The following is a 57262-nucleotide window of genomic DNA, read 5'->3' as shown; positions in this document are numbered from 1 at the left end:
GTCCATCTCATGGTCGTAGGCGATGTTCTTGATCAGGCGCTTGAGCAGTACTGCGTAGTCGCAAGCCTTGATCGGGTCGGCCACGTGGTGCAGGTTCACTTCGAACTGCGCCGGGGCACTTTCCTTGACGATGGCGTCGGCCGGGATGCCTTGCTCTTTCGCACCTTCCAGAATGTCCTGGAGGCAGTCGACGTATTCGTCGAGGTCGTCGATCAGGTAGACCTGTGTCGAATGCGGACGTTTGCCGGAGATCGGCGAGCGCGGCGGTTGTGGACGGCCGTTCACGTTCTCCTGGTCGATCAGGTAGAACTCAAGTTCGAATGCGGCGCAGATGGTCAGGCCCATCTCGTCAAACTTGGTAACAACTTGACGCAGCACTTCACGGGGATCCGCGAAGAAAGGTTCACCTTCGAGTTCGTGCATGGTCATTAACAGTTGCGCGGTAGGGCGCTTCTGCCAAGGCTCATTGCAGAGGGTGTCGGGGATTGGATAGCAGATTCGGTCAGCATCGCCGATGTCCAGGCCCAGGCCGGTGCTTTCCACCGTCGAGCCATTGATATCCAGAGCAAATAGAGAGGCCGGCAGGTTGATGCCTTTCTCGTAAACCTTGTGGAGACTGGTGCGTTCAATGCGCTTGCCGCGCACCACACCATTCATATCCGCAATCAGAAGGTCAACGTACAGAACCTCAGGATGTTCCTTAAGGAACGCGTTCGCTTCGTTAAGCTGAACGGCACGCGGGGGTACCGACATGATGCAACACCTTTGTTGTTAAAAATATCAATCATTGATCTCTTCGGATTCCAGTCAACCCGAACGGCATGCCGAAGTCAAGCGAGGCCTTTTTTGCCCTAAAAAAGCGCTCGTGAGGCTTTTTTGAGGCACTTTGGGGCGTTTTTATGCCTTTGAGCACTTTGGCGCCCGCGAGTTTGAGCGGGCCGTGTTGTATTTTTTACGGGGGTGTTGTGTAAAAAAATGAACAAGGCTAAGCTCGATTCAAACCCATAACAGCAATAATACCGGGGTGCTTCATGTCTCGCCTGCCGTTAATCGGCGTCGCCGTCTGCTCTGGGCAGAACGGTCTGCATGCTTATCACATCAGTGGCGATCGTTGCGTTCACGCCAAGGCTCATATTGCCAAAGGCGTGCCGTCGACTCTTCCTTCCCCGGTGGCCTCGCTGTCCCCGTCCGATATTCTGGACGGTTCGCACGACATTCTCTTTACTGACCTTACTCCCAATATAGAACCGTTTCACTTCAGCGGCCCGACCAATGCGTCTGGCACTGCTCATGATTCTGCACGCCCGACTACGCTCTCCCTGACCCACGGCATGGTCGCGGCGAGTGTTTGTGCGCGGCCCTTGCAATGGCAATCTGTAACACGCGACGCGGACGCGTCAAACAACGCCTGACTTATCAGAGTCAGGAAACTCAGCCCAGAGGCATTTATGAGTAACAACCTCGACCAGCTCACCGATTGGTTGAAAGACCACAAGATCACAGAAGTCGAATGCATGATCGCCGACTTGACCGGGATCACCCGGGGCAAGATTTCGCCGACCAACAAGTTCATCGCCGAAAAAGGCATGCGCCTGCCCGAGAGCGTTCTGTTGCAGACCGTGACCGGCGACTATGTCGAAGACGACATCTATTACGAACTGCTCGACCCGGCCGACATCGACATGATCTGCCGTCCGGACTCGAACGCGGTGTTCCTGGTGCCTTGGTCCATCGAGCCGACCGCCCAGGTGATCCACGACACCTACGACAAGCAAGGCAACCCGATCGAGCTGTCGCCGCGCAACGTGCTCAAAAAGGTCCTGAAACTCTATGCCGACAAGGGCTGGCAGCCGATCGTGGCGCCGGAAATGGAGTTTTACCTGACCAAGCGCTGCGAAGACCCGGACTTCCCGCTGCAACCGCCGATTGGCCGTTCCGGTCGCCCGGAAACCGGTCGCCAGTCGTTCTCGATTGAGGCGGCGAACGAATTCGATCCGTTGTTCGAAGATGTCTACGACTGGTGCGAGTTGCAGGAACTGGACCTCGACACGCTGATCCACGAGGACGGCACGGCGCAGATGGAAATCAACTTCCGTCACGGCGATGCCCTGTCCCTGGCCGACCAGATCCTGGTGTTCAAACGCACCATGCGCGAAGCCGCGCTCAAGCACGACGTGGCGGCCACCTTCATGGCCAAGCCCATGACCGGCGAGCCGGGCAGTGCGATGCATATCCACCAGAGCATCATCGACCTCGAGACCGGCAAGAACGTCTTCTCTAATGAAGACGGGACCATGAGCCAGTTGTTCCTGCACCACATCGGTGGCCTGCAGAAACTCATTCCCGAATTGCTGCCGCTGTTCGCACCGAACGTCAACTCGTTCCGCCGCTTCCTGCCGGATACCTCGGCGCCAGTGAACGTGGAGTGGGGCGAAGAGAACCGCACCGTGGGCCTGCGGGTGCCGGATGCCGGGCCGCAAAACCGTCGGGTGGAAAACCGCCTGCCGGGCGCCGACGCCAACCCGTACCTGGCGATTGCCGCGAGCCTGCTCTGCGGCTACATCGGCATGGTCGAAGGTTTGAACCCGAGTGCGCCGGTGGTAGGTCGTGGCTATGAACGCCGCAACCTGCGCCTGCCACTGACCATCGAAGACGCGCTGGATCGCATGGAAAACAGCGCGACCATCGAGAAATACCTGGGCAAGAAATTCATCACTGGCTACGTCGCGGTCAAGCGGGCCGAGCATGAAAACTTCAAGCGCGTGATCAGTTCGTGGGAGCGGGAATTCCTGCTCTTCGCCGTCTGATACGCCGGGCGCCGCTGCACTTGGCGGCGCCCTCTACTGGAATCTTAGGAGAATTCGCATGACCAGCAACAACCCGCAAACCCGTGAATGGCAAGCCCTGAGCAGCGATCACCACCTGGCCCCGTTCAGCGATTTCAAGCAGCTTAAAGAGAAAGGCCCGCGCATCATCACCAGCGCCAAGGGCGTTTACCTCTGGGACAGCGAAGGCAACAAGATCCTCGACGGCATGGCCGGCCTGTGGTGCGTGGCGATCGGTTACGGTCGTGATGAACTGGCTGACGCCGCCGCCAAACAGATGCGCGAACTGCCTTATTACAACCTGTTCTTCCAGACCGCTCACCCACCGGTGCTGGAACTGGCCAAAGCCATTTCCGACATCGCGCCGGAAGGCATGAACCATGTGTTCTTCACCGGTTCCGGCTCCGAAGGCAACGACACCATGCTGCGTATGGTCCGCCACTACTGGGCGATCAAGGGCCAGCCGAACAAGAAAGTCATCATCAGCCGCAAGAACGGTTATCACGGTTCCACCGTGGCCGGCGCGAGCCTGGGCGGCATGACCTACATGCACGAACAAGGCGACTTGCCGATCCCGGGCATCGTCCACATCGCCCAGCCGTACTGGTTCGGTGAAGGCGGCGACATGAGCCCGGAAGAGTTCGGTATCTGGGCCGCCAATCAGCTGGAAGAGAAGATTCTGGAAGTCGGCGTGGACAACGTCGGTGCTTTTATTGCCGAGCCGATCCAGGGTGCCGGTGGCGTGATCGTGCCGCCAGACAGCTACTGGCCGCGCATCAAGGAAATCCTCGCCAAGTACGACATCCTGTTCGTGGCGGACGAAGTGATCTGCGGTTTCGGCCGTACCGGTGAGTGGTTCGGTTCCGATCATTACGACCTCAAGCCCGACATGATGACCATCGCCAAAGGCCTGACGTCCGGCTACATCCCGATGGGTGGGCTGATCGTGCGTGACGACGTGGTGGCGGTGCTCAACGAGGGTGGCGATTTCAACCACGGCTTCACCTATTCCGGGCACCCGGTGGCGGCTGCGGTGGCGCTGGAAAACATCCGCATCCTGCGCGAAGAAAAAATTATCGAGCGCGTCCATGCCGAAACGGCACCCTATTTGCAAAAGCGTCTACGGGAACTGAGCGATCACCCGTTGGTGGGGGAAGTGCGCGGTGTAGGCATGTTGGGGGCCATCGAACTGGTCCAGGACAAGGCCACTCGCAAACGTTACGAAGGCAAGGGCGTCGGCATGATTTGCCGCACCTTCTGCTTCGACAACGGACTGATCATGCGTGCCGTGGGCGACACCATGATCATTTCCCCGCCACTGGTGATTACACCGGCGGAAATCGATGAGTTGGTGACCAAGGCACGCAAGTGCCTGGACCTGACCCTGAGTGCGTTGCAGGGCTAAGTGCTAGGCTCTGGGCGAGGTGTGCGGTCGACACTTCGTCCAGTGCAAATAAAGGAGGGGTCTTTCCTTGAAAGCCTGCCTCGGAACTTGCCAGACTACCGGTTGTTCGGATGCCCAGTAACAGGCCGCTGAGCTCGTGGTTAAAAAGAAAAATTGGAGCATTACCCACATGAAGGCATTAGGTATGAAGATAGCTGGCAAGACCCTCCTCGCCATGTCCCTGATGGGCGTGATGGCGGGTGCAGTACAGGCCGATGACAAGGTGCTGCACGTGTACAACTGGTCCGACTACATTGCACCGGACACCATCGCGAACTTCGAGAAAGAGTCCGGGATCAAGGTGGTGTACGACGTTTTCGACAGCAACGAAACCCTGGAAGCCAAGTTGCTGGCAGGCAAGTCCGGCTACGACGTGGTCGTGCCGTCGAACAACTTCCTCGCCAAGCAAATCAAGGCCGGTGTTTACCAGGAGCTGGACAAGTCCAAGCTGTCCAACTACGGCAACCTGAACAAATCGCTGCTTAAAGCGGTTTCCGTCAGCGACCCGGACAACAAACATGCCTTCCCTTACATGTGGGGCTCGATCGGCATCGGCTACAACCCGGAGAAAGTCAAAGCCGCGTTGGGCGTCGACACCATCGATTCCTGGGACACCCTGTTCAAGCCTGAAAACATCGCCAAGCTCAAGGGCTGCGGTGTGAGCTTCCTCGATTCGCCGACCGAAATGATTCCGGTCGCGCTGCATTACCTGGGCCTGCCAACCGACAGCCAGAAGAAAGACGACATCAAGAAAGCCGAGGAACTGTTCCTCAAGATTCGTCCTTCTGTGACCTACTTCCACTCGTCCAAGTACATCTCCGACCTGGCCAACGGCAACATCTGCGTAGCTGTGGGTTACTCGGGTGACGTGCAACAAGCCAAGTCCCGCGCTGCTGAAGCCGGTGACAAGGTCAAAGTCAGCTACGCCATTCCGAAAGAAGGCGCTGGCAGCTTCTACGACATGGTCGCGATTCCCAAAGATGCGGAAAACGTCGACGGTGCCTACAAGTTCATGAACTACCTGTTGCAGCCGAAAGTGATGGCCGACATCACCAACGCCGTGCGTTTCCCTAACGGTAACGCCGAAGCGACCCAGTTCGTGAGCAAGGACATCACCTCGGACCCGGGCATCTACCCGACGGCCGATGTGCAGGCCAAGTTGTATGCGATCGCCGATTTGCCGGCGGCCACCCAGCGTGACCTGACTCGCAGCTGGACCAAGATCAAATCCGGTAAGTAAGCCGGTTTGAGGCAACAACCTGTTGTCGCTGCCTGCGCGGTGGCGGCAACAGGAACAATTAAATGACAGAAAGTTTTGCTGGAATGGTTTATCGAGGGTAAGTTGCGCGCCGGTTTTGTTGCCAGGCAGCTACGGCTGTCATGTCACGCGGGGCAACTTGGGCCCAACTAATTTTAGAGGACCTCCACTTGCCTATTTTTTCTTTGTTGCGCAATGCCATGCTGGTCGGCGCGGGGCTGACACTTGCTGTCAGCGTCCAGGCGGCCCCCACTGTGCATATTTATAACTGGTCGGACTACATCGGTTCGACCACCCTGGCCGACTTCCAGAAAGAAACCGGCATCAAGCCGGTGTACGACGTGTTCGACTCCAACGAAACCCTGGAAGGCAAGTTGCTCGCCGGGCGTACGGGGTATGACGTGGTCGTGCCGTCCAACCACTTCCTCGGCAAGCAGATCAAGGCCGGCGCGTTCCAGAAGCTCGACCGTAAGTTGCTGACCAACTACGCCAACCTCGACCCGGTGCTGCTCAAGCGCCTGGAACAGAACGATCCCGGCAACCAGTACGCCGTGCCGTATCTGTGGGGCACTAACGGCATCGGTTACAACGTCGACAAGATCAAGGAAGTGCTTGGCGTCGACAAGATTGATTCCTGGGCTGCGGTATTCGAGCCGGAGAACATCAAGAAGCTGCACAGCTGCGGCGTAGCGTTCCTCGATTCCGCCGATGAAATGATGCCGACGGTCCTTAACTACATGGGCCTGAATGCCAACAGCACCAACCCCGAAGACTACAAAAAGGCCGAAGCCAAGTTGCTCGCGGTGCGGCCTTACGTGACGTACTTCCACTCGTCCAAATACATCGCGGACCTGGCCAACGGCGACATCTGCATCGCGATCGGCTTCTCTGGCGACATGTTCCAGGCCAAGGCCCGCGCCGCTGAAGCGGGCAAAGGAATGAACATCGCCTACACAATTCCGAAAGAGGGCGGCGCGCTCTGGTTCGACATGCTGGCGATCCCCAAGGATGCGGCCAACGTCAAGGAAGCCCACGCCTTCATCAACTACTTGCTCAAACCCGAGGTGATTGCACAGGTCAGTGATTCCGTTGGCTATGCGAACCCGAACCCCGGCTCGGACAAATTGATGGAACAGTCCATCCGCACCGACGCCTCGGTTTATCCACCGCAAGCTGTCCTCGACAAGACCTACGTGTCGGTCGAGTTACCACCGAATATTCAACGTTTGATGACCCGCAGCTGGACCAAGGTCAAGTCGGGTAAATAGCTTCAAAGGCTCAAACTATCCAGGTTGGCTCACCTTGAGCGAACTGCACTCTTTTTTTCTGGGAGTTTCGTAAATGGCAGTTGCCTCCGGCGCCTATAAGAAAGCCCTCGAGGGCGACCAATCACCGAAACAGGTGTTGGTCAAAATCGACCGGGTCACGAAGAAGTTCGACGAGACGATTGCCGTGGACGATGTGTCCCTGGAAATCAAGAAGGGCGAGATCTTCGCCCTGCTCGGCGGTTCGGGATCGGGCAAATCCACCTTGCTGCGGATGCTGGCAGGTTTCGAACGGCCCACGGAGGGGCGCATTTACCTCGACGGCGTCGACATCACCGAGATGCCGCCGTACGAGCGACCGATCAACATGATGTTCCAGTCCTACGCCTTGTTCCCGCACATGACCGTGGCGCAGAACATCGCCTTCGGCCTCAAGCAGGACAAGATCCCGGCCTCGGAAGTCGACGCCCGCGTGACCGAAATGCTCAAGCTGGTGCAGATGAGCCAGTACGCCAAGCGCAAGCCGCACCAGTTGTCCGGTGGCCAGCGTCAGCGTGTGGCCCTGGCCCGCTCGCTGGCCAAGCGCCCGAAGCTGTTGCTGCTCGACGAACCGATGGGTGCACTGGATAAAAAACTGCGTTCGCAAATGCAGCTTGAGCTGGTCGAGATCATCGAGCGTGTCGGCGTAACCTGCGTCATGGTGACCCACGATCAGGAAGAGGCCATGACCATGGCCGAGCGCATCGCGATCATGCACCTGGGCTGGATCGCCCAGATCGGCAGCCCAATCGACATCTATGAAACCCCGACCAGCCGCCTGGTCTGCGAATTCATCGGCAACGTCAACATCTTCGAAGGCGAAGTGATCGACGACGCCGAAGGCCACGCGACCATCACCTGCAAAGACCTGGACCGGCAGATCTATGTCGGCCACGGCATCAGCACCTCGGTGCAGGACAAGTCCGTTACCTACGCGATCCGTCCGGAAAAACTGCTGGTCACCGCCGAAATGCCGACCTGCGAATACAACTGGTCCAGCGGCAAGGTGCATGACATCGCCTACCTCGGCGGGCACTCGGTGTTCTACGTCGAATTGCCGAGCGGCAAACTGGTGCAGTCCTTCGTCGCCAACGCCGAGCGCCGTGGCCAGCGTCCGACCTGGGGCGATCAGGTCTACGTGTGGTGGGAAGACGACAGCGGCGTGGTACTTCGCTCATGAACATGCGCAAATTCAAACGCCGCCTCAATCGAATAATTCCCGGTGGCCGCCAACTGGTCATCGGGGTTCCGTTCATCTGGCTGTTCATGTTCTTCATGCTGCCGTTCTTCATCGTCTTGAAGATCAGCTTCGCCGAAGCCGACGTGGCCATCCCGCCGTACACCGAGATCTACAGCTTCATCGACCAGAAGCTCCAGGTGCTGCTGAACCTGGGCAACTACGCGATGCTCGGCGACGACGAGTTGTACATCGCCGCCTACCTCGGCTCGTTGAAGATGGCGCTGATCAGCACCGTGCTCTGCCTGCTGATCGGCTACCCGATGGCCTACGCCATCGCCAGCGCCCGTAAAGAGCTGCAAACGGTGCTGGTGCTGTTGATCATGATGCCGACCTGGACCGCGATCCTGATCCGCGTTTACGCGTGGATGGGCATCCTCAGCAACAACGGCCTGCTCAACGGTTTCCTGATGACCATGGGCTGGATCGACGAACCGCTGCAGATCCTCAACACCAACCTCGCGGTCTATATTGGTGTTGTTTACTCCTATCTGCCGTTCATGATCCTGCCGCTCTACGCCAACCTGGTGAAGCACGACAACAGCCTGCTGGAAGCCGCGTCCGACCTGGGTTCGAGCACCTTCAACAGCTTCTGGAAGATCACTATTCCGCTGTCCAAGAACGGCATCGTCGCCGGCTGCATGCTGGTGTTCATTCCGGTGGTGGGCGAGTTCGTGATCCCGGAACTGCTCGGCGGTCCTGAGACGCTGATGATCGGTAAAGTGCTGTGGCAAGAGTTCTTCAACAACCGTGACTGGCCGGTGGCGTCTGCCCTGGCGGTGGTGATGCTGGCGATCCTGATTGTGCCGATCATCCTGTTCAACCGCAGTCAGGCCAAGGAAATGGAGGGCAAAGAATGAAGAACTTCCGTTTCTCTAGCCTGATGCTGGTGCTGGGTCTGTTGTTTATCTACGCGCCGATGCTGATCCTGGTGATCTACTCGTTCAACGCCTCGAAACTGGTGACGGTGTGGGGCGGCTGGTCGATCAAGTGGTACGTCGGCCTGCTCGACAACACGCAACTGATGGGCTCGGTGGTGCGCTCGCTGGAAATCGCCTGCTACACCGCGATTGCCGCGGTAGCGCTCGGCACATTGGCCGCGTTCGTGCTGACCCGGATTACCCGCTTCAAGGGCCGCACGCTGTTCGGTGGTCTGGTCACCGCGCCGTTGGTCATGCCGGAAGTGATCACCGGTCTGTCGCTGCTGCTGCTGTTCGTGGCCATGGCGCAGATGATCGGTTGGCCACAGGAACGCGGCATCGTCACCATCTGGATCGCCCACACCACGTTCTGTGCGGCGTATGTGGCGGTGGTGGTCTCGGCGCGCTTGCGTGAGCTGGACCTGTCCATTGAAGAGGCAGCGATGGACCTCGGTGCGCGGCCGTGGAAGGTGTTCTTCCTGATCACCATTCCAATGATCGCGCCATCGCTGGCGGCGGGCGGGATGATGTCCTTCGCGTTGTCGCTGGATGACTTGGTATTGGCGAGCTTCGTATCCGGTCCGGGTTCGACGACCCTGCCGATGGAAGTGTTCTCGGCGGTGCGTCTGGGCGTGAAGCCAGAGATCAACGCCGTGGCCAGTCTGATTCTGCTGGCGGTGTCGATCGTGACCTTCCTGGTGTGGTTCTTCAGCCGTCGCGCCGAAGAAAGCCGCAAGCGTGCGATTCAGCAAGCCATCGAAGAAAGCGCTGCGGACTCCTGGAAACAACCGGACGTGCGCCGGGCGCAACAGGCGCCGGAAGCGGCCTGATACCGCTGTAGATCAAAAGATCGCAGCCTGCGGCAGCTCCTACAGAAATCGATACACCCGCTATTTCGCGGATGTACTCAAAACCTGTAGGAGCTGCCGAAGGCTGCGATCTTTTGACTTTATGGGTCAGGCAATCCAAGGGGATTTGCGGATGATCTCTACGAAGTTCATCGGCTTGAACCCTGGCTCGCTGTCGACCAGCACATCCGCATTCACCGTGCCAAACGTGGTGTCAGGCTTGTGCTTGAAGCCATTGGCGAACGCACACAGGATGCATTCCTTGAATCCTTCGCCACGCGGGTGGGCATGCACCACGGCTTCGCGCTGCGCAGTCGGGAACGCCGCGTAATCGATGCCCAGCACATCCATCTCAACGCCAGCAGTAACCAGCGCCACATTCGGCCGCAGGTGTTGCGGCACGCCCGGCGTGGTGTGCAAAGCAATCGACAACCACACCTGTTCGATATCGTCGTCGCTCAACCCGTAAGGCTTGAGAAACGCTTTTGCGGCGTTGGCACTGTCGACTTCAAAACGCTCGTTGTCGCTGCGCTGACCTTCGACCAGGCCCAGGTCGTGGAACATCGCGCCGACGTAGAGCAATTCCGGGTTGTAGGCCAGTTGCTTGCGTTCACCGCTCAAGGCGCCGAACAGGAATACCCGGCGTGAGTGGTGAAACAGCAGGTCGGATTCGACGTCGCGGATGTATTCGGTGGTGGCCTTGGCCAATGCGCTGTCGGGGATTTTGATACCGGCAATGATGCTGCTCATGGTGATTTCCTCGTGGGGAACGCCGTGGCGGCGCTGATGGGTAAAGTCTGTTCCCGCACCCGAAACCGGACAATCGATCCATGGCAGCGATCCCGGCCAATGAGCATACATATCGAGCCAACCTCGCTTGTTGGCCGTGGATTGGCTAGGGTTGGAGGTGATTCCTGAAAAGATCGCAGCCCTGTAGCAGCTGTCGAGCAGAGCGAGGCTGCGTTCGGTTCTGTAGCAGCTGTCGAGCAGAGCGAGGCTGCGTTCGGCGACGAAGTCGTCGTAAACCCTGTGCACGCGGTCTACCTGAAACACCGCATAGTCTGATCTCACGACGGCTTCGCCGCCGAACGCAGCCTCGCTCCGCTCGACAGCTGCTACAAGGGATCGGCTGCCATTCATGCCACTGCCATAGAGGGCGTTTCGAGCCATGCAAAAAACCGTCGCCATCGTGGTGTTTTCCGGCGTGCAATCCCTGGACGTCACCGGCCCCATGGATGTGTTTTCCGAAGCCAATCGCTTCCTGGCGCCGCAAGATCATTACCGGCTGGAGGTGATCGGCATCGAGCGTGGGGTGATGCCGTGTTCCAACGGTCTGTCGCTGAATGCTCACCTGCATTTCAGCGAAGCACTGGAGGCTTATGACTTGCTGCTGGTGGCCGGTGGGCCGCAGTTGCCGTTCCTGAATTTCGGCCCGACGTTCGACGCCTGGTTACGGGATGCCTGCGCGCGGGCGCAGCGCTTTGGTTCGATTTGCAATGGCGCGTTCATGTTGGCCCGGGCCGGTTTGCTCGATGGCCGGACCGTCACCACCCATTGGGGCGATGCGACGGCATTGGCGGCGTTGTGTCCGTCGACGCAGGTCGAGGCTGATCGTTTGTACGTGCAGGACGGCGAGCTCTACACCTCGGCCGGGGTGACGGCGGGGATCGATTTGTCGCTGTACTTGCTGGGCCGCGATCACGGCCCGGAAGTCGCGCTCAGTGTCGCCAAGCGTTTGGTGGTGTTCACCCAGCGCTCGGGCGGGCAATCGCAGTTCAGCCCGTTCCTCACGCCCCACGCCGAGCCGACCTCGGCGGTGGCGTTGGTGCAACTCTACGTGCTCGCCAACCTCACCGGCGACCTGACCCTCACCGACCTGGCCAACGCCGCGAACATGAGCGCGCGCAACTTTTCCCGAGTGTTTGCCAAGGAAGCCAAAGTCACCCCGGCGGAGTTTGTCGAGCGGGCGCGGGTGGATGCGGCGCGGGTGCTGTTGGAAAGCACGCGGTCACCGCTGAAGACGGTGGCGTATCAGTGCGGGTTCCGCGATGCCCAGCATATGCGCAGCGTGTTCAACCGCAGGCTGGGGGTGACGCCGCAGCAGTTCAGGCTGAACTTTGCGGCGATGGTGTGAGCAGCCAATCAATTAAGACATGCACCTTGTGGGAGCGAGCCTGCTCGCGAAAGCGGTTTATCAGTCGACATAAAAGTTGATTGATAGGCCGCCTTCGCGAGCAGGCTCGCTCCCACAGGTTTTGCATTTCAGTTTTTCAGACTGTCATACGCCTCAAGGGTGCGCAGCGAGTAGATGTACGCCGCGCCGGCATTCAGCGAAATCGCCGTGGCCAATGTTGCGGCCACTTCTTCGCGGCTGGCGCCGGCCTTGATCGCCGCGTCGGTGTGCGCCGCGATACAACCATCGCAACGGGTGGTGATCGCCACCGCGATGGAAATCAGTTCGCGGGTCTTGGCATCCAGCACCTCGTTTTCCGCTGCGGCTTCGCCAAGGGCCGTGTAGGCCTTGACCATTTTCGGGTTGCTCTTGCCCAGTGCGCCAAAGGCTTTCTGGATGGTGGGCAGCAGTTCGGACCAGTTATTGAACATTGCATTAACTCCTGAGCGGGTTGGGTGTACTGTTTCGACACGCTCAGTTTTGTCCTTTGGCGCGGTTCGGGTTTGTCCGATCCGCTCAGTCATTTCCTCGATGCGCTCAAATGAATCCGATCGATAAACTCATCACCCTCGCCAACGTGCGCGGCAGTCTGGATCTGCGCTGCCAGTTCCAGGGCGACTGGGCGCTGGCCCACGAGCAACAGGCGTTGGGGATGGCGCCTTATCACATCGTCCTGGCCGGCGACTGCCGTGTGGAATTCCCTGACGGCCAGCGCCTGCCCATGCGTGCCGGCGACATTCTGCTACTGCCCGGCGGCACGCCTCACGTGATCCACAGCCCCGGAAAAACCGTCGCGCCGACTGCGCAGAAAATCATCCGTGGTGGTGCGTTGCCGGTGCATCGCATCGGCGGTGCCAGCGCGGATCTGGACATGCTCTGCGGGACTTTTCACTACAACCGCGCCTCGCTGCTGTTTGCTTCACTGCCTGATTATCTGGTGATTCCCAGCGGCGCATTGCCCGCCGATGGGCCGTTGCCGGCGTTGGTCGCGGTGTTGCGCGGTGAGGCGGAAGGCAATCAGGCCGGGGCGAAGTTCTTGCTCGACGCGTTGTCCCAGGCGTTGTTCACCCTGATGCTGCGCGCGCACCTGGCCACGCTGGGTCCGGCCAGCGGCACCCTGGCGCTGCTCGGCGACAAACGCCTGGGCCGCGCCTGGCAGGCGATGCTGGCGGATCCGGCGCATGAGTGGACCATCGAAAGCTTGGCCGAAACCGCGAGCATGTCCCGGGCGACGTTCATGCGCGCCTTTGTGAAAGTGGCCGGCGTATCGCCGTGGGTGTTGCTGACGCAGGTGCGGATGGAATTGGCGTTCAGTTTGTTGAGCCAGTCGCATCTGGGTTTGAGCGATATTGCGTTGCAGGTTGGGTATCAATCGCAGGCGGCGTTTAGCAAGAAATTCAAGGAGATTTATGGGGAAGCGCCGGGGCGGGTGCGGCGGGGGATTTAGATTTTGCAGTGTAAATGCGGGCCTCTTCGCGAGCAGGCTCGCTCCCACAGGTGAATCACATTCCAATGTGGGAGCGAGCCTGCTCGCGAAGGCGGCGGCATAAACAATAAAAATCTACCGCGCCGGCAACAGCTTCAACGTGCTCCGCGTATTCGCTGTCACTTCTTCATCACTGAAATGCGCCTGCACGTACGTCCCTTCGATATACGCCTCCGCCTGGTCGTCATAGTGACTGTCGAACGGTACGCCACTCTGGCCGACCGGGTTGATGGTCAGGCTGTGGGCCGGGTCGGCGAAGTCGATCAGGCGCCGGGTCGACGGCCCGTAAGTCACTGGCCACGGCGCCGGGCCGATCCTGGCCGAGAGGTTGTTCGGCACTTCGTGGGTGCCGGGCGCATCGAATGGACCGACGTTGAAAATCCGGTCCAACGGCTTCTGCATCCCCAGCGGATGACCGTGGGTCAACGTGTGCACCTTGCCCCACTGCCACTGGGTGAAATCGGCACCCATGGTGGTTTTCAGATGCGCGATGCTCGCCTGCCACGCGACCTTGACCGTGTCGGCGCGAGTTTCCTTGGCCGGGGTGTTGCGGTTGTCCCACCACGGCGAATCCGCGCTGGCGGCCAGGCGCGGTAGCGCGGCGTCGATCACTCGGGTCGAGAGCAAGGTTTCAAAGAAATCATTGCCCAGTTCATCGCGCATCGTCGCGTCGGTCAGGTTGAACAGGAACTGGTTGAACACTGTGGCGCTGATAGAGCTGAGCGGGTAATCGCCCGACCATTGCGCCAGCTGCTCGACCAGTTTGCGTTCGGCCGGATCGCTCACCACTTCACGCAATACCGGCAGCAACGGCGCCAGCAAGCGTGGGCCATAGGCGGTGGTGGTGCCCAGTTGCAGCTTCTGGTTGGCGTCGTTGTCCCACTTCACGTTCTTGTCGCTGAGCTGGCGATTGAGCTGCTGACCGCGATCGGCGAGGTTGTAGTAACCGGGAATCTCCATGCCGGTGGGCGACACAGGTTGGAAGTTGGCCGAGACGATATAGCCCCGCGCCGGGTTCTCTTCTTGGGGGTTGGCGCTGAACGGGTAGAAGCCTTCCTTGTCCGCCTGATTACTGCTGCCGTCGAGGATGAAACCGGGCTTCACCCCGGCCGGGCGCTTGGGCAGCAAGGCCGAAGCCCACCACCCGATATCGCCCTTGGCATTGGCATACACGATGTTCAGCCCCGGCGCCTGCACCTTGGCCGCTGCGGCGCGGGCCTTGGCCAGGGTGTCGGCGCGGTTGAGCTGATAGAAGCCTTCAAGGATCGGATTAGGCGTTTCGAGGAACGCCCACCACATGGCGACCGGCGTCTTGCCCGCTGCGGTGCCGAGCGCATCGTTGATGATCGGACCGTGGGGCGACTGGCGCAGGATCAGCGTGACCGGCGGCTGGCCCTTCACGGCGATCTGCTGCTCGGTGTTGAGCATGTCCACCCATTTGCCGCGATACCAGACCTGGTTCGGGTTGTCCGGGTTGACCTTCTCGGCGATCAGATCCAGGTCGTCGTTCTGGAACATGGTCAGGCTCCAGCCGAAATCCAGGTTGTGCCCGAGAAAGGCAAACGGCACCAGCGCCTGATGATGACCGTACAACTCGAAACCTGGCGCCGACAGTTGCGCCTCGTACCACACCGACGGCACCGAGAAGCGAATGTGCGGGTCACCGGCCAGCAGCGGCTTGCCGCTTTTGCTGTGGTTGCCGGAGATGACCCAGGCGTTGCTGCCTTCGAACTGCGGCAGGCCATTGTCGGCCAGGGCTTGTTCACTGAGGCGGGCGAGGGCGTTCAGGTCTTTCCAGTCGCCAGCGGCGAGGGCCGGGCCGGGTTTGGCGTGGGTCTTGGCCAACACGCCTTTGGGCTGCCAGTCGAGGTCGAAGATGTTCAAGTAGTCGGGGCCGAGCTGATCGCGCACATAGGTCATCAAGGGTTCGGTGCGAAACGCCGCGGCAAAACTGTAGGCCATGTAGCCGGCGACGCTGATGCTGTCTTCGGCGGTGAAAGTGCGCTTGTGGATGCCCAGCACGTCGAACTCTATGGGCGCGGCGTGGGTGTCCTGATATTGGTTGATCCCGTCCAGATAGGCTTGCAGGGCCTTCCACGCCGGTGACTGGCGATCCAGAGAGGCCACGTAACTCTCGGCACGCTCGCGGATGCGCAGGCTGCGGAACAGCTTGTCGGTGTCCAGCAGTTTCGGCCCGAGGACTTCCGCCAGTTCGCCGCGAGCGAGGCGGCGCATGGCTTCCATCTGGAACAAGCGGTCCTGGGCGTGCACGTAGCCGAGGGCGCGATAGAGATCGGTTTCGTTGTCGGCGCGAATGTGCGGCACGCCGCGCTCGTCGTAGCGCACGGTCACCGAACCTTGCAGGTGTTGCAGCTCCACCTGGCCCTGGCGCGTCGGCTGCTTGCTGTAGAGATACCCGCCAACCCCGATGGCGAGCACGACGATCAGCAAGGCAAGTACGGTCAGGACGCGTTTCATGGTGACTCCTTGTTCTTCTTCGATTGCCGCCCGTGCGGGCTGCAAACATGTAGCACAGACCTCCTGTGCCGGGCACTGCCGTCCTCGAATAGTCCGGAATGCCTTACTGCACTTCCACCGGCCATGGGCAGTAGCAACCCACCGCCAGCGTGTGCGTCGCGCTCACCGCGCGCCCTTCGTTCAGCGCTTGCAGGATCGGTTCGATAAAGCTGTTGCTCGAATTGCAGGTCAGGCCTTCGCTGTACGGACCGAAATACGCGAGCTTGCCGGCGCGGTCCCAGATCGCCACCGCCGGGCTGGCGGGGATCTGCTCGGAGCCGGGCAGCACAGTGATGGTTTTCAGGTTGCTCAAGGTGCTCGGCAACTGGCCGTGGCTGCCGGGTTTTTGTACCGCATAAAACTCGACGCCTTGCGGCACGTAGTGCTCGACCAGTTCGGTGAGGTGCTGTTGATTGCCGACGTTGCACGGGCACGCCGGGTCCCAGAAATGCACGAGGCGGATGGCGCCGGGGCCGGCGATGTCGTCGGGCAGCAGCAGCGGATCGCCGGAAAACACCGCCGTGTGTTCGCTGAACGCCCGCAGGTAACGCCCCTGAAACCAGTCGTAAGCCGCCCACAGCACGCCGGCGCACACGAGGGCGAGCAGGCTGGCAAGTAGAGTGGTGCGGTAGGCCGGACGCATGGGTTTCAATCCTCGAAGGTCGCCCAGCTTGCCATGCTTGCCGCGACAGATGAATATCGCAGGCCCATAAAGTCTGTTTCGCGTTCTGGAATAACCATGCCTGCCACTTTCGACCCCGATCATTTGCGCGCCAGCCTGCGGCCATTGGCCGAGTGGCAGCCGTTGTCGACGGAGGGCCTGGCCTATCAAGCTTTTTATCGACTGGATTTCCCCGGCCGCACGCTGCGCCATGGTCTGGGGCGTTTTCAGGTCGATGATTATGAGGTGGTCAGCCAGGTCTGGTGGCCGGAGCGGGCGAAGGCAACGCTGTTTCTGTTTCACGGTTTCTACGATCACACCGGGCTGTATCGGCATGTGATCGAGTGGGCGCTGGATCAGGGCTTCGCGGTGATCGCCTGCGACTTGCCGGGGCATGGACTGTCCAGCGGCGAACGCGCGAGCATCAAGGATTTCGCCGAGTATCAGGACACCCTGCAAGGCCTGTTCGCCGAGGCGCAGTCCCTGGAGCTGCCGCAGCCGTGGCACTTGTGCGGGCAGAGTACCGGCGGGGCGATCGTGGTTGATCATGTGCTCAACCAAGGGGCGAGCAGCCCGGCTCAGGGTCAGATCATTTTGTTGTCGCCGCTGGTTCGGCCTCGTGCCTGGGGTTGGTCGCAGTTGAGTTATTACCTGCTCAGGCCTTTCGTCAAAGGCATCGCCCGGCGCTTCAGCGAGAACTCCAATGACCCGGCGTTTTTGCCGTTCCTGCAGGCCGATCCGTTGCAGCCGCTGCGTTTGCCGACAGCTTGGGTGGGGGCGTTGGGGCGCTGGATCAAGCGCATCGAGGCGGCGGCGCACAGTCCGCGACGGCCACTGATCGTGCAAGGGCAGGCGGACATGACGGTGGACTGGGAGCACAACCTTGAGGTGCTAAAGGCCAAGTTTGATCGGCCGCAAGTGTTGATGCTGCCGGAGGCGCGGCATCATTTGGCGAATGAGACCGAAGCGTTGCGGGAGGAGTATTTCGGGTTTTTGACGAAGCGGATCAAGGGTAGGAATCTGTAGCGAACATTAGGGCCTCTTCGCGAGCAGGCTCGCTCCCACATTGGAATGCATTGCAAATGTGGGAGCGAGCCTGCTCGCGAAGGCGATTTATCAGGCACCGAAATTACTGAAGGTTCGTCTGCCCCACCGCCAACCCCGCCCGAATCGCCGCCAGCGCTGCCTGGTAATACGCCTTGCCTTCCGCCGACTCGGCAAACGTGGCGAATTCTTCCAGTTCGGTATCCGACAAGTCGCGATACACGTAGAGCAGCGTGTTGTTGAGGTCGGCGCCAATCTGATCCATCAGGCGCTGGCGCTGACCATTCAACATCCCCGGTGCCTGACCGCCACCGAGCAGCCCGGGAATCATCGAACTCAAGCTGTCCGCCGCGACGCCGGCAATCGCCAGGGTTACTTCGGCGCCGGCCTCGCGGGCGGGCAGGGCCTGGGCCAAGTGGCCGATGATCAGCAGGCGGGTGTCGCTGGCTTCAATCTTGGGCAAGCCCTTGGCGTTTTTCGCCAGTTGATCGCGGCGGGTCGCCAGCAATTCGGCGGCGACGATTTTCTTGCCCAACGGGGTCTGGAAGAACGCGAGGGCCGGTTTCGGGTCGGCGAGGGTCTTGCGCAGTTGTGCTTCGGCGCGCTGGTCCATGGCCTGAGGAGCGAAGCGCTGGTTGCTGTTGTTCACCAGTGCTTGAAACACGGCGGGCGGCAGGCTGTTCTGGTAGCGCTGCTGGGCGGCGGAGAGGGCGTCGTTGAAATGCGCGCGTTGATCTGGCCAACCGGCGACCTTGTACAACTGGTCGTGGCCGTCTGCCCAAGCGGGCAAAACACAGAACATCAACAGTGAAAAAAGCAAACGGCGCATAGGGACTCCTGTCGGCAGGCGACTATTCTCCGTGCGGTACAAGAACTTGTCGAGAATTCGTGTCAGCCCGCTGCGCGGCTCTGTCGGATTTGTGGGCACAGGAATACTATGCGCGCCATGCAAATACCCTCTGATCACCCGCTGCTGTTACGTATCGTCGACGACTTGGCCGAACAGGGCTGGTCGCAGCAGAATATTTTCCTGCCTCTGGGTCTGACCCGGGAACTGGCGGCTGAGTGCCGTAAACGTGCGGCCGAGGGTGAATTGGCCCCGGCGGCGGTGGGCCGTGGGCCGACATCAGAGATTCGCGAGGGTATCCGGGGTGATCACATCCAGTGGCTCGAACCCGGCGAAACCGAGGCCTGCGACAGTTACCTCAGCTTGATGGACAGCCTGCGCGAGGCGATGAACCGCGGGTTGTTCCTCGGCCTGGAAGATTTCGAAAGCCATTTCGCCCTGTACCCGCCCGGCGCGTTCTACCTCAAGCATGTGGACCGTTTTCGTGACGACGACCGACGCATGGTCTCGGCGGTGATCTACCTCAACGACGCCTGGCTGCCCGAACACGGCGGCGAACTGCGCATGTACCTCAAGAACGGCGTCGAACACAATGTGGTGCCCACCGGCGGTTGCCTGGTGGTGTTCCTGTCGGGCGAAGTGCCCCACGAAGTCCTGCCCGCCACTCGGGATCGCCTGTCGTTGACCGGTTGGTTCCGCCGTCGCGGTAACGAGCCGTTCTGATCATGCACAAGATTCTGGTGAGCCGCTGCCTGCTGGGCCATCGCGTACGTTACGACGGCGGCGCGAGCGGGCCGTTTGATCTGTTGGACCAATGGATCGCCGAGGGCCGGGTCGTGCCGTTATGCCCGGAAGTGGCGGGTGGCTTGCCGACGCCGAGGGCGGCGGCGGAGATTCCGGGCGGGCAGGGTGGGGAAGTGCTGGATGGCCAGGCAGCGGTGATTACTACCGAGGGTGAGGACGTCAGTGCGGCGTTTCTGTCGGGGGCTTATCAGGCGTTGGAACTGGTGCAGAAGCACGGCATCCGGATTGCTGTTTTGAAGGCTAATAGTCCGTCGTGCGGGAACCTACTGACCTATGACGGCAGCTTCAGCGGTGTGAAGGTCGCCGGTGAAGGCGTGACGGCCGCGTTGCTCAAGCGTCATGGGGTGAAAGTGTTCAGTGAGCTGGAGTTGCCCGAAGCAGCGGCTGCATTGGCAACCCTGAACTAACGCCCCACGAAAATCCCCTGTAGGAGCTGTCGAGTGAAACGAGGCTGCGATCTTTTGATCTTGATCTTTTTAAAAGCAAGATCAAAAGATCGCAGCCTCGTTTCACTCGACAGCTCCTACGAGGTTATTCATCAGCCTGAAATCAGGGCTTGGGCTCCACACTCGTATCCGCCCCAAACCACTTCTGCGTCAACGCTTCCAATCGTCCATCTGCCTTGATCCGCTGCAACGCGTTGTCGAGGCTGGCGTGGAACGCCGGGTTGCCTTTCTGGAACGGAATCGCCAGTGTCACCGGCTGACTCTCCTTCGGTACCGCTTCCTTGAGCGACTGCACCAGCAGGATCGACTGCGGCTCTTCTTTCTGCACGATCAATTGCGCGTCGGTGTGGCTGTAGGGCTCGCTGAAGTCGAAACGATCCTTCAGATCCGCGGTCATTGCTATGTGGTTGATCGCCACGTCGTACTTGCCGGTTTCAACGCCTGGCAGCAGATCGCTGGTGTCGGTGACGACGAAGTCGGCGCGCACATCCAGTTCGTTGGCCAGCAGTTGGCCCAGCTCGACTTCGAACCCGGTCAGTTTGCCGTCGTCCTTGAAATTGAAGGGCGGTGTATTAGCCTCAAGAGCAATACGCAATTCGCCGCGGTCAAATACATCGTCAATCAATTCGGCATGAGCCAAAGGGCTCAAAAGGGGTAGCAGGCAGATCAGGCCAGGCAAAAAACGCATGGTCACTCCTTTGAATTCATTATCGCGATGCTCTGGTTCAGGCTCGCTTTGCTATGGTTGTCGAGGTCCTTCGACAACGAATGGCCGTTAAGTTGTCTCGGCCACGCGGATTTTACGGAAAAACTGGAGAAGAGAATGAAAACGTTTATGTCACGAGCAGCATTGGCTGGCCTGTTGATGGGTGTGTCGGTGCTGGCCAGCGCCGCGACTCCGGCGCCTAAAGGTGCGGAAGTGTTCATCGTATCTCCCGAAGACGGCGCCACCATCGAGCAAACCTCCATCGTCAAATTCGGCGTCAAGGATGTTTCGCTGGCACCGGCCGGTGATGTCACCAAGAACACGGGTCACCATCACTTGCTGATTGATGTCGACAAACTGCCCGCCGCCGGCGCGCCGATTCCGCTGGACGCCAACCACATGCACTTCGGCAAGGCGCAGACCCAGGCCGAAATCAAACTGACCCCGGGCAAGCACACCTTGCAACTGGAGCTGGGTGACAGCGGCCACATGCCGTTCGATCCACCGATCGTTTCGAAGAAGATCACCGTCAACGTTAAATGACAGTGTAGTGCCCATGAAAAAGGAGACCCGAAGGTCTCCTTTTTTTGTCGCTCAAATCGCTATCAGAACAGCACGCGGCAACGAATGGTGCCGTTGATGTGCTGCAGTTTCTCTTGGGCGATTTCCGAGTAGTCGGCATCTACGTCGATAACCACGTAGCCGACTTTCTCGTTGGTCTGCAGGAACTGACCGGAGATGTTGATTCCGTTTTCGGCGAAGACCTTGTTGATCTCGCTCATCACACCCGGGATGTTCTCGTGGATGTGCAGCAGACGGTGCTTGCCAGGGTGAGCCGGCAGGGCCACTTCCGGGAAGTTCACCGACGATACGGAGGTACCGTTATCGCTGTACTTGACCAGTTTCTCTGCCACTTCCAGACCGATGTTGGCTTGCGCTTCAGCGGTGGAACCACCGATGTGCGGGGTCAGGATCACGTTGTCCAGGCCACGCAGCGGGCTTTCGAACTCTTCGTCGTTGGAGCGTGGCTCCACCGGGAATACGTCGATAGCGGCGCCGATCAGGTGCTTGTCCTTGATCGCGTCAGCCAGGGCTTGCAGCTCAACCACGGTGCCGCGAGCGGCGTTGATCAGGATGCCGCCCTTCTTGATGGCGCGGATTTCCTTCTCGCCGATCATCCACTGGGTGGCGGCGGTTTCCGGAACGTGCAGGGTGACGATGTCGGACATGCCCAGCAGATCGGTCAGGCTGCCGACCTGAGTCGCGTTGCCCAATGGCAGCTTGGTCACGGTGTCGTAGAAATACACCTGCATGCCCAGGCCTTCCGCCAGGACCGACAGCTGCGTACCGATCGAGCCGTAACCGACGATGCCGAGCTTCTTGCCACGGATTTCGAAGGAATTGGCCGCGCTCTTGATCCAGCCGCCACGGTGGCAGGAAGCGTTCTTCTCAGGGATGCCGCGCAGCAACAGGATCGCTTCGGCCAGCACCAGCTCAGCCACGGAGCGAGTGTTGGAGTACGGCGCGTTGAACACCGCGATACCGCGTTCGCGGGCAGCGTTCAGGTCAACCTGGTTGGTGCCGATGCAGAAACACCCTACAGCCACGAGCTTCTTCGCGTGATCGAAGATTTCTTCAGTCAGTTGAGTGCGGGAGCGAATGCCGATGAAGTGCGCATCAGCGATCTTTTCCTTCAGCTGGGCTTCCGGCAGAGAACCCGTGAGGTACTCAATGCTGGTGTAGCCCGCCGACTTGAGAACGTCGACAGCCGATTGGTGGACGCCTTCGAGAAGAAGGAACTTGATCTTGCTCTTATCGAGAGAAGTCTTGCTCATCTGCGTAAACCTGTATCCCGGAGAAAAATGGCAGGAAATGGTCAACAGATGCTGACCCGAACGGCAAGAATGCCGTTACCGCAGAATAGCCTTTGGGCACTACCCTGCGGGGTCGGTATGCTAGCATACGCACCCCGCTAAACACTCATTCCTGCGACGTGAAGCGTTCTCAGGATGACCATGAATTGTTCGAGAGTTCTGTCGATGACCAATCCTGCCCTGATTGAAGAGCTGAAGACCCTGGTTGAGCCTGGCAAGGTGCTGACCGATGCCGACTCCCTGAATGCTTACGGTAAGGATTGGACCAAGCATTTCGCCCCGGCCCCTACGGCCATCGTGTTTCCCAAGACCACCGAGCAAGTCCAGGCCATTGTGCGCTGGGCCAACGCGCACAAGGTTGCGCTGGTGCCGTCCGGCGGTCGTACCGGGCTGTCCGCCGCTGCGGTGGCCGCGAATGGCGAAGTGGTCGTGTCGTTCGACTACATGAACCAGATTCTCGATGTGAACCTCACCGATCGCACCGCTGTTTGTCAGCCAGGCGTGGTCACCGAGCATTTGCAGAACGTCGCTGAAGAGAAAGGCCTGTACTACCCGGTGGACTTCGCTTCCGCCGGTTCGAGCCAGATTGGCGGCAATATCGGCACCAATGCCGGCGGGATCAAGGTGATTCGCTACGGCATGACCCGCAACTGGGTGGCCGGCATGAAAGTCGTCACCGGCAAGGGTGATGTGCTGGAACTGAACCGCGACCTGATCAAGAACGCCACTGGCTACGACCTGCGTCAGTTGTTCATCGGCGCGGAAGGCACCCTCGGTTTTGTCGTTGAAGCGACCATGCGCCTCGACCGTGCGCCGAAAAACCTCACCGCCATGGTCCTCGGCACCACCGATTTCGACTCGATCATGCCGGTATTGCACGCGTTCCAAAGCAAACTGGACCTGACCGCGTTCGAATTCTTCTCCGACAAAGCCCTGGCCAAAGTCATGGGCCGCGGCGATGTACCGGCGCCTTTCGAAACCGATTGCCCGTTCTACGCGCTGCTGGAATTCGAAGCGACCACTGAAGAAGTGGCCAACCACGCCCTGGAAACCTTCGAGCACTGCCTCGAGCAGGGCTGGGTGCTGGACGGTGTGATGAGCCAGAGCGAAACCCAGCTGCAGAACCTGTGGAAGCTGCGCGAGTACATCTCCGAAACCATCTCCCACTGGACGCCGTACAAGAACGACATTTCGGTCACCGTATCGAAAGTCCCGGCATTCCTGAAGGAAATCGACGCGATCGTCGGCGAACACTACCCGGACTTCGAAATCGTCTGGTTCGGCCACATCGGCGACGGCAACCTGCACTTGAACATCCTCAAGCCGGAAAACCTGAGCAAGGATGAGTTCTTTGCCAAGTGCGCTACGGTGAACAAATGGGTGTTCGAAACCGTCGAGAAGTACAACGGTTCGATTTCCGCCGAACACGGCGTGGGCATGACCAAACGTGACTACTTGACCTACAGCCGCTCGCCGGTTGAGATCGAGTACATGAAAGCCGTCAAGGCAGTGTTCGACCCGAACGGAATCATGAACCCGGGCAAAATCTTCGCGGTGTGAGCCGCGAACTTCACGAATTCACCAGGCAGGAGTCGGTAATGAGCTATCAGCACCAGTATGTCGACGGTACGCGTATTCACTTCCCGCTCGGGAAAGTGGTATGCATCGGCCGTAACTATGCCGAGCACGCCAAGGAACTGGACAATCCGGTCCCTACCGAGCCGTTGTTGTTCATCAAGCCGGGCAGCTGCGTGGTGCCGCTGGAAGGCGGTTTTGCCATTCCGACCGAACGTGGCGGGGTGCACTACGAAGCGGAAATCGCCGTGTTGATCGGCAAGCCGCTGTCGACCAAGCCGAGCCGCGAAGAAGTGCTGGATGCGATCTCCGGTTTTGCCCCAGCCCTGGACCTGACCCTGCGGGACAAGCAGTCCGAGCTGAAAGCCAAGGGCCTGCCGTGGGAAATCGCCAAGTCGTTTGATGGCGCGGCAGTGATTGCACCGTTCGTGGTTGGCAGCACTTTTGCCGACCTGACCGACATCGGCATCCGCCTGACCATCAACGGCGAAGTCCGCCAGGATGGCAACAGCAAGGACATGCTCAACCCGATCGTGCCGATGATCCAGTACATGGCCGGCTGCTTCTCGCTGCAAGCCGGGGACGTGATCCTGACCGGCACGCCGGTGGGCGTTGGTCCGCTGAATGTCGGTGATGAGATCGTGTTGGAATTGCCGGGCGCCAGCAGCTTCACCAGCAGCGTTCGCTGATTCACGCATAACCCTCCTGTGGGAGCGGGCTTGCTCGCGAATACGGTGTGTCATTCAACGATGATGTTGACTGAGCCACCGCTTTCGCGAGCAAGCCCGCTCCCACATTGGTTTTTGGGATGTCCTGAAAAGGGCTTTCCCGCCATTTCCCGTTTTTTTCACATTCTGTCTGGATAATTCCGCGGTTCCTGGCGTCTGAGCCGGCTCGTTTGTGCTATTACCCTTAGCCTGAATTTCTGGAACGCATCCCCTGATGGCCACGCAACCGCTCCCGACTCTGCAAACCCCTCGTCGTCCACGATTCCTGATGCGCTGGTATTACTGGCTGTTGCTGGTGATTGCGGCGGGTTATGGCCTGGCGTTTGCCATGCATTGGGATGACCGCGGTGTGCTGTGGTTGCGCGAGCGTCTGGAAACCCCGGCCGAGCGTCAGCAGAGTGTCTGGCTCCCGGATTACCGGGCGGTGATCGATGCCAAGTTGCTGCCGGGCATGGAAAAGGACGAGGCGTCGGACCTGTCCTACGACCCGCAGACCAAAACCCTGTTCTCGGTCATGGGCAAGAACCCGTTCCTGGTCGAACTGACCCTGCAGGGTGAGGTGTTGCGCAAGATGCCGCTGGTGGGCTGGACCAACCCGGAAGGCGTGACGACCATGGGCAATGGCTTGATCGCCATCACCGATGAACGCGAGCACATGCTGTCGATCATCAAGGTCGATGCTTCCACTCGCGAACTGCGCCGCGAAGACTTCCCGAAATACGACCTGGGCCCGTCGAAAGACCAGAACAAGGCGTTCGAAGCCATCGTCTGGGACCCGCGCAACCAGCAACTGCTGCTGGGTGAAGAGCGCCCACCAGCGCTGTTCAGCTGGAAAAGCGATGGCAGCCAGACTCTCAAGGGTGACAAGCAGAAACTCACCAGTAACGAGCTGGACATCCGCAACCTGTCGGCCCTGGCCATCGACCCGCGCACCGGCCACACCCTGGTGTTGTCCGCCGACTCGCACCTGTTGCTGGAGCTAGACGAGAAGGGCGAGCAGGTCAGCTTCATGACCCTGCTGGGCGGGTTCAACGGCCTGAAGAAAACCATTCCCCGCGCTGAAGGCGTGACCATGGACGAAGCGGGCACGTTGTACATGGTCAGCGAGCCGAATCTGTTTTATCGCTTCGAAAAGCAGAAGTAACGAGCCCTACGCGAAACACACCTGTAGGAGCACGGCTTGCCGGCGAAGGCGTCCATGAGGTCGCCATCGCGAGCAAGCTCGCTCTCACAGTTGTGGTCGAAGGCCACTGGCCATTAAGCTTGAATTCAGATGGCCGTGGTATTTCATCCGCCCGCCCTGTTTTCGAGCCTGCCTGAATGCGTCGACTTGCCCGTCCCAAACCCCTGATTTTGATCCTGTCGGTGATTGCGTTGATCGTGCTCGTCGCGCTCGGCCAGTACCTGCGCCTGTTCGAACGCGCCTGGTTCAATATGCACACGCTATGGCAGCCGGCAGGTGAGCATTCCATTGGCCTGGACCACTATCGGGTGGTGATCGAGGCGCAAGTGATCGACGGCCTGGACGATGACGTCTCGGCGCTGACCTACGATCCGGTGCGCAAAAGCCTGTTCACGGTGACCAACAAGAATGCCGAACTGATTGAGTTGTCCCTGGACGGCAAGATCTTGCGGCGGATTTCTCTGATCGGCTTCGGCGACCCGGAAGCGGTGGAGTTCATCAGCGCCGACACCTACGTGGTCACCGATGAAAGCCAGCAGCGCCTGATCAAGATTCATCTGGAGAAAGACACGACGTTCCTCGACGCCGCTGACGCTGAGCAAATGACCCTCGGTGTGCACATGAGCGGCAACAAGGGTTTCGAAGGCCTGGCGTACGACTCGGTGGGCAAGCGCCTGTTCGTCGCCAAGGAGCGCGACCCGATGCTGATCTACGAAGTGCAGGGCTTCCCGCATTACAACCCGGAAAAATCCTACGCCGTGCATGTGGTCAACAACCCCAAGCGCGATGCCGGGATGTTTGTGCGGGACCTGTCGAGCCTGCAATACGACGAGCGCAGCGGCCACTTGATGGCGCTGTCCGATGAGTCACGGCTGATCATGGAACTGGATGTGGACGGGCGACCGCTGAGCACGATGTCCCTGAACAAGGGGCGCCAGGGGCTGCAAAAGACTGTGCCGCAGGCTGAAGGGATTGCGATGGATGACGACGGCACGTTGTATCTGGTGAGTGAACCGAACCTGTTCTACACCTTCAAAAAGCCCGCACAACCCTGACCAACACCCCAAAACAACTGTGGGAGCGGGCTTGCTCGCGAAGAGGCCGTGTCAGTCGATAGAAATGTCGACTGACACACCGCCTTCGCGAGCAAGCCCGCTCCCACAGGTTTATCTGCGTGGCGGGTTACTCAGCGCGCAGGGTTTTGACGCCTTCGCTAGTCCCCAACAACAGCAAATCCGCTGGACGCGCCGCGAACAGGCCGTTAGTGACCACGCCGACGATCGCATTGATCTGCGTCTCCAGCTCCACCGGATTGGTGATCTGCATGTTGAACACGTCGAGGATGATGTTGCCGTTGTCGGTCAGTACGCCTTCCCTGTAAACCGGGTCGCCGCCCAGTTTCACCAGCTCGCGGGCCACGTGGCTGCGGGCCATCGGGATCACTTCCACCGGCAGCGGGAACGCGCCGAGCACCGGCACCAGTTTGCTGCCGTCGGCGATGCAGATGAAAGTCTTGGCCACGGCCGCGACGATCTTCTCGCGGGTCAGGGCTGCGCCGCCGCCCTTGATCAGGTTCAGGTGCGCGTCGCTTTCATCGGCGCCATCGACGTAGAACTCCAGGTCGCTGACGGTGTTCAGCTCATACACCGGAATCCCGTGGCCCTTCAGGCGCGCGGCGGTGGCTTCGGAACTGGCGACGGCGCCATCGAACGCACCCTTGTGCTTGGCCAGTGCATCGATGAAGCAGTTGGCAGTGGAGCCGGTGCCGACACCGACGACGCTCTTGTCGTCGAGTTTCGGAAGGATGAAGTCGACGGCGGCCTGGGCCACTGCCTGTTTGAGTTGATCCTGGGTCATGCGGGCTCCGAAGCGGGCAAGGGGAGAACGGAAAGGCCGGCATTATAGGCTTCGGGGCGGGGAAGGTCATTGGCCGATTGGCAGGCCGCGAGCATTACCTGCAACCGCTACCTGTAGGAGCGAGGCTCGCCCGCGAAAGCGATCCAACTGCCAACATTTATGCTGGATCTCACGGCTCCTTCGCGGGCAAGCCTCGCTCCTACAGGTCCATGATCCGATCCGGGGAGGCTAAAACCACCTGTTTAGTGTGGTCGCCCGCCCGAAAGCCGGGTTAGACTCCTTGGCCCTGCCCAACCCGCTCAGTGATGCTTTCCGATGCTCGAACAGTACGTCAAAAAGATCCTCACCTCGCGCGTTTATGACGTTGCCGTAGAAACCCCGTTGCAGACTGCTCGCCAGCTCTCCGAGCGGCTGGGCAACAGTATTTGGCTCAAGCGCGAAGACTTGCAGCCGGTGTTCTCGTTCAAGATTCGCGGCGCTTACAACAAGCTGACCCAGTTGAGCGACGAAGAACGTGCGCGCGGCGTGGTCACTGCCTCGGCGGGTAACCACGCGCAGGGCCTGGCCCTGGCGGCCAAGGTGTTGGGCGTGAAAGCGACCATCGTCATGCCCAAGACCACCCCCGAAATCAAAGTCGAAGGCGTGCGCTCGCGTGGCGGCAAAGTGGTGCTGCACGGCGATTCGTTCCCGGAAGCCCTGGCCTACTCGCTGAAACTGGTCGACGAAAAAGGCTACGTCTACATCCACCCGTACGATGATCCCCACACCATTGCCGGGCAGGGCACGGTGGCCATGGAGATTCTGCGCCAGCACCCTGGCCGTCTCGATGCGATTTTCGTCCCGGTGGGCGGCGGCGGTTTGATCGCCGGCATCGCGGCCTACGTGAAATACCTGCGCCCGGAAATCAAGATCATCGGCGTCGAGCCGGACGATTCCAATTGCCTGCAAGCCGCGATGGCGGCGGGTGAGCGCGTGATTCTGCCGACCGTGGGCATCTTTGCCGATGGCGTGGCGGTGGCGCAGATCGGCCAGCACACCTTCGATATCTGCAAAGACTACGTCGATGAAGTGATCACCGTCAGCACCGATGAAATCTGCGCGGCAATCAAGGATATCTACGACGATACCCGCTCGATCACCGAGCCTGCCGGCGCTCTGGGCGTGGCCGGGATCAAAAAGTACGTCGACCTGAATGGCGTCACCGGTCACACCTTCGTGGCCATCGACTCCGGCGCCAACGTCAACTTCGATCGCTTGCGCCATGTCGCCGAACGCGCCGAGTTGGGCGAAGGTCGCGAAGCCATCATTGCCGTGACCATCCCCGAGAAACCGGGCAGCTTCAAAGCGTTCTGCGAAGCCATCGGCAAACGCCAGATCACCGAATTCAACTACCGCTACAACACCGGCAGCGAAGCGCACATCTTCGTTGGCGTGCAGACGCACCCGGACAACGACCCGCGCAGTGCGCTGATCGCCAGCCTCAGCGAGCAAGGTTTCCCGGTGCTCGACCTGACCGACAACGAGCTGGCCAAGCTGCACATCCGCCACATGGTCGGTGGTCGCGCGGCGCACGTGGTCGATGAAGTGATTTTGCGCTTCGAATTTCCGGAGCGTCCGGGCGCGCTGTTCAACTTCCTTAATAAGCTGGGCGGGCGCTGGAACATCTCGATGTTCCACTACCGCAACCATGGCGCCGCGGATGGGCGTGTGGTCGCCGGCCTGCAAGTGCCTCACGATGAGCGTCATCTGGTGCCCGCAGCACTGGAAGAAATCGGCTACCCGTACTGGGATGAAAGCGACAACCCGGCCTACAAACTGTTTCTCGGCTGAGCGGCTACGCTGATGGGCACGTCATAAGGAAATCGAACCATGGAAACGTTAACCGCCCTGAAAGTGGCGCATGTGGTGGCAACGGTGTTGCTGCTGGCCAGCGCCCTGGGTCTGGCGATATGGGTCGGACTTGCGCGGCGCAAGGGTGATGCGACGGCGGGAAGTCGCACGTTGCAACGGCCGCGAGTGTTTGTCTGGTTGCTGATGGGCCTGGCGTTGCTGAGCATGCCGTTCACCGGCTGGTGGATGGTGCATCTGGTGGGCTGGCCGCTGGGGCAGACCTGGATTCTGGCGTCGAGCGTGCTGTACACCGTGGCGGCGCTGGCGTGGTTCTGGTTGCTGGTGCGCCTTAACAAACTGCGCAAGGCGCCGGGTGGCGTGGGGAAATTTACCGTTGCGTTGGCGTTGTTCAGTTTTGTCTGCTTGATCGCGATTGCAGGGTTGATGGGCGCCAAGCCGGTTTAACCCGAAATCTGTAGCAGCTGCCGAGGCACGAGGCTGCGTTGCGTGTCCGCAGGACCGCCCTCGGGGGCCGCTGCGCAGCCCGACGCAGCCTCGTGCCTCGGCAGCTGCTACAAAGGGTTTCAATCGCGCAACGACATCACCGGCCAGCCACGTTTCTCGGCTTCGGCACGTAAATTTGGATCAGGGTCCACAGCCACCGGATTCGCCACTTGCTCCAGCAACGGCAAATCATTCATCGAATCACTGTAGAAATAACTGTCTTCCAGCGAATACCCGGTCTCTTCCAGCCAACGATTCAGCCGCGTGACCTTGCCTTCCTTGAAGCACGGAACGTCGGTGCTGCGCCCGCTGTAGCGGCCATCGACCATCTCGCATTCGGTGGCGATCAGGGTTTCAACGCCCAGGCGCCGGGCAATCGGTCCGGTGACGAAGCGGTTGGTGGCGGTGATGATCACCAGTTTGTCGCCAGCGTCGCGGTGCTTGGCCAGCAGTTCGAGGGCCTTGGGCAGTACGATCGGCTCGATGCAGTCGCGCATGTAGTCCAGATGCCATTGATTGAGGGTGGCCATCTCGGTGCGGCCGAGAATTTCCAGGCAGAAGTTCAGGTATTCGGCGTTATCCAGCTTGCCCGCCAGGTAGTCCTGATAGAACTCGTCGTTGCGTGCCTTGTAGGTCACGGCATCGAGAAAGCCGCGTTCGCACAGGTAATCGCCCCAAGCGTGGTCACTGTCGCCGCCCAAAAGCGTGTTGTCCAAGTCGAATAAAGCCAGCCGCATTGCAGTTACTCGCTGAAAAGTCTGTAGAAAGGTCCCCAGAATACGTACTTTTCACAAGAGTGCACATAAGGTGGGCCGGCTCGTTGCTGCCTTCACAACCTTTGTGGAACAATGCGGCGACATGCGTTTGCGAGGTTGTTGCCGTGATCGACCCCGATGGTTTCCGCCCCAATGTCGGGATCATTCTCACGAATGATGCCGGCCAGGTGCTATGGGCTCGCCGTATCAATCAAGATGCCTGGCAGTTTCCACAGGGAGGGATCAACCCCCAGGAGACGCCGGAAGACGCCTTGTACCGCGAGTTGAACGAAGAAGTCGGCCTGGAGCGCGAAGATGTTGAAATTCTCGCCTGCACCCGGGGCTGGTTGCGCTATCGTTTGCCGCAACGTCTGGTCCGTACCCACAGCCAACCGCTGTGCATCGGCCAGAAACAGAAATGGTTTCTCCTGCGCCTGATCTCCAACGAGCAGCGGGTGCGGATGGATTTGACCGGTAAACCGGAATTCGATGGCTGGCGCTGGGTCAGTTATTGGTATCCGTTGGGCCAGGTGGTGACATTCAAGCGCGAGGTGTATCGACGCGCTCTCAAAGAGCTTGCCCCGCGCCTTTTAACGCGCGACTGACGACGGAGTTCGACCCCGAGCCATGCTCAATACGCTGCGCAAGATCGTCCAGGAAGTTAACTCCGCCAAGGATCTCAAGGCGGCGTTGGGGATTATTGTGTTGCGCGTCAAAGAGGCCATGGGCAGCCAGGTCTGCTCGGTCTACCTGCTTGACCCGGAAACCAACCGCTTCGTGCTGATGGCCACCGAGGGCTTGAACAAGCGCTCGATCGGCAAAGTCAGCATGGCACCCAACGAAGGTCTGGTTGGCCTGGTCGGCACGCGTGAAGAACCCCTGAACCTCGAAAACGCCGCGGATCACCCGCGCTATCGTTACTTCGCCGAGACCGGTGAAGAACGCTACGCCTCATTCCTCGGGGCGCCGATCATTCACCACCGTCGCGTCGTCGGCGTGTTGGTCATTCAGCAAAAAGAACGCCGCCAGTTCGATGAAGGTGAAGAAGCCTTCCTCGTGACCATGAGCGCGCAACTGGCCGGCGTTATCGCCCACGCCGAGGCCACCGGTTCGATCCGTGGCCTGGGCCGCCAGGGCAAAGGCATCCAGGAAGCCAAGTTCGTCGGCGTACCGGGTTCGCCGGGTGCTGCGGTTGGTACGGCCGTGGTCATGTTGCCGCCCGCCGACCTGGACGTGGTGCCGGACAAGACCATCACCGACATCGACGCTGAACTGGCGTTGTTCAAGACCGCCATCGAAGGCGTGCGCGCCGACATGCGCGCGCTGTCGGCCAAACTGGCGACCCAGTTGCGCCCGGAAGAGCGCGCGCTGTTCGACGTCTACCTGATGATGCTCGACGATGCCGCGCTGGGCAGCGAAGTCACCACCGTGATCAAGACCGGCCAGTGGGCCCAGGGCGCGTTGCGCCAGGTGGTGACCGATCACGTCAATCGCTTCGAGTTGATGGACGATGCCTACCTGCGTGAGCGCGCCTCGGACGTCAAGGACCTTGGCCGCCGTTTGCTCGCCTACTTGCAGGAAGAGCGTCAGCAGAACCTGGTCTACCCGGAAAAAACCATTCTGGTCAGCGAAGAACTGACGCCGGCGATGCTCGGCGAGGTGCCGGAAGGCACGCTGGTCGGTCTGGTCTCGGTGCTTGGTTCAGGCAACTCACACGTCGCGATCCTCGCTCGGGCGATGGGCATCCCGACGGTGATGGGCCTGGTCGACCTGCCGTATGCCAAGGTCGACGGCATCGAATTGATCGTCGATGGTAATCGCGGCGAGGTCTACACCAACCCCAGCGACGTGCTGCGCAAGCAGTTCGCCGAAGTGGTGGAAGAAGAGAAACAACTGGCGCTCGGTCTCGACTCCCTGCGCGACTTGCCGTGCGTGACCCTCGATGGTCACCGCATGCCGCTGTGGGTCAACACCGGCCTGCTGGCGGACGTGGCGCGCGCGCAGAAGCGTGGCGCCGAGGGCGTTGGTCTGTACCGCACCGAAGTGCCGTTCATGATCAACCAGCGCTTCCCGAGTGAAAAAGAGCAGCTGGCGATCTATCGCGAGCAGCTCGCCGCGTTCCATCCGCAACCGGTGACCATGCGCAGCCTGGACATCGGCGGTGACAAGTCGCTGTCGTACTTCCCGATCAAGGAAGACAACCCGTTCCTCGGCTGGCGCGGTATTCGCGTCACCCTCGACCACCCGGAAATCTTCCTGGTCCAGACCCGCGCGATGCTCAAGGCCAGCGAAGGCCTGAACAACCTGCGAATCCTGCTGCCGATGATCTCCGGCACTCACGAACTCGAAGAAGCCCTGCACCTGATTCACCGGGCCTGGGGCGAAGTCCGTGACGAAGGCACCGATGTGCCGATGCCGCCGATTGGCGTGATGATCGAGATTCCGGCGGCTGTTTATCAGACCAAGGAACTGGCGCGGCAAGTGGACTTCCTGTCGGTAGGCTCCAACGACCTGACCCAGTACCTGCTGGCCGTGGATCGCAACAACCCGCGGGTGGCCGACCTCTACGACTACCTGCACCCGGCGGTCCTGCAAGCCTTGCAGAACGTGGTGCGTGATGCGCATGCCGAAGGCAAACCAGTGAGTATCTGCGGCGAGATGGCCGGCGACCCGGCAGCGGCAGTGCTGTTGATGGCGATGGGCTTCGACAGCCTGTCGATGAACGCCACCAACTTGCCGAAGGTGAAGTGGATGTTGCGTCAGGTCAACCTGAGCATGGCCAAGGAATTGCTGGCGGAGCTGATGACCATCGACAACCCGCAAGTTATCCACAGCTCGCTGCAATTGGCGCTGAAGAACCTTGGGTTGGCGCGGATGGTTAATCCGGCTTCGGCCAAGACCGTCTGAAAGGCTGGCCTCTTCGCGGGCAAGCCTCGCTCCTACAGGATCACCCAAATCCTGTAGGAGCGAGGCTTGCCCGCGAAGGCCTCCTCAAAGACGCCAGATATCTAAATCCTCAACTCCACTTCCCCCAGATGCCCGCCATACGGCCCGAAACTCCTTTCGACCATATGCCGCGTCCCGTCCGCCCTGACAATCAACGCGGTACTCGCCCGGGTCCCATAAGTCGGGCTGGCAATAAACACACTCGACAACAACGTCTCGGTAGCCACTCCCACTCCGGTATCCGGCAGATCCGTCAGCGGCGCCGTCTGCGAGTCACGCAAAATCGCCAGTAACGCCTCGGGCTGCGGGTCCTCCAGCAGTTCACTCAACGCAGCCTTGGCCTTGAGCACTTTCGGCCACGGCGTATCCAGCCCCGCGTTCGACAACCCATAGACCCCAGGCGCCAGCATTACCGCCTCACTGTCCCGGGCGTTGAAGTGCCACAGCTCGTTGGAATTACCGACCAGCAGATTAAACCCGGCATATTCCCGCGAACGGCTGACAACGTCGGCTAAATAGTCATCAATCGACCTCTCACCGCTCAAAAAACCTGCCACCAGTTCACCGCGTGATCGAGGCGACGGTGGCTGATGAGGGTCACGGATATTGGTCAGGGCAGCGAAGCGCCCGTTTGTGCCGACACCCAGCCAGGTGCCGCCCGCTTCCAGGTCGCGACCGGCATGCACATGGGGCGCATGCGGCCATTGCGCCAGGGGCTGGGTAGGCCGGGCATAGAATTCGTCGCGGTTGGCCGCCACGATCAGCGGTTGGGCATGCCCCGGTCGCCAAGCGAAAACAATCAGGCACATAAGGTGGTCCTTGTGTGTTTTTTGCTCACTCTACGCAGACATTGCCCGCGCATCCATCGCCATCCAGTAGAGCTGGAGGCCATGCATCCGTTACCATGCCGCTCCTATTTTCGCGACGCGTGGAACAACGGCCATGGAATTTCTGCTCTATCTGGCGCTGGGCGCCTGTGCAGGTGTGCTGGCCGGGCTGTTCGGGGTCGGTGGCGGGATCATCATCGTCCCGGTGCTGGTGTTCAGTTTCAAGCTGCAGGGCTTCGATCCGTCGATCCTCACGCACCTGGCCGTCGGTACATCCCTGGCGACAATCATATTTACTTCGGTGAATGCCATCCGCGAGCATCACCGCCGTGGCGCTGTGCGTTGGCCGATTTTTGCCTGGATGACCCTCGGCATTCTGATCGGTGCCGGTTTCGGCGCGCTGACCGCCGAGGCGATCTCCGGCCCGCATTTGCAGAAGATCATCGGCGTATTCGCACTGATCGTCGCGGTTCAGCTCGCATTGGACTTCAAACCCAAGGCCAGCCGAACGGTCCCGGGCAAAGTCGGTCTGACCGTGGCCGGCAGTGTGATTGGCTGGGCTTCGGCGATCTTCGGGATTGGCGGCGGCTCGCTGACCGTGCCGTTCCTGACCTGGCGCAGCGTGCCGATGCAGCAAGCGGTGGCGACTTCATCGGCCTGCGGCTTGCCGATCGCCGTGTCCAGTGCATTATTTTTCATGATTCTGGGCTGGCACGATCCGTTGTTACCGGCCCATAGTCTGGGTTTTGTTTATTTGCCGGCGTTGCTGGGGATCGCCCTGACCAGCATGTTTTTCGCCCGCTTCGGCGCGCGACTGGCGCACAACTTGTCGCCGCGCTTGCTCAAAAGACTGTTCGCCGCTTTGCTGTTCTGCGTGGGGCTGAATTTCCTGCTCTGACGCCGGGCACAATCCTGGCTTAATCCTGAGGTGGCAGCGTCCCCCGGGAATTTTGAAGGTTTCAACTCTAACGAGGAGTCGCAATGCTGCCTTACCCGCAGATCGACCCGGTGGCCCTGGCCATCGGTCCGCTGAAAATCCACTGGTACGGTCTGATGTACCTGATCGGCATCGGCGGCGCCTGGCTGCTGGCGTCCCGTCGGCTGAACCGCTTCGACCCGACCTGGACCAAGGAGAAACTCTCCGACATGGTCTTCTGGATGTCGATGGGGGTCATTGTCGGCGGCCGCCTGGGCTACGTGTTGTTCTACGATCTGAGTGCGTACCTGGCCAACCCGACGCTGATTTTCGAAGTGTGGAAGGGCGGCATGTCGTTCCACGGCGGGTTTATCGGTGTGATGCTGGCGGCGTTGTGGTTCGGTAAAAAGAATAACAAGTCGTTCTTCCAGTTGATGGACTTCGTCGCTCCGATGGTGCCGATCGGCCTGGGTGCCGGGCGTATCGGCAACTTCATCAACGCCGAGCTGTGGGGCAAGCCGACCGACGTGCCGTGGGCGATGATCTTCCCGCCGTTCAGCGATCCGTCGCAGTTGCCGCGTCACCCGTCGCAGCTGTATCAGTTTGCGTTGGAAGGCGTCGCGCTGTTCCTGATCTTGTGGCTGTTCTCGCGCAAGCCGCGGCCGACCATGGCAGTGTCCGGCATGTTCACGCTGTTCTACGGCATCTTCCGTTTCATCGTCGAATTCGTCCGCGTACCGGACGCGCAACTGGGCTATCTGGCTTGGGGCTGGCTGACCATGGGTCAGGTGCTGTGCGTACCGATGGTGCTCGCCGGTCTGTTCCTGATCTGGCTGGCGTATCATCGCGCTCCGGCGGCGCCAGCGGCGGCGGTATAAATTCGAATCCCGGGGGCGACGGCTCCCGGGTTCAAGGACACAGGTAACTCATGAAGCAATATCTCGATCTGGTGGCCCACGTCATCAAGAACGGCACCAAGCAAGCCAACCGCACTGGCGTCAACACCATCAGTTTTCCTGGCGCGATGCTGCGTTATGACCTGAAGGAAGGCTTCCCGGCGATCACTACGCGCAAGATGGCCTTCAAATCGGCCATCGGCGAGATGTGCGGTTTCCTGCGTGGCGTGAACAACGCCGCTGAATTCCGTGCCTTGGGCTGCAAGGTCTGGGACCAGAACGCCAACGAAAACGCGCAGTGGCTGGCCAACCCGTTCCGTCAGGGCGAAGACGACCTCGGCGAAATCTACGGCGTGCAATGGCGCAAATGGCCGGCGTACAAGCAGATCCCGGTCAGCAACAAAGCCGCCATCGAGCAGACTTTGAGCCAAGGCTATCGTCAGATCGCTGAAGGCGAAGAAGACGGTCAGGCCTATGTGGTGCTGTACAAGGCGATCGACCAGATCCGCCAGTGCGTCGACACCATCATCAAGGACCCGGGCAGCCGCCGCATCCTGTTCCACGGCTGGAACGTCGCGCAGCTTGATGAAATGGCCCTGCCGCCGTGCCATCTGCTGTACCAGTTCCACCCGAATGTCGAGACGAAGGAAATCTCCCTGACCCTCTACATCCGTTCCAACGATTTGGGCCTGGGTACGCCGTTCAACCTCACCGAAGGCGCTGCGCTGCTGAGCCTGATCGGGCGCCTGACCGGCTACACGCCGCGCTGGTTCACCTATTTCATCGGTGATGCCCACGTCTACGAAAACCATTTGGACATGCTGAATGAACAGCTCACCCGCGAGCCGTTCCCGATGCCGAAACTGGTGATTAGTGAGCGTGTGCCAGAGTTTGCCAAGACCGGTGTTTATCAGCCGGAGTGGCTGGAGCTGATCGAACCGAGCGATTTCTCGCTTGAGGGTTATCAGCACCACGCGCCGATGACCGCGCCGATGGCGGTTTAAAGCCTCGCGCCGATCCCCTGTAGGAGCTGCCGAAGGCTGCGATCTTTTGATCTTGATTTTCGGCGGCTTTGGCATTGCCAAGATCAAAAGATCGCAGCCTTCGGCAGCTCCTACAGGGTTTTGGGGTGGTTTTAATGCCCGTGGCTGCGGCCCACGTGCGAATGCTCAACCTCCGTCGCCACAACCCCGCCGCTCACTTCCAACCGCTGCAGAATCCCGCATTGATCGATATCCGGCCCTTCGCCACAGCGTTGGCGCAGGTCGAGCAGTTGTGTCTGCAAGGCCAGCAAGCCGTCGATCCGCGCCTTGACGTGGTGGATGTGTTCGTCGATCAGCGCGTTGACGCTTTGGCACTGGTCCTGCGGGCTGTCGCGCAGGGTCAGCAAACTGCGGATTTCCTCAAGCGTCATGTCGAGGGTGCGGCAATTGCGGATAAACGTCAGGCGTTCGGCGTGGGCCTGGGTGTAGACGCGGTAGTTGCCATCGCTGCGGGCCGGCTCTGGCAGCAGGCTTTCGCGCTCGTAATAGCGGATGGTTTCCACGGCGCAGTCGGTCAGTTTGGCCAGTTCTCCGATCTTCATCGCGACAATCTCCAAAAGGTTGCTTGACCCTATAGTGGCTACAGGGTCTTTACTTGGCAACAGGCACCTTTATGGACGCAACCCGATGAGCGATTCCCTTCACACCCACAAGCCCGAAGACGCGCACGATCACGATCATGCTGATCACAGCCACAAGCTGCAGCCTGTGCAGAAGAAGCATGACCACGGCGGTCACGGGGATTCCTGCTGTGCTTCGAAAGTGGCGGCGCCGTCGCTGATCAAGTTGAGCGACAAGCCGACCGACGGCGCACGTCTGAGCAGTTTCCGCATCGACGCGATGGACTGCCCGACCGAGCAGACGCTGATCCAGAACAAACTGGGCAAGCTGACGGGTGTGCAGCAGCTGGAATTCAACCTGATCAACCGGGTGTTGGGCGTGACCCATGACCTGCCGAGCACGGCGCCGATCATCGAGGCGATCAAGTCGCTGGGCATGGTGGCCGAGCCTTTGGAGCAGGGCGTTGAAGCTCCTGCGCCCGTCGCCGAGAAAAAACACTGGTGGCCCTTGGCGCTGTCCGGCGTCGGTGCGCTCGCCGCCGAAGTGATCCATTTCACCAACGCCGCGCCGAACTGGGTGGTGGCAATCATCGCGCTGGTTTCGATCCTCAGCGGTGGCCTGACCACCTACAAGAAAGGCTGGATCGCCCTCAAGAACCTCAACCTGAACATCAACGCGCTGATGAGCATCGCGGTGACGGGCGCGATCCTGATCGGGCAGTGGCCGGAAGCGGCGATGGTGATGTTCCTGTTCACCGTGGCCGAGCTGATCGAAGCCAAATCCCTGGACCGCGCACGCAACGCCATCGGCGGGCTGATGCAGATGACCCCGGAACAGGCCACGGTGCAGCAGGCTGATGGCAGTTGGGTCGAACAGGAGGTTAAAAGCATCGAACTGGGCGCCCGAGTGCGTGTGCGGCCGGGCGAGCGAATCGGCCTCGACGGCGAAGTCGTATCCGGTACATCCACCATCGATCAGGCACCGATCACCGGCGAAAGCCTGCCGATCGAGAAGACCGTGGGCGATAAAGTCTTCGCTGGCACCATCAACCAAGCGGGCTCGCTGGAATACAGCGTGACCGCTGCGGCGAACAACTCGACGCTGGCGCGGATTATCCATGCGGTGGAACAGGCCCAAGGCGCGCGGGCACCGACTCAGCGTTTCGTTGACCAGTTCTCGAAAATCTATACCCCGGCGGTATTCGTGCTGGCCTTGGCGATCGCCGTGATTCCACCGCTGTTCATGGGGGCCGCGTGGTTCGACTGGATCTACCGGGCGCTGGTATTGCTGGTGGTCGCCTGCCCATGTGCGTTGGTGATTTCCACCCCGGTGACCATCGTCAGCGGCCTCGCGGCGGCGGCGCGCAAAGGGATTCTGGTCAAGGGCGGCGTTTATCTGGAGGGTGGTTACAAACTCGATTACCTGGCCCTCGACAAGACCGGCACCATCACCCACGGCAAACCGGTGCAGACCGATTATCTGTCCCTCGACCCAACCGCCGATGCCACAGCACCCGCGATTGCGGCGGCGCTGGCCGGTCGCTCCGATCACCCGGTGTCGCTGGCCATCGCCAACGCGGCTGTGGATAAACAATTCGCGCCGCTGGTTGTGGATAACTTCGAAGCCCTGGCCGGTCGCGGTGTGCGCGGCGAGATCAACGGTCAGGTCTACCACTTGGGCAACCATCGCCTGGTGGAAGAGCTGAACCTGTGCTCGCCCGAGTTGGAAGAGAAGCTGTTCGCTCTGGAGAAGCAGGGCAAATCCGTGGTGTTGCTGCTCGACCAGTCCGGTCCGCTGGCGTTGTTCGCCGTGGCGGACACGGTCAAAGAGTCCAGCCGCGAAGCGATTCAACAACTGCATGACCTGGGCATCAAAACCCTGATGCTCACCGGCGACAACGTCCACACCGCCCAGGCGATTGCCGCACAAGTCGGCATCGACGAGGCCAAGGGCGACCTGTTGCCGACCGACAAACTGCAAGCCATCGAAGCGCTTTATGCAAAAGGTCATAACGTCGGCATGGTCGGCGACGGTATCAACGACGCCCCGGCGCTGGCGCGGGCGGAGATCGGTTTTGCCATGGCGGCGGCCGGCACCGATACCGCCATCGAGACCGCTGATGTGGCTCTGATGGACGATGATCTGCGCAAGATCCCGACCTTCATTCGCTTGTCGCGCCAGACCTCGAGCATCCTGAAGCAGAACATCGCCCTCGCCTTGGTCATCAAGGTGATCTTTCTTGGGGTAACCTTCGCCGGGATCGCCACCATGTGGATGGCGGTGTTCGCCGACATGGGCGTGAGCCTGTTGGTGGTGTTCAACGGTTTGCGCCTGTTGCGCAAATAAGCGATGAGGAACGGGTGTGCTGAGTGCCGAGCTGAAGGCGTTTTACATGGTGGCCCGCCTGGGCAGCATCACCCTGGCGGCGAAGAAACTCGGCCTGAGCCAGCCCACCGTGACCACGCAGATTCGCAACCTGGAAAGCCAGTACTCGGTTGAACTGTTCTACCGTGGCGGCCGTCGCCTCAGCGTCAGCGATGAGGGCGCGCGGCTGTTGCCGATGGTCAAGACGCTGTTGCAGCAGGAGGCCGACATCGAGTTTTTCCTGCGCAACAGCGGCCAGGTCCAAGGCACGCTGCGCATCGCTGCCACCGCGCCGTATTACATCCTCGACCTGGTGAAGACCTTCCGCGAGCGCCTGCCGCAAGTGGAAGTGTCGGTGGAAATCGGCAACTCCCAGCAAGTACTCGAAGCGCTGGAGGATTACCGGGTTGATGTCGCCGCGTCCTCGCAATTGCTCGATGATGCACGGCTGATCCGCCGGGTGCTCGGCAGTGATCCGCTGGTGCTGGCGGTGCATCGCAATCATCCGCTGGCGGTGCACGACCATGTGCCGCTGAGCGCGTTGGCCGGGCATACGTTGTTGATGCGCGAATCGGGCTCGACCACGCGGCGGCTGACTGAGGAATTGCTGGCCAGTGCGGGGGTGAGTTTCGGGCCGTTGCTGGAGATTGGTAGCCGTGAGTCGATTCGCGAAGCGGTGCTGCGAAATATCGGGATCAGCATCATTGCTCGGCAGGAAGTACCCCATGATCCGCAGTTGCGGGTGCTGACCATCGAGAACGCGCCGCAGATCCCGGAGTACCTGTATTGCCTGAAGGAACGCAAAGGTGCGCGGTTGCCGGCGGCGTTTCTCGGGTTGGCGCAGGAAATGGCGCCGGCCTGAGATTTGCGGTGACTGTGCGGGCCTCTTCGCGGGCAAGCCTCGCTCCTACAGGGGAATGCGATCGAATTGTAGGAGCGAGGCTTGCCCGCGAAAGCGCCAGACCAGACAACACATAACCCAACCCAAATCCCCGAATACCACTATCAACCGTTTTTGCCTCACTGCCACATGACCGACGCATTACAAACCTAGGATGACCCTCATCTGCTTGATGAGGTCTGTCCATGAACCACTCGATCGCAACTGCCCTGACCAACCCCGGCGCGCCCATGAAGGTGCGCGGCGTGCAGAAACGCTTCGGCGCCTTCACCGCGCTGGATAACGTCTCCCTCGACGTCGCGGCCGGTGAGCTGGTGTGTCTGCTCGGCCCGTCGGGCTGTGGCAAAACCACCTTGCTGCGCTGCATCGCCGGTCTGGAGAAGCAGGACAGCGGCGAGTTGTACCTCGGCGATCGCGACGTTTCCCACCTGGCGCCGCAAGCCCGGGACTACGGCATCCTGTTCCAGTCCTACGCGTTGTTCCCCAATCTCACCGTCGAAGCGAACATTGCCTACGGCCTCGCCGGCAGTGGTCGCGATGAAGTGCGCAAGCGTGTCGTGCAGATGCTGGAATTGGTCGGCCTGATCGGCAGTGAGAAAAAATACCCCGGCCAACTGTCCGGTGGTCAGCAGCAACGTGTCGCACTGGCCCGCGCCCTGGCCCCCGCGCCTTCCTTGTTGTTACTCGACGAACCGATGTCGGCCCTCGACGCCCGGGTTCGCGAGCATCTGTGCACCGAGCTGCGCCAACTGCAACGCAACCTCGGCATCACCACGTTGATGGTCACGCACAATCAGGACGAAGCGATGCTGATGGCTGACCGCATCGCCGTGATGAACAACGGCAAGGTCGAGCAGTACGCCACACCGCAGGAAATCTACGACCGCCCGGCTACCCCGTTTGTGGCGGAGTTCGTCGGTCAGGGCAACTGGCTGCCGTTCCGCCGCAGCAGCGACAGCCACGCTCAGGTCGGCGGGATGAACATGCGCCTGGCCGACGGCAGCGCGAAAACCGCATCAGGCCGTTTGTTCTGCCGCCCGGAGGCAATCAACGTCAACCCGCCGGTGCATGAAGAAAACCTGTTCCCGGCCAAGGTTCGCGAGATTACCTTCCTCGGCAACCGTTGCCGCATGAGCTTCGAACTCGATCAACTGCCGGGCCATGCCTTGCTCGCGGAACTTGCGCCGGAAGCCATGCCCCGCCTCGGCGCGCAGCAGATTATGGTCGCCTTGCCACCACGCAGCCTGCAGGTGTTTGCCTGATGAGCGCGAACCTCGCGCTGCCGATACCGCACAAGCAGGTTCGGCAGACCTCCCGTGCCGAGATCGGCGACCGGGTGTTTGTGGTCGGCGGCAAAGTGCTGTTGCTGGTGTTGCTCGGCATCGCAGTGTTGATGCCGTTGCTGGCAATCTTCTGGCGCGGTTTCAGCTCTGAGGTCGGGCAGGGCGGTGGTCTGATCGCCGCCCGTGAACTGGTGACCAGTGCCAATTTCCACTGGTTGCTCGGCAACAGTCTGAAAGTTTCCCTCAGCGTCGCGGCCATCGTCGTACCGTTGGCCTACCTGTTTGCCTACGCCCTGCAACGCACGTTGATTCCCGGCAAAGGGATCTGGCGCGGCATGTCGCTGTTGCCGCTGATGGCGCCATCGATGCTGCCGGGGATCGCGCTGGTTTACCTGTTCGGCAACCAGGGCATGTTGCGTGGCTTGCTCTCGGACAATATCTACGGCTTCTGGGGCATTGTTCTGGGTGAGGTGATCTACACCTTCCCACACGCTTTGATGATTTTGCTGTCGGCGCTTTCCCTGGCGGATGCGCGACTGTTCGACGCGGCTTCGAGCATGGGCGCCAGTCCGGCGAAAGCCTTTCGCAGCATCACTTGGCCGGCGACTCGTCAGGCGGTGTTCGCCGCGTTCTGTCTGGTGTTCACGTTGACTATCACCGACTTCGGCGTGCCCGTGGTGGTCGGCGGCGACTATCAAGTGCTGGCGCTGGAAGCCTACAAAGCCGTGGTCGGCCAGCAACAGTTTGGTCGCGGCGCGTTGATCGGCATGGTCTTGCTGTTGCCGGCGCTGTTCAGCTTCGGCGTCGATGCCTGGTTGCGTCGGCGTCACGGCGATTCCATGAGTGGCAGGGCACAAGTGTTCAAACCGGCGCCATCGAAACTGCGCGACGGTTGCTACCTGGCCATCGTGCTGCTGATCTGCGCGGTGTTGCTGCTGGTGTTTGGCATGGCGGTGTTCTCGTCGCTGGTGAAATTCTGGCCGTACAACCTGTCGCTGTCGCTCAACCATTACCAGTTCAACGACACCGCTGGCGGCGGCTGGCTGGCCTATGGCAACAGCGTGAAGATGGCGTTGTGCACGGCGCTGATCGGCAGCGTGCTGATCTTCACCGGCGCCTACCTGATGGAAAAAACCAAGGGCCAGCGCGGACTGAACCTGACGTTGCGCATGCTCAGTTTCGTGCCGATGGCGGTGCCGGGCCTGGTGCTGGGCCTGGGTTATGTCTTCTTTTTCAACCTCAACGGCAACCCGCTGCACGTGCTCTACGGGACCATGACCCTGCTGGTGGTCTGCACCATTGCTCACTATTTGACCACTGCGCAAATGACCGCCACCACCGCGCTGCGCCAGCTCGACGCCGAGTTCGAAGCCGCCGCGCTGTCGCTCAAGGCGCCGCTGTATCGGCATTACCTGCGGGTCACCGTGCCGATCTGCCTGCCGGCGCTGCTGGACATCGTGCGCTACCTGTTCGTCTCGGCCATGACCACCGTTTCGGCGGCGATCTTCCTCTACAGCCCGGACACCATCCTCGCGGCGGTGGCGGTGCTGAACATGGACGACGCCGGCAACGTCGGCGGCGCGGCGGCGATGTCGACCCTGATTCTGTTCACCTCGGCGGGCGTGTCCCTGCTGCTGGCCTGGGCCTCGCGCGGTTTGCTGCGCCGCTCCCAGGCCTGGCGGCAGACCGCGCCCGGCAATTGATTTGCTGCTCCTGAAAACCGAAAGCCCCTCAACTCAAAGACAGGAAAAGATCATGTTCAAGCCCCTGGCCCTGGCCGCTGCTGTCCTCACCGCTTTCAGCCTGAACGCCTTCGCGGCGAAAACCGAGTTGACGGTGTACACCGCCCTCGAAGCCGAACAACTGAAGACCTACAAGGACGCTTTCGAAAAGGCCAACCCGGACGTCGAGATCAAGTGGGTGCGTGACTCCACCGGGATCATCACCGCCAAGTTGCTGGCCGAGAAAGAGCGTCCACAAGCCGACGCCGTGTGGGGCCTGGCCGCGTCGAGCCTGGCGATCCTCGATCAGCAAGGCATGCTGCAAAGCTACGCGCCGAAGGACCTGGGCAAGATCGGCGGCAACTACCGCGACGCCGCCAACCCGCCAGCGTGGGTCGGCATGGACGTGTGGGCCGCGACCATTTGCTTCAACACCGTCGAAGCCGAGAAGCAGGGCCTGACCAAACCCGTGAGCTGGCAAGACCTGACCAAGCCTGAGTACAAAGGCAAGATCGTCATGCCCAACCCGGCCTCGTCCGGCACCGGTTTCCTCGACGTCAGCGCCTGGCTGCAAACCTTCGGCGAGAAGCAGGGCTGGGCCTACATGGACGGCTTGCACCAGAACATCGGCCAGTACGTTCACTCCGGTTCCAAGCCTTGCAAACTCGCGGCGTCCGGGGAGTTCCCGATCGGTATTTCCTTTGAATACCCGGCCGTACAGCTGAAGCGCCAGGGCGCGCCGCTGGACATCATCCTGCCGAAAGAAGGCCTGGGCTGGGAGATCGAAGCGACTGCGGTGATCAAGGGCACGGCCCATGAAGATGCGGCGAAAAAACTGGCGGACTTCTCCGCGAGCCCGGCGGCGATGGAGCTTTATAAGGAGAACTTCGCGGTCCTCGCGCAGCCGGGCATTGCCAAGCCGCAGACCGAGTTGCCGGCGGATTATGAGCAGCGCTTGATCAAGAACGACTTTGCCTGGGCCTCGAAAAATCGCGACGAGATTTTGGCTGAGTGGCGTAAGCGTTATGACGGTAAGTCCGAGAAAGTGGTCGCCAAGTAAATCTTCGTAGGCTGACAGGGCCTCTTCGCGAGCAAGCTCGCTCCCACAGGGGATGTGCGTCGATCACAAATCCAATGTGGGAGCGAGCTTGCTCGCGATAGCGGTCCTGAATTCAGGACACCTCTAAATGACACAACACAACGACATGCTCATCGTCGGCGCCGGCATCTTGGGCTTGTCCCACGCCTACGCCGCCGCCAGACGCGGCCTGAAGGTCACGGTTTTCGAGCGCAGCGAAACCCCGTTAGGCGCTTCGGTGCGCAACTTCGGTCAGGCCCTGGTCACCGGCCAACCACCCGGCCCGATGCTCGAACTGGCCAAGGCCAGCCGTGAAATCTGGGGGCAATGGGCGCAACTCGCCGGCCTGCACCTTAAGCGCAACGGCTCGTACCTGTTCGCCCGCACCGAAGCCGAAGAACACCTGCTGCAAGCCTTTTGCAACGGCCGCGCCGTGGAGCACAGCTACAACGTTGAATTGTTGCGCGGCGCGGCGTTGCGGGATTTGTACGGCGGCCAGTTCAGCCATCACCGCGCCGCGTTGCATGGCTTGGACGATCAGCAACTGTATTCCCGCGAAGCAATTCCGGCGTTGATCGACTACCTGCGCCGCGAACTCGGCGTGGCGTTTCACTTCTCCACCCTGGTGCGCGACATCGAGCCGGGCCGCTTGCACAGCACCGCTGGCAGCTTCAGCGCCGGGCAGATCATCGTCTGTTCCGGCCACGATTATCAGACCTTGCTCGCTGAGCCGATTGCCGAGCTCAACCCGCAAATCTGCCGTTTGCAAATGCTTCGCGTCCGGGCGCAGGTCAATTTGAATCTGCAACACGCGTTGCTCACCGGATTGAGTTGCGTGCATTACGGCGCGTTCGCCGACCTGCCGGAAGCCGCAGCGGTGCAGGCACAAATCCTGCGCGATGCGCCGCACCTGCACGACAACGGCATTCACCTGCTGATCAGCCCGACGCCGCATGGCGAGTTGATCATCGGCGACTCGCACCATTACGGCCGCGATCCGTCGCCGTTCAACGCCGAGCAAGTCGACAACTGGATGATCGAACTGGCCGAGCAGACCTTGGGTTGTCGGATTCAGGTGATCGAGCGTTGGCAGGGCGTCTATGGTTCGAAGGGGCCAGGACCGTTCTCGTTCCTGCGCCCGCAACCCGGCGTGAGCGTGGCACTGATGCACACCGGCGTTGGCATGAGCGTCGGCCCGGCGATGGCCGAGCGCAACGTCGCCCTATTGTTGGGAGAAGTGTGATGGCGAGTGTGGAGCGAGTGGTCGACGAGGTGTTCGCGCTGTACGAACGTTTTGGCGACTGCGATTACATCGGCGAACCCGTGTCGCAGATCGAGCACATGTCCCAGGCCGCCGAACTGGCCATGGCCGAAGGCTACGACGATGAAGTGGTGCTGGCGGCGTTCTTTCATGACATCGGACATATCTGCGCCGAGAGCGCCGAGAACATGGGCGGCTTCGGCGTGGTCAGCCATGAACGCCTCGGCGCGGACTACCTGCGCCGCGCCGGTTTCAGCGAACGCATGGCGCGGCTGGTGGAATACCACGTGCAGGCCAAGCGTTATCTGACGCTGAAAGAGCCGGGGTACTACGAGCGACTCAGCGAAGCCAGCCGCCGAACCCTGGAATATCAGGGTGGGGTGATGACGGCGGCGGAGGCCGAAGCGTTCGAGCGCGATCCGTTGTGTGCGGTCAGTTTGCGCATGCGGCAATGGGATGAGCAGGCCAAGGAACTGTGGGTGCCGGTGCTGGATCTCGACATCTTGAAGCGCAAGGCGCTGGGGCTTTTGTCTGGCGTAGCGTGCTGAACCGTCTCACACAGGTTTGGGAAACGTTGCATGGATCGCACTGCGTCATGGGTTCATGCTGAGTTTTTTGCAGGGAGACGCATGGATGCGTGACTTGAACGTGATTGCCCAGGATCGAAACGGGGACGGTAAGGCCGATACGTTGCTTTATCGGTTTTATGAAGATGACCAGTTGCAGCGCGAGGCGACGGAGGCTGACCTTCGGCGGCTCAAGGTGTTTGGCAAAACCTATCTGAAGTGCGCGTGGTTCAATGCTGGGGAAGGTGAGGAGCGCTATCTGCGGATCTTCTCGCAGAATCTTTCTGGCGACGGCACACCTGAAATCGTCCATCTGCATTTTCGTGAGGGGCCGGTAATTGTCTATAAGGCCGCGGCTCAGGATCTGGATAACGATGGTGGGCTGGAGCTGATACTGGCGTCGGATGTAGACAATGACGGGCGTTCGGATCGCACGGATCGGAGTCGGGTGACGGCGTTGGTGAAGCAGTTTTTGAAGGTGGGTTGGTAGCGTCCATTCAGTGAATCCGAGTTGCGGCCTTCGCGAGCAAGCCCGCTCCCACATTTGAAATGCATTCCCCTGTGGGAGCGGGCTTGCTCGCGAAGACGCCGGCCCCGGCACAGCCAATCTAAAGCTGCTGCGCCAACCCCTCAACCTGCTCCTGCCGTTCCGCCTGATTCAACTTCGCCTGCGGATTAAGCGACGACCACTGCGGGTGCGCCCGCGCCTTGTTCAGTGCCTCGGGCAGTTTGCCTTCGCGCCAGGTCTTGTCCTGGGGCGTGGCCACCTGGATGCTGTCCATCGCTGCGTGCCCGCGCTGGTTCAGGGCTTGGACCAACTGCCGCTGACGCAAAGCCAACAACCGCAGCACGCTGTCATCGACGGTCAGTTCTCGCTGACCCTTGATCTTGCCCAGCAAGCGACTGCCGTAACTGCGGGCGGTTTGCAGCGCGCCGCCGGCAATGGCTCCGGCGAGTGCCGCTACGCCGAGGGTCAGGCCGCCGACCAGCAGGTCCACGCCAGCACCGGCGGCCGCACCCGCCGCAATACCGCCGCCCACCCGCACCCCGAGTTGCTTGAGGGTTTCGGGGTTGAACAGGTCATCGCCCCAGCGACCATCAAGCAGCGGCAAATCGCTGGCCGCAGCATCTTGCGGGCGGAAGGCATAGAGCTTGAGCAAGGCTTCGACGCAACGCTGTTCCCGTTGGCGCACGGCTTTGCGCAATTCGCTGATCGCTTGTTGTTCCTGTTCGGCCTCGCTGATCACGCTGCGGCGGCACGCGGCACAATCGATCAATAATTCGGCAATCAAACGTGCTGCACTTTGCTGGCGAGCCAGTCGCTGGGCCTGTTGATCGTTGATCAGGCGTTCCAGTTGCGGACGGGCATTTTCCAGCAGCAGCGCGAGGCTTTCATACAGTCGGCGTTCGCCATCCTCCGGCGGGGCGACGCTGTCGAAGCGCACCAGCGCGTGCAAACCCAACCGCGCCAACGCTTCACGCCAATCCGGCTCGCGATGATTGGCGCTGCTGACGAAATTCAGCACCGGCAGCAACGGTTTGCCGCAACTGGCCAACACTTCCAGTTCATCGCGATACTTGGCCAGCACCGGTTCCCGGGCGTCGATCACATACAGGCCGGCGTCCGAGGCCAGCAGTTGGCGCAGCACCTTGGCTTCCTGTTCGAAGCGTTGCCGGGCTTCGCTGCCCTCAAGGAACCGCGTCAGCCGCGCCGGGCCATCAAGGCGTTCACCCGGTCGCTCCAGGCGTTCGAGGTAGTCGAGCAGGGCGATGGCGTCTTCCAGGCCCGGCGTGTCGTAGAGATCGAGCAGCGGCTCGCCGTCCACTGAAAGCCGCGCACCTTCAACGTGTCGTGTGGTGCTGGGCCGGTGGGACACTTCACCGAAACCGACGTCACGGGTAAGGTTGCGCAGCAACGATGTCTTGCCGACGTTGGTGTGACCGACGACCGCGAGCTTCAAAGGCTTAATCATGACCGGTCTCCAGCCAGTTCATCGGCGCGCTATCGGCGAAGGGCAGCTCAAGTTGCTGCAGCGCCACGTGCCAATCGCCGAGACGCGCAGCATCCAGCGCTTCGCCGGGCGGCGCTTGCAGCAGCCAGATCCGGGTGGCCGTGGCATTGCGCGCCAGTTCGGCGATCAACGCCAGGCTGCCGCGATCCGGCGAGCGGCGCGGATCGCAGGCTATGGCGAGGCGTGCCGGGGGAAAGCGGCTGAGTTGTTCGAGGAGCTTATGGCGGGATTCGCGGCTGTCGAGGATGCCGGCATCACTCACGGATTTCGGCAGTGGTGGCGGCCAGGGGCGTTGGTTGTCCAGTTCGATGGCCACCAGCAGCGCGCCTTCGCTGTGCAGGTCACTGACGGCGCTTTCGACGCGGTGAAGCTGATCCGGAGCAGCATCGCTGATGCCCAGGCGTTCGCTGGTGGGCATCAGCCGTTCGCGCAATTGCGCATAGCCTGGCAGGTTCAGGTCCAGGCGCAATCCAGCCTGACCGGTTTTCCAGCGCCACAGGCAAAACAGCGCCAGCAGCAGGCGCGGTAGCACACCGTAAACCACCAACACACCGACCAGCCATGTCGCCCAGGCCTGGCGCGCGCTTTCGACATTGAGCGCGGTGTCGCCGCTGGCGCGGATCATCTCTACGGTCGGCACGTTGAAGCCGAGCAAGGCCGGCAAGGCGCCGAGGGCTTGGGTCATCGCCACGAAGGTGTCGGCGCTGAGCAGGGTGGTTTCCCAGACGAAGCCATAGCGTCGGGTCGCCATCAGCGTCAGCAGAATCGCCAGCGCGCTGAGCATCGCCAGCAACCACAGGCTATTGACCAGCACACCAACCGCCCAGCGATTGAGTTTGTGCCGTTGCAGCAACAGCAACAGGGCCGGGGCCAGTTGCGCGGCTTTGGCGTCACGGGCGAGTTTTTCGCTGAGCCACAGCCACAGCCGTCCGAGGGTGGCGCCGTGTTCACCGGCGAACACCAGGCCCAGGGCCCAGCTCAGCAGCAGAATCAGATTCAGCCCGAGCAGACTGCCCAAGGCCCAGAACACATTCACCGAAACTTGCCCGTCACCGAGTGCGGCAAACGCCAGGCCGGCGCCGCTGACCACAGCCAGTATCGCGAGCAAAAACAGCGCCAGTCGTGCACCTTGCAGCCAGTGTTTAAGGGCGTTGGTCATTCCGTCGCGTTCGGCCAGCCACAGGGCTCGGCGTTGTATGCGGCTCGACAGGTCACCGCCAGCGGTGCGGGCCAGTCGGTTGGCTTCCAGGTCGTCCAGAGGGCCGGCGTGTTCTTCGCGCAGGCGAATGGTTTCCGTCAGCCAGAGGTTATTCAGTTCAGTCACGCGGCATCCCGTCGCTCAAATGAACGGTGAGCATAACCGCTGTGGCGCTTATCGGGGAAAGGGAGGCTCTGGTATCCTCGCCGGCATGACTAAATCACTCCCCCTCAGCCTGATCGCAGCCCTCGGTGAAAACCGTGTGATCGGCGTCGACAACAGCATGCCCTGGCACTTGCCGGGGGACTTCAAATACTTCAAGGCCACCACCCTGGGCAAGCCGATCATCATGGGTCGCAAGACTTGGGATTCCCTCGGCCGTCCGCTGCCGGGACGCTTGAACATCGTGGTCAGCCGTCAGGCGGATCTGGTGCTCGAAGGCGCGGAGGTTTATCCGTCGCTGGAGGCTGCAGTGGTTCGCGCCGAAGCCTGGGCGAAAGAGCAGGGCGTCGATGAGTTGATGCTGATTGGCGGGGCGCAGTTGTATGCCCAAGGCTTGGCGCAGGCCGATCGGCTGTACCTGACGCGCGTGGCGCTGAGCCCGGAAGGGGATGCTTGGTTTCCGGAGTTTGATTTGAACCAGTGGAAGCTGGTGTCCAACATCGAGAATCCGGCGGTGGATGACAAGCCGGCGTACAACTTTGAGGTATGGGAAAAAGCCTAAAAGCTTCGCGGGCAAGCCTCGCTCCTACAGGGTTGGCGCAATTTGGCGCATAACCCGTAGGAGCGAGGCTTGCCCGCGAAGGGGCCCGCTCAATCGCTGAAAATCTTAAGCCTGAGCCAACTCCGCATGCTCATCCGCATCCAGCAGCTCTTTATCGGTCTGCTGCATGATCTGGCTGGTAATCGCCCCCGCCGTGATCGACCCGCTGACGTTCAACGCTGTGCGGCCCATATCAATCAGCGGCTCAACCGAAATCAGCAACGCCACCAGTGACACCGGCAAGCCCATGGCCGGCAGCACGATCAACGCGGCAAACGTCGCGCCGCCACCCACGCCCGCCACACCGGCGGAACTCAGGGTCACAATCGCCACCAGCGTCGCGATCCACAGCGGATCGAGCGGGTTGATGCCCACGGTCGGCGCCACCATCACCGCCAACATCGCCGGGTACAGGCCGGCACAGCCGTTCTGGCCAATGGTCGCGCCGAACGAAGCGGCGAAACTGGCGATGGATTGCGGGATGCCCAAACGGCTGGTCTGGGCTTCGATGCTCAGCGGAATGGTCGCGGCGCTGGAGCGGCTGGTGAACGCGAACGTCAGCACCGGCCAGATTTTGCGGAAGAAACGCAGCGGATTAATCCCGGCCGCCGACACCAGCACACCGTGGATTACAAACATCAGGCCCAGGCCGATGTACGACACCACGACGAAACTGCCGAGCTTGATGATGTCTTGCAGGTTGGAGCCAGCGACCACTTTGGTCATCAGCGCCAATACGCCGTACGGGGTCAGCTTCATTACCAGACGCACCAGACGCATCACCCAGGCTTGCAGGGTGTCGATGGCGTTGATCACTTTCTGACCTTTCTCAACGTCATCTTTCAGCAGTTGCAGCGCGGCGACCCCGAGGAACGCGGCGAAAATCACCACGCTGATGATCGATGTCGGCTTGGCGCGCGCCAGGTCGGCGAACGGGTTTTGCGGGATGAACGACAGCAGCAATTGCGGCACATTCAGGTCCGCGACTTTGCCGGCGTAGTCGGTCTGGATGGTTTGCAGACGCGCCATTTCCTGAGTACCGGCGACCAGGCCTTCGGCGGTCAGGCCGAACAGGTTGGTCAGGCCGATACCAATCAGTGCCGCGATGGCGGTGGTGAACAGCAGCGTGCCGATGGTCAGGAAGCTGATTTTGCCCAGGGACGACGCGTTGTGCAGACGGGCCACGGCGCTGAGGATCGAAGCGAACACTAGCGGGATCACGATCATTTGCAGCAACTGCACGTAGCCATTGCCGACCAGATCGAACCAGCCGATCGACGCTTTCAGCACCGGGTTGCCGGCGCCGTAAATCGTGTGCAACGCCACGCCGAAGACCACGCCCAATACCAGCGCGAGCAGGACTTTCTTGGCTAAGCTCCAAGAGGTGTGACGGGTTTGCGCCAGGCCAAAGAGCAGGGCGAGGAACACCAGCAGATTGAGAATCAGCGGCAGATTCATAAAGACTCCATAGACTTGTGCCAGCCACCTTCTTGTGTGACTGCGAACCGGCAAGCCTAACAGCTTGATATCTAATGAATTAATACCAAAAACAGAGGTTAACTGTCGTTTTTGGAATAAGCCGGTGTCGCTGGCAGGGATGCAGCTGGCGCGATGTGGATGCAAGCGGTCGCGGGCAGACGGGAACTGTCACAGTTTTTTGTTAGCGTCGATGTCTTTGAATCAGGTCTCTTTATAAGGAAGCATGCAGATGAAGTTCGCACCGAAAATGCTGGCTGCTGCACTCTGCCTCGGCCTCGCCGGCCAGGTATTCGCCACGGATTTGAAGCATTGGCCAGCCGATCAGGCCAAGGCGCTGGACGCGATGATCGCGGCCAATGCCAACAAGGGTAACTTCGCGGTGTTCGACATGGACAACACCAGTTACCGCTACGACCTCGAAGAGTCGTTGCTGCCGTTCATGGAAAACAAAGGCCTGATCACCCGCGAGAAGCTCGACCCCTCCCTGAAACTGATTCCGTTCAAAGACACGGCCGACCACAAGGAAAGCCTGTTCAGCTACTACTACCGTCTCTGCGAAATCGACGACATGGTGTGCTATCCATGGGTCGCCCAAGTGTTCTCCGGCTTCACGCTTAAAGAACTCAAGGGTTACGTTGATGAGCTGATGGCTTCCGGCAAACCAGTGCCGAGCACCTATTACGACGGCGATGTGGTCAAGACCATCGACGTGCAGCCGCCGAAAGTCTTCACCGGTCAGGCCGAGCTGTACAACAAGCTGATGGAGAACGGCATCGAGGTCTACGTGATGACCGCCGCCTCCGAAGAACTGGTGCGCATGGTCGCGGCCGATCCGAAGTATGGCTACAACGTCAAACCGCAGAACGTGATCGGCGTGACCACGCTGCTCAAGGACCGCAAGACTGGCGAACTGACCACCGCGCGCAAGCAAATCACCGCCGGCAAGTATGACGAGAAAGCCAACCTCAACCTCGAATTGACCCCGTACCTGTGGACACCAGCGACCTGGATGGCCGGCAAGCAAGCGGCGATCCTGACCTACATCGATGAATGGAAAAAACCGGTGCTGGTGGGCGGCGACACCCCGAGCAGCGACGGCTACATGCTGTTCCACAGCGTCGACGTGGCCAAGGGCGGCATCCACTTGTGGGTCAACCGCAAAGACAAATACATGACCCAGATTAACGGCATGATGGCCAAGCACGCAGCGGCCCAGGCCAAGGAAGGGTTGCCGGTGACGGCGGACAAGAACTGGGTGATCGTGAAGCCTGAAGAGATTCAGTAAACCCAGAGTCGCGGAATCAAATGTAGGAGCTGCCGAAGGCTGCGATCTTTTGATCTTTCTTTGGCGCGACGGCTGAAAATCAAAAGATCGCAGCCTTCGGCAGCTCCTACAGGGGATCTGCGAAAACAAAATGCCCCGCACTTGGCGGGGCATTTTTTATTGCGGCGACTAAGGCTTACAGCCCGTCAAGCATCGCTTTGTTACGCACGGCACCCTTGTCGGCACTGGTGGCCAGCAGGGCGTAGGCTTTCAGCGCGGTGGTCACTTTACGTGGGCGCTTCTCGACGGGCTTCCAGCCTTTCTGATCCTGCTCGACCCGGCGTGCCGCCAGTTCTTCATCGCTGATCAACAGGTTGATCGAACGGTTCGGAATGTCGATCAATACCTTGTCGCCATCCTGCACCAGGCCAATCGCGCCGCCAGCAGCGGCTTCTGGCGAAGCGTGACCGATGGACAGACCCGAGGTGCCGCCGGAGAAACGACCGTCGGTGAGCAGGGCGCAAGCTTTGCCAAGGCCTTTGGATTTCAGGTAGGACGTCGGGTACAGCATTTCCTGCATGCCCGGGCCGCCTTTCGGGCCTTCGTAACGGATGATCACGATGTCGCCGGCCTTCACTTCGTCAGCGAGGATGCCGCGTACGGCGCTGTCCTGGCTTTCGAAGATCTTCGCGTTGCCTTCGAACACGTGGATCGACTCGTCGACGCCAGCAGTTTTCACTACGCAACCGTCGAGGGCGATGTTGCCGTAGAGAACGGCCAGGCCGCCTTCTTGCGAGTAAGCGTGTTCGACACTGCGGATGCAGCCGTTTTCACGGTCGTCGTCCAGGGTTTCCCAACGGGTCGACTGGCTGAACGCAGTTTGCGTCGGGATGCCCGCCGGACCGGCCTTGAAGAAGTGATGCACGGCTTCGTCGGTGGTCTGGGTGATGTCCCACTTGGCGATGCCTTCGGCCATGCTCTTGCTGTGCACGGTCGGCAGCTCGGTGTGCAGCAGGCCGCCACGGGCCAGGGAGCCGAGGATGCTGAAGATGCCGCCGGCACGGTGCACGTCTTCCATGTGGTACTTCTGGATGTTCGGCGCGACTTTGCACAGTTGCGGTACGTGGCGCGAGAGGCGGTCGATGTCCTTCAGGTCGAAGTCGATCTCGGCTTCCTGGGCGGCGGCCAGCAAGTGCAGGATGGTGTTGGTGGAACCGCCCATGGCGATGTCCAGGGTCATGGCGTTTTCGAACGCCTTGAAGTTGGCGATGTTGCGCGGCAGTACCGACTCATCGTTGTCGCCGTAGTAACGCTTGCACAGGTCGACGATGGTGCGGCCGGCCTGCAGGAACAGCTGTTCGCGGTCGCTGTGGGTGGCCAGGGTCGAACCGTTGCCCGGCAAGGCCAGGCCCAGGGCTTCGACCAGGCAGTTCATCGAGTTGGCGGTGAACATGCCGGAGCACGAACCGCACGTCGGGCAGGCGCTGCGCTCGTACTCAGCGACTTTCTCGTCAGAAGCGCTGGAGTCGGCAGCGATCACCATGGCATCGACGAGGTCGAGGCCGTGGCTGGCGAGTTTGGTCTTGCCGGCTTCCATCGGGCCGCCGGAAACGAAGATCACCGGGATGTTCAGGCGCAACGCGGCCATCAGCATGCCAGGGGTGATCTTGTCGCAGTTGGAGATGCAGACGATGGCGTCGGCGCAGTGGGCGTTGACCATGTATTCGACGGAGTCGGCGATGATCTCGCGGCTCGGCAACGAATACAGCATGCCGTCGTGGCCCATGGCGATGCCGTCATCCACGGCGATGGTGTTGAATTCTTTCGCTACACCGCCGGCGCGTTCGATCTCGCGGGCGACCAGTTGGCCCAGGTCCTTGAGGTGGACGTGGCCCGGTACGAACTGGGTGAACGAGTTGGAAATGGCGATGATCGGCTTCTTGAAGTCGTCATCTTTCATCCCCGTGGCGCGCCACAGTGCGCGGGCACCGGCCATGTTGCGGCCGTGGGTGGATGTTTTCGAGCGGTAATCAGGCATGGAGCACTCCGGGCGGCTAATCAGGTATCAAAGGGGAGTGAGCTTCTATTGACGTCTGGAACACTCAGAAATGGCCGTGTGTCCGGAAGTTGCCGATGACTTTGCGGGATCGCCGCTTGCCTCAGCCTGAGCTCATAAACCCGCCGGGGGATGAATGGCGATGAATCCCGCGATTCTACACCGCTGGCGTCAGGAGGGAATGCCGGAAAGTGTTGATCCAGCGCTGACGCAGCGTGTGGGATGACGACCGGCAGCTTTCACCCGACCGACAGCACCCGGTGACGCCGGGTAATCAGCGCATTCAGGCCGATACCGAAGGCGCTTAACAGGAGAAAACTGAGGGCCAGGGTCGTCTGCAAGTCGGTACTGCTCAGGTTGATCAAGGCGCTGATCAGCCCGCCGAAGATGAACACCAGCGTGTTGCCCGCTGCCGCCGACGTGCCTGCCTTGTCCGGAAACACCTCCATGGCTTTGGAGGTCGCGACAGGACGGGCAATGGTGGTGCCGGCCGTGCAGATGATCATCGGGACCAACACGGTCAGGGTCGAAAGCCCCAGCCATGTTGAAAGCATGAGCATCATCAGGCCCGAAAAGAAGATCAGGCCCAGGCCCACGATGATTTGTGTGTTGGGGGTGATCCGGCCGCCGATAAGCCGGGCGATGATGCCGCCGATGATGTACGCCAAGCCGTAGAGCAGCAGAGCCAGTGAGAACGCATAGGGCGAGAGCTGCAACTGGTCCATGAAGATCAGCGGCGAAATGACAATAAAGGAGAAATGGCAGGCGAAGGCAATCGAGGCAATCAACCAGTAGCCCAGAAAACCGGCATCGCGGTAGACCACGCGGTATGACTGGACGATGCCCTGGCGTATGACGTTGGTCGGGCGCTGGTTTTCCAAGAAGAAGCACGCTTTCAGGAACACGGCGCCGGCCAGCGCGATAAAGGCCACGAAGCTGCCGGGCCAGTCCAGGGCTTGTTGCAGCAAGGTTCCGGCCAGGGGCGAAATGGAAATGAAGATCCCGCTGGCCGTCACCATGAGAATCCTCAGGCGGTCCCGCTCCTTGCCTTCGAACAGGTCTTGAACCAGGGCTTGAGTGAGCACAAAACACCCGCAGCCGATGGCCTGGACCAGCCGGAACAACAGGAACCAAGAATACTCGGTGGACAACAGGCAACCTGTCGCGCCGATGATCGACACTGCCATGCCCGCCAGCAGCAGCCCTTTACGTCCGATGCTGTCCGACAGCGGCCCGATCAACAATTGGGACAGGGAGATTCCGACGGCAAACAGGCTGATGGAAAACGCGATGTCCGCGGG

At 60.6% G+C, this 57262-nt stretch carries 51 protein-coding genes and 1 pseudogene (2 of these 52 only partly in view); 35 read left to right on the top strand and 17 right to left on the bottom strand.

Going from position 1 to position 57262, the window contains the following annotated elements:
* On the bottom strand, positions 1-753 hold the 5' portion of the coding sequence (locus LOY68_RS30395) for a glutamine synthetase family protein (RefSeq protein ID WP_054616983.1). The gene continues 624 nt to the left of window position 1, outside the view; only the first 753 of its 1377 coding nucleotides appear in the window; the start codon lies at positions 751-753; its stop codon lies beyond the left edge, outside the window.
* Positions 754-1031: 278 nt separating this feature from the next.
* Between LOY68_RS30395 and LOY68_RS30390 the strand changes: the two are divergent.
* From LOY68_RS30390 to LOY68_RS30355, 8 genes and pseudogenes are all read left to right on the top strand, one after another.
* Positions 1032-1349, top strand: a pseudogene (locus LOY68_RS30390) (gamma-glutamyl-gamma-aminobutyrate hydrolase family protein); the annotation flags it as partial.
* 99 nt (positions 1350-1448) lie between these two features.
* Positions 1449-2807 (top strand): glutamine synthetase family protein, encoded by a 1359-nt coding sequence (locus LOY68_RS30385; RefSeq protein WP_054616981.1) that lies wholly within the window; start codon positions 1449-1451, stop codon positions 2805-2807.
* Positions 2808-2865: 58 nt separating this feature from the next.
* Positions 2866-4230 (top strand): aspartate aminotransferase family protein, encoded by a 1365-nt coding sequence (locus LOY68_RS30380; protein WP_163910805.1) that lies wholly within the window; start codon positions 2866-2868, stop codon positions 4228-4230.
* Between the two features lie 184 nt (positions 4231-4414).
* The gene (locus LOY68_RS30375; RefSeq protein WP_054044566.1) at positions 4415-5509 is read left to right on the top strand and encodes a polyamine ABC transporter substrate-binding protein; all 1095 of its coding nucleotides are present in this window, start codon (positions 4415-4417) and stop codon (positions 5507-5509) included.
* A 188-nt stretch (positions 5510-5697) separates the two neighbouring features.
* Entirely contained in the window at positions 5698-6795 is a 1098-nt protein-coding gene (locus tag LOY68_RS30370; RefSeq protein ID WP_163910808.1) for a polyamine ABC transporter substrate-binding protein, read from the top strand.
* 73 nt (positions 6796-6868) lie between these two features.
* Positions 6869-8011, top strand: a complete 1143-nt coding sequence (locus LOY68_RS30365) for an ABC transporter ATP-binding protein (protein WP_054044563.1) — start codon at positions 6869-6871, stop codon at positions 8009-8011.
* A gap of 35 nt (positions 8012-8046) precedes the next feature.
* Positions 8047-8928: an ABC transporter permease subunit gene (locus tag LOY68_RS30360; protein WP_177331485.1), complete on the top strand. Its 882-nt coding sequence runs from the start codon at positions 8047-8049 to the stop codon at positions 8926-8928.
* A complete protein-coding gene (locus LOY68_RS30355; protein ID WP_163910811.1) occupies positions 8925-9818 on the top strand; it encodes an ABC transporter permease subunit in 894 nt (297 codons plus the stop codon). Before LOY68_RS30360 ends, LOY68_RS30355 begins: the two co-directional genes overlap by 4 nt.
* Before the next feature lie 126 nt (positions 9819-9944).
* Here LOY68_RS30355 and LOY68_RS30350 read toward each other — a convergent pair whose 3' ends face one another.
* Entirely contained in the window at positions 9945-10586 is a 642-nt protein-coding gene (locus LOY68_RS30350; protein ID WP_054616980.1) for an HD domain-containing protein, read from the bottom strand.
* Between the two features lie 418 nt (positions 10587-11004).
* Here LOY68_RS30350 and LOY68_RS30345 point away from each other — a divergent pair, with 418 nt between their 5' ends.
* Positions 11005-11970 (top strand): GlxA family transcriptional regulator, encoded by a 966-nt coding sequence (locus LOY68_RS30345; RefSeq protein WP_265041517.1) that lies wholly within the window; start codon positions 11005-11007, stop codon positions 11968-11970.
* A gap of 128 nt (positions 11971-12098) precedes the next feature.
* Here the strand turns inward: LOY68_RS30345 and LOY68_RS30340 are convergent, their stop codons facing one another.
* Positions 12099-12440, bottom strand: coding sequence for a carboxymuconolactone decarboxylase family protein (locus LOY68_RS30340; RefSeq protein WP_265041516.1), 342 nt, complete (start codon positions 12438-12440; stop codon positions 12099-12101).
* A gap of 110 nt (positions 12441-12550) precedes the next feature.
* Here LOY68_RS30340 and LOY68_RS30335 point away from each other — a divergent pair, with 110 nt between their 5' ends.
* Complete coding sequence (locus tag LOY68_RS30335) at positions 12551-13456, top strand: AraC family transcriptional regulator (RefSeq protein WP_054616977.1); 906 nt, start codon at positions 12551-12553, stop codon at positions 13454-13456.
* A gap of 114 nt (positions 13457-13570) precedes the next feature.
* On the opposite strand, the gene LOY68_RS30330 is transcribed toward LOY68_RS30335, so the two are convergent.
* Both LOY68_RS30330 and LOY68_RS30325 read right to left on the bottom strand, forming a co-directional pair.
* Positions 13571-15973 (bottom strand): penicillin acylase family protein, encoded by a 2403-nt coding sequence (locus tag LOY68_RS30330; RefSeq protein WP_265041514.1) that lies wholly within the window; start codon positions 15971-15973, stop codon positions 13571-13573.
* 103 nt (positions 15974-16076) lie between these two features.
* Entirely contained in the window at positions 16077-16655 is a 579-nt protein-coding gene (locus tag LOY68_RS30325; protein ID WP_265041512.1) for a DUF6436 domain-containing protein, read from the bottom strand.
* A gap of 96 nt (positions 16656-16751) precedes the next feature.
* On the opposite strand from LOY68_RS30325, the gene LOY68_RS30320 reads away from it, so the two are divergent.
* Positions 16752-17699, top strand: coding sequence for an alpha/beta hydrolase (locus LOY68_RS30320; protein ID WP_265041510.1), 948 nt, complete (start codon positions 16752-16754; stop codon positions 17697-17699).
* Positions 17700-17802: 103 nt separating this feature from the next.
* Here LOY68_RS30320 and LOY68_RS30315 read toward each other — a convergent pair whose 3' ends face one another.
* Positions 17803-18546: a DUF2059 domain-containing protein gene (locus tag LOY68_RS30315; RefSeq protein ID WP_054616973.1), complete on the bottom strand. Its 744-nt coding sequence runs from the start codon at positions 18544-18546 to the stop codon at positions 17803-17805.
* A 108-nt stretch (positions 18547-18654) separates the two neighbouring features.
* Between LOY68_RS30315 and LOY68_RS30310 the strand changes: the two genes are divergently transcribed.
* Both LOY68_RS30310 and LOY68_RS30305 read left to right on the top strand, forming a co-directional pair.
* A complete protein-coding gene (locus tag LOY68_RS30310) occupies positions 18655-19287 on the top strand; it encodes a 2OG-Fe(II) oxygenase (RefSeq protein ID WP_123597438.1) in 633 nt (210 codons plus the stop codon).
* Between the two features lie 2 nt (positions 19288-19289).
* Positions 19290-19775, top strand: a complete 486-nt coding sequence (locus tag LOY68_RS30305) for a DUF523 domain-containing protein (protein ID WP_265041506.1) — start codon at positions 19290-19292, stop codon at positions 19773-19775.
* Positions 19776-19917: 142 nt separating this feature from the next.
* Here the strand turns inward: LOY68_RS30305 and LOY68_RS30300 are convergent, their stop codons facing one another.
* Positions 19918-20502 carry a transporter substrate-binding domain-containing protein gene (locus LOY68_RS30300; protein WP_265041504.1) on the bottom strand — a complete coding sequence of 195 codons (585 nt, stop codon included), beginning with the start codon at positions 20500-20502 and terminating at the stop codon, positions 19918-19920.
* Between the two features lie 135 nt (positions 20503-20637).
* Here LOY68_RS30300 and LOY68_RS30295 point away from each other — a divergent pair, with 135 nt between their 5' ends.
* A complete protein-coding gene (locus tag LOY68_RS30295) occupies positions 20638-21063 on the top strand; it encodes a DUF4399 domain-containing protein (protein ID WP_265041502.1) in 426 nt (141 codons plus the stop codon).
* A gap of 62 nt (positions 21064-21125) precedes the next feature.
* Here LOY68_RS30295 and serA read toward each other — a convergent pair whose 3' ends face one another.
* Complete coding sequence (gene serA / locus LOY68_RS30290; protein ID WP_054044528.1) at positions 21126-22355, bottom strand: phosphoglycerate dehydrogenase; 1230 nt, start codon at positions 22353-22355, stop codon at positions 21126-21128.
* A 204-nt stretch (positions 22356-22559) separates the two neighbouring features.
* Between serA and LOY68_RS30285 the strand changes: the two genes are divergently transcribed.
* The 4 genes from LOY68_RS30285 (at position 22560) to LOY68_RS30265 (ending at position 26935) form a co-directional block, all read left to right on the top strand.
* A complete protein-coding gene (locus tag LOY68_RS30285) occupies positions 22560-23954 on the top strand; it encodes an FAD-binding oxidoreductase (RefSeq protein ID WP_265041500.1) in 1395 nt (464 codons plus the stop codon).
* 38 nt (positions 23955-23992) lie between these two features.
* Positions 23993-24658, top strand: coding sequence for a fumarylacetoacetate hydrolase family protein (locus LOY68_RS30280; RefSeq protein ID WP_054044524.1), 666 nt, complete (start codon positions 23993-23995; stop codon positions 24656-24658).
* A gap of 253 nt (positions 24659-24911) precedes the next feature.
* Positions 24912-25841 carry an SdiA-regulated domain-containing protein gene (locus tag LOY68_RS30270; RefSeq protein ID WP_054044522.1) on the top strand — a complete coding sequence of 310 codons (930 nt, stop codon included), beginning with the start codon at positions 24912-24914 and terminating at the stop codon, positions 25839-25841.
* A gap of 176 nt (positions 25842-26017) precedes the next feature.
* Positions 26018-26935 (top strand): SdiA-regulated domain-containing protein, encoded by a 918-nt coding sequence (locus tag LOY68_RS30265; RefSeq protein WP_163910834.1) that lies wholly within the window; start codon positions 26018-26020, stop codon positions 26933-26935.
* A 127-nt stretch (positions 26936-27062) separates the two neighbouring features.
* On the opposite strand, the gene rpiA is transcribed toward LOY68_RS30265, so the two are convergent.
* On the bottom strand, positions 27063-27737 hold the full coding sequence (rpiA, locus tag LOY68_RS30260) for a ribose-5-phosphate isomerase RpiA (RefSeq protein ID WP_054044518.1): 675 nt from the start codon (positions 27735-27737) through the stop codon (positions 27063-27065).
* 315 nt (positions 27738-28052) lie between these two features.
* Here rpiA and ilvA point away from each other — a divergent pair, with 315 nt between their 5' ends.
* On the top strand, positions 28053-29567 hold the full coding sequence (ilvA, locus tag LOY68_RS30255) for a threonine ammonia-lyase, biosynthetic (RefSeq protein WP_054044516.1): 1515 nt from the start codon (positions 28053-28055) through the stop codon (positions 29565-29567).
* Positions 29568-29606: 39 nt separating this feature from the next.
* On the top strand, positions 29607-30032 hold the full coding sequence (locus tag LOY68_RS30250) for a DUF2269 domain-containing protein (protein ID WP_265041495.1): 426 nt from the start codon (positions 29607-29609) through the stop codon (positions 30030-30032).
* Between the two features lie 119 nt (positions 30033-30151).
* Here LOY68_RS30250 and LOY68_RS30245 read toward each other — a convergent pair whose 3' ends face one another.
* Positions 30152-30808, bottom strand: a complete 657-nt coding sequence (locus LOY68_RS30245) for an HAD family hydrolase (protein WP_265041493.1) — start codon at positions 30806-30808, stop codon at positions 30152-30154.
* 143 nt (positions 30809-30951) lie between these two features.
* Between LOY68_RS30245 and LOY68_RS30240 the strand changes: the two genes are divergently transcribed.
* Positions 30952-31431 carry an RNA pyrophosphohydrolase gene (locus tag LOY68_RS30240; RefSeq protein WP_007945562.1) on the top strand — a complete coding sequence of 160 codons (480 nt, stop codon included), beginning with the start codon at positions 30952-30954 and terminating at the stop codon, positions 31429-31431.
* A 22-nt stretch (positions 31432-31453) separates the two neighbouring features.
* The gene (gene ptsP / locus LOY68_RS30235; RefSeq protein WP_054044510.1) at positions 31454-33733 is read left to right on the top strand and encodes a phosphoenolpyruvate--protein phosphotransferase; all 2280 of its coding nucleotides are present in this window, start codon (positions 31454-31456) and stop codon (positions 33731-33733) included.
* Between the two features lie 101 nt (positions 33734-33834).
* Here ptsP and LOY68_RS30230 read toward each other — a convergent pair whose 3' ends face one another.
* Positions 33835-34581: an NRDE family protein gene (locus LOY68_RS30230; RefSeq protein ID WP_265041488.1), complete on the bottom strand. Its 747-nt coding sequence runs from the start codon at positions 34579-34581 to the stop codon at positions 33835-33837.
* A gap of 133 nt (positions 34582-34714) precedes the next feature.
* Here LOY68_RS30230 and LOY68_RS30225 point away from each other — a divergent pair, with 133 nt between their 5' ends.
* The 3 genes from LOY68_RS30225 (at position 34715) to LOY68_RS30215 (ending at position 37415) form a co-directional block, all read left to right on the top strand.
* Positions 34715-35497: a sulfite exporter TauE/SafE family protein gene (locus LOY68_RS30225; protein WP_054044506.1), complete on the top strand. Its 783-nt coding sequence runs from the start codon at positions 34715-34717 to the stop codon at positions 35495-35497.
* Positions 35498-35580: 83 nt separating this feature from the next.
* Positions 35581-36393: a prolipoprotein diacylglyceryl transferase gene (lgt, locus tag LOY68_RS30220; RefSeq protein WP_054044504.1), complete on the top strand. Its 813-nt coding sequence runs from the start codon at positions 35581-35583 to the stop codon at positions 36391-36393.
* Positions 36394-36443: 50 nt separating this feature from the next.
* On the top strand, positions 36444-37415 hold the full coding sequence (locus LOY68_RS30215; RefSeq protein ID WP_054616962.1) for a thymidylate synthase: 972 nt from the start codon (positions 36444-36446) through the stop codon (positions 37413-37415).
* A gap of 131 nt (positions 37416-37546) precedes the next feature.
* Here LOY68_RS30215 and cadR read toward each other — a convergent pair whose 3' ends face one another.
* On the bottom strand, positions 37547-37996 hold the full coding sequence (gene cadR, locus LOY68_RS30210; protein ID WP_054044502.1) for a Cd(II)/Pb(II)-responsive transcriptional regulator: 450 nt from the start codon (positions 37994-37996) through the stop codon (positions 37547-37549).
* 85 nt (positions 37997-38081) lie between these two features.
* On the opposite strand from cadR, the gene LOY68_RS30205 reads away from it, so the two are divergent.
* From LOY68_RS30205 to LOY68_RS30170, 8 genes are all read left to right on the top strand, one after another.
* Positions 38082-40361: a heavy metal translocating P-type ATPase gene (locus tag LOY68_RS30205; RefSeq protein WP_265041484.1), complete on the top strand. Its 2280-nt coding sequence runs from the start codon at positions 38082-38084 to the stop codon at positions 40359-40361.
* Positions 40362-40377: 16 nt separating this feature from the next.
* The gene (locus LOY68_RS30200) at positions 40378-41241 is read left to right on the top strand and encodes a LysR family transcriptional regulator (protein WP_008026094.1); all 864 of its coding nucleotides are present in this window, start codon (positions 40378-40380) and stop codon (positions 41239-41241) included.
* Positions 41242-41465: 224 nt separating this feature from the next.
* Positions 41466-42542 carry a putative 2-aminoethylphosphonate ABC transporter ATP-binding protein gene (locus LOY68_RS30195; protein WP_265041480.1) on the top strand — a complete coding sequence of 359 codons (1077 nt, stop codon included), beginning with the start codon at positions 41466-41468 and terminating at the stop codon, positions 42540-42542.
* Positions 42542-44266 carry a putative 2-aminoethylphosphonate ABC transporter permease subunit gene (locus LOY68_RS30190; RefSeq protein ID WP_265041478.1) on the top strand — a complete coding sequence of 575 codons (1725 nt, stop codon included), beginning with the start codon at positions 42542-42544 and terminating at the stop codon, positions 44264-44266. Before LOY68_RS30195 ends, LOY68_RS30190 begins: the two co-directional genes overlap by 1 nt.
* A 52-nt stretch (positions 44267-44318) precedes the next feature.
* Positions 44319-45344 (top strand): putative 2-aminoethylphosphonate ABC transporter substrate-binding protein, encoded by a 1026-nt coding sequence (locus tag LOY68_RS30185; protein ID WP_054044493.1) that lies wholly within the window; start codon positions 44319-44321, stop codon positions 45342-45344.
* Positions 45345-45471: 127 nt separating this feature from the next.
* Positions 45472-46605 carry a TIGR03364 family FAD-dependent oxidoreductase gene (locus LOY68_RS30180; protein WP_265041476.1) on the top strand — a complete coding sequence of 378 codons (1134 nt, stop codon included), beginning with the start codon at positions 45472-45474 and terminating at the stop codon, positions 46603-46605.
* Positions 46605-47171 (top strand): phosphonate degradation HD-domain oxygenase, encoded by a 567-nt coding sequence (locus LOY68_RS30175; RefSeq protein WP_265041474.1) that lies wholly within the window; start codon positions 46605-46607, stop codon positions 47169-47171. Before LOY68_RS30180 ends, LOY68_RS30175 begins: the two co-directional genes overlap by 1 nt.
* Before the next feature lie 85 nt (positions 47172-47256).
* A complete protein-coding gene (locus LOY68_RS30170; RefSeq protein ID WP_265041473.1) occupies positions 47257-47679 on the top strand; it encodes a hypothetical protein in 423 nt (140 codons plus the stop codon).
* A 118-nt stretch (positions 47680-47797) separates the two neighbouring features.
* Here LOY68_RS30170 and LOY68_RS30165 read toward each other — a convergent pair whose 3' ends face one another.
* Positions 47798-49162 carry a GTPase/DUF3482 domain-containing protein gene (locus LOY68_RS30165; RefSeq protein WP_265041471.1) on the bottom strand — a complete coding sequence of 455 codons (1365 nt, stop codon included), beginning with the start codon at positions 49160-49162 and terminating at the stop codon, positions 47798-47800.
* On the bottom strand, positions 49155-50525 hold the full coding sequence (locus LOY68_RS30160; protein ID WP_265041469.1) for a DUF2868 domain-containing protein: 1371 nt from the start codon (positions 50523-50525) through the stop codon (positions 49155-49157). Before LOY68_RS30160 ends, LOY68_RS30165 begins: the two co-directional genes overlap by 8 nt.
* An 85-nt stretch (positions 50526-50610) precedes the next feature.
* On the opposite strand from LOY68_RS30160, the gene LOY68_RS30155 reads away from it, so the two are divergent.
* Complete coding sequence (locus LOY68_RS30155; RefSeq protein WP_085716344.1) at positions 50611-51123, top strand: dihydrofolate reductase; 513 nt, start codon at positions 50611-50613, stop codon at positions 51121-51123.
* Between the two features lie 105 nt (positions 51124-51228).
* Here the strand turns inward: LOY68_RS30155 and LOY68_RS30150 are convergent, their stop codons facing one another.
* Positions 51229-52620, bottom strand: a complete 1392-nt coding sequence (locus tag LOY68_RS30150) for an L-cystine transporter (protein ID WP_054616947.1) — start codon at positions 52618-52620, stop codon at positions 51229-51231.
* 250 nt (positions 52621-52870) lie between these two features.
* On the opposite strand from LOY68_RS30150, the gene LOY68_RS30145 reads away from it, so the two are divergent.
* Positions 52871-53926, top strand: a complete 1056-nt coding sequence (locus LOY68_RS30145; RefSeq protein WP_413787167.1) for a haloacid dehalogenase-like hydrolase — start codon at positions 52871-52873, stop codon at positions 53924-53926.
* A gap of 175 nt (positions 53927-54101) precedes the next feature.
* Here LOY68_RS30145 and ilvD read toward each other — a convergent pair whose 3' ends face one another.
* Together ilvD and LOY68_RS30135 are read right to left on the bottom strand one after the other, a co-directional pair.
* Positions 54102-55943 (bottom strand): dihydroxy-acid dehydratase, encoded by a 1842-nt coding sequence (ilvD, locus tag LOY68_RS30140; protein WP_265041466.1) that lies wholly within the window; start codon positions 55941-55943, stop codon positions 54102-54104.
* Between the two features lie 257 nt (positions 55944-56200).
* Positions 56201-57262: the 3' portion of an MFS transporter gene (locus LOY68_RS30135; protein WP_163910880.1), read on the bottom strand. The gene runs 144 nt beyond the window's last position; 1062 of the gene's 1206 nt are visible here — the last part of the coding sequence; its start codon lies off the right edge, out of view — the gene reads right to left on this strand; it ends in the stop codon at positions 56201-56203.

Source organism: Pseudomonas sp. B21-053 (genome assembly GCF_026016365.1).
Lineage (GTDB): Bacteria > Pseudomonadota > Gammaproteobacteria > Pseudomonadales > Pseudomonadaceae > Aquipseudomonas > Aquipseudomonas nunensis.
Note: the sequence above shows the minus strand (reverse complement) of the source record. Positions and strands in the feature narration are given on the sequence as shown.

Excerpts from the sequence above, each read along its gene's own strand:
- LOY68_RS30280 (WP_054044524.1), top strand. The coding sequence starts at position 23,993 with ATGAGCTATCAGCACCAGTATGTCGACGGTACGCGTATTCACTTCCCG.
- rpiA (WP_054044518.1), bottom strand. The coding sequence starts at position 27,737 with ATGACCCAGGATCAACTCAAACAGGCAGTGGCCCAGGCCGCCGTCGAC.
- LOY68_RS30180 (WP_265041476.1), top strand. The coding sequence starts at position 45,472 with ATGACACAACACAACGACATGCTCATCGTCGGCGCCGGCATCTTGGGC.
- LOY68_RS30340 (WP_265041516.1), bottom strand. The coding sequence starts at position 12,440 with ATGTTCAATAACTGGTCCGAACTGCTGCCCACCATCCAGAAAGCCTTT.
- LOY68_RS30230 (WP_265041488.1), bottom strand. The coding sequence starts at position 34,581 with ATGTGCCTGATTGTTTTCGCTTGGCGACCGGGGCATGCCCAACCGCTG.
- LOY68_RS30145 (WP_413787167.1), top strand. The coding sequence starts at position 52,871 with ATGAAGTTCGCACCGAAAATGCTGGCTGCTGCACTCTGCCTCGGCCTC.
- LOY68_RS30270 (WP_054044522.1), top strand. The coding sequence starts at position 24,912 with ATGGCCACGCAACCGCTCCCGACTCTGCAAACCCCTCGTCGTCCACGA.
- LOY68_RS30195 (WP_265041480.1), top strand. The coding sequence starts at position 41,466 with ATGAACCACTCGATCGCAACTGCCCTGACCAACCCCGGCGCGCCCATG.
- LOY68_RS30185 (WP_054044493.1), top strand. The coding sequence starts at position 44,319 with ATGTTCAAGCCCCTGGCCCTGGCCGCTGCTGTCCTCACCGCTTTCAGC.
- LOY68_RS30380 (WP_163910805.1), top strand. The coding sequence starts at position 2,866 with ATGACCAGCAACAACCCGCAAACCCGTGAATGGCAAGCCCTGAGCAGC.
- LOY68_RS30150 (WP_054616947.1), bottom strand. The coding sequence starts at position 52,620 with ATGAATCTGCCGCTGATTCTCAATCTGCTGGTGTTCCTCGCCCTGCTC.
- serA (WP_054044528.1), bottom strand. The coding sequence starts at position 22,355 with ATGAGCAAGACTTCTCTCGATAAGAGCAAGATCAAGTTCCTTCTTCTC.
- LOY68_RS30225 (WP_054044506.1), top strand. The coding sequence starts at position 34,715 with ATGGAATTTCTGCTCTATCTGGCGCTGGGCGCCTGTGCAGGTGTGCTG.
- LOY68_RS30365 (WP_054044563.1), top strand. The coding sequence starts at position 6,869 with ATGGCAGTTGCCTCCGGCGCCTATAAGAAAGCCCTCGAGGGCGACCAA.
- LOY68_RS30325 (WP_265041512.1), bottom strand. The coding sequence starts at position 16,655 with ATGCGTCCGGCCTACCGCACCACTCTACTTGCCAGCCTGCTCGCCCTC.
- LOY68_RS30375 (WP_054044566.1), top strand. The coding sequence starts at position 4,415 with ATGAAGATAGCTGGCAAGACCCTCCTCGCCATGTCCCTGATGGGCGTG.
- LOY68_RS30305 (WP_265041506.1), top strand. The coding sequence starts at position 19,290 with ATGCACAAGATTCTGGTGAGCCGCTGCCTGCTGGGCCATCGCGTACGT.
- LOY68_RS30310 (WP_123597438.1), top strand. The coding sequence starts at position 18,655 with ATGCGCGCCATGCAAATACCCTCTGATCACCCGCTGCTGTTACGTATC.
- LOY68_RS30330 (WP_265041514.1), bottom strand. The coding sequence starts at position 15,973 with ATGAAACGCGTCCTGACCGTACTTGCCTTGCTGATCGTCGTGCTCGCC.
- LOY68_RS30385 (WP_054616981.1), top strand. The coding sequence starts at position 1,449 with ATGAGTAACAACCTCGACCAGCTCACCGATTGGTTGAAAGACCACAAG.
- LOY68_RS30285 (WP_265041500.1), top strand. The coding sequence starts at position 22,560 with ATGACCAATCCTGCCCTGATTGAAGAGCTGAAGACCCTGGTTGAGCCT.
- LOY68_RS30215 (WP_054616962.1), top strand. The coding sequence starts at position 36,444 with ATGAAGCAATATCTCGATCTGGTGGCCCACGTCATCAAGAACGGCACC.
- LOY68_RS30350 (WP_054616980.1), bottom strand. The coding sequence starts at position 10,586 with ATGAGCAGCATCATTGCCGGTATCAAAATCCCCGACAGCGCATTGGCC.
- LOY68_RS30205 (WP_265041484.1), top strand. The coding sequence starts at position 38,082 with ATGAGCGATTCCCTTCACACCCACAAGCCCGAAGACGCGCACGATCAC.
- LOY68_RS30320 (WP_265041510.1), top strand. The coding sequence starts at position 16,752 with ATGCCTGCCACTTTCGACCCCGATCATTTGCGCGCCAGCCTGCGGCCA.
- LOY68_RS30245 (WP_265041493.1), bottom strand. The coding sequence starts at position 30,808 with ATGCGGCTGGCTTTATTCGACTTGGACAACACGCTTTTGGGCGGCGAC.
- LOY68_RS30355 (WP_163910811.1), top strand. The coding sequence starts at position 8,925 with ATGAAGAACTTCCGTTTCTCTAGCCTGATGCTGGTGCTGGGTCTGTTG.
- LOY68_RS30345 (WP_265041517.1), top strand. The coding sequence starts at position 11,005 with ATGCAAAAAACCGTCGCCATCGTGGTGTTTTCCGGCGTGCAATCCCTG.
- ptsP (WP_054044510.1), top strand. The coding sequence starts at position 31,454 with ATGCTCAATACGCTGCGCAAGATCGTCCAGGAAGTTAACTCCGCCAAG.
- cadR (WP_054044502.1), bottom strand. The coding sequence starts at position 37,996 with ATGAAGATCGGAGAACTGGCCAAACTGACCGACTGCGCCGTGGAAACC.
- LOY68_RS30315 (WP_054616973.1), bottom strand. The coding sequence starts at position 18,546 with ATGCGCCGTTTGCTTTTTTCACTGTTGATGTTCTGTGTTTTGCCCGCT.
- LOY68_RS30250 (WP_265041495.1), top strand. The coding sequence starts at position 29,607 with ATGGAAACGTTAACCGCCCTGAAAGTGGCGCATGTGGTGGCAACGGTG.
- LOY68_RS30190 (WP_265041478.1), top strand. The coding sequence starts at position 42,542 with ATGAGCGCGAACCTCGCGCTGCCGATACCGCACAAGCAGGTTCGGCAG.
- LOY68_RS30295 (WP_265041502.1), top strand. The coding sequence starts at position 20,638 with ATGAAAACGTTTATGTCACGAGCAGCATTGGCTGGCCTGTTGATGGGT.
- ilvD (WP_265041466.1), bottom strand. The coding sequence starts at position 55,943 with ATGCCTGATTACCGCTCGAAAACATCCACCCACGGCCGCAACATGGCC.
- LOY68_RS30335 (WP_054616977.1), top strand. The coding sequence starts at position 12,551 with ATGAATCCGATCGATAAACTCATCACCCTCGCCAACGTGCGCGGCAGT.
- LOY68_RS30265 (WP_163910834.1), top strand. The coding sequence starts at position 26,018 with ATGCGTCGACTTGCCCGTCCCAAACCCCTGATTTTGATCCTGTCGGTG.
- ilvA (WP_054044516.1), top strand. The coding sequence starts at position 28,053 with ATGCTCGAACAGTACGTCAAAAAGATCCTCACCTCGCGCGTTTATGAC.
- LOY68_RS30155 (WP_085716344.1), top strand. The coding sequence starts at position 50,611 with ATGACTAAATCACTCCCCCTCAGCCTGATCGCAGCCCTCGGTGAAAAC.
- LOY68_RS30170 (WP_265041473.1), top strand. The coding sequence starts at position 47,257 with ATGCGTGACTTGAACGTGATTGCCCAGGATCGAAACGGGGACGGTAAG.
- lgt (WP_054044504.1), top strand. The coding sequence starts at position 35,581 with ATGCTGCCTTACCCGCAGATCGACCCGGTGGCCCTGGCCATCGGTCCG.
- LOY68_RS30165 (WP_265041471.1), bottom strand. The coding sequence starts at position 49,162 with ATGATTAAGCCTTTGAAGCTCGCGGTCGTCGGTCACACCAACGTCGGC.
- LOY68_RS30175 (WP_265041474.1), top strand. The coding sequence starts at position 46,605 with ATGGCGAGTGTGGAGCGAGTGGTCGACGAGGTGTTCGCGCTGTACGAA.
- LOY68_RS30300 (WP_265041504.1), bottom strand. The coding sequence starts at position 20,502 with ATGCGTTTTTTGCCTGGCCTGATCTGCCTGCTACCCCTTTTGAGCCCT.